Source organism: Duganella callida (assembly GCF_004614165.1).
Lineage (GTDB): Bacteria > Pseudomonadota > Gammaproteobacteria > Burkholderiales > Burkholderiaceae_D > Rugamonas > Rugamonas callida.
Genome location: NZ_SPVG01000191.1, coordinates 1 through 55,763 on the forward strand (window position 1 = coordinate 1; position 55,763 = coordinate 55,763).

Here is a 55,763-nt window from a genome sequence, read left to right on the forward strand (position 1 = left end):
TGGCATGGCTGATCTCGGCCATGATATCGGTCACGCGGCGCACGCTGTCCACCACTTCCTGCATGGTGACGCTGGCCTGCTGCACCAGATCCGAACCGCTGCCGACCTTCACCACCGAATCGTCGATCAGTGCCTTGATTTCCTTGGCGGCCACGGCGGCGCGTTGCGCCAGGTTGCGCACCTCGCTGGCGACCACGGCGAAGCCACGGCCCTGCTCGCCGGCGCGCGCCGCCTCCACCGCGGCATTCAGCGCGAGGATGTTGGTCTGGAAAGCGATGCCATCGATCACCGAAATGATGTCGACGATTTTCCTGGACGAGTCATTGATCGATTCCATGGTATCGGTGACCTGGCGCATCACTGTGCCGCCCTGCTCGGACACCTCGGATGCCGAACGCGTCAGATTGTTGGCCTGTTGCGCATTGCTGGCGTTCTGTTTCACGGTGGAGGTCAGTTCCTCCATGGCGGTGGCCACCCGTTCCAGCGAGCGCGCCTGCTGCTCGGTGCGGATTGCCAGGTCTTCGTTGCCGTGCGCGATCTCGCCCGAGGCATGGCTGATGGCTTCCGTCCCCTGGCGCACTTCGCTGACCAGGCTGGCAAGGCTGTCGCGCATGCTCTTGATGGCGAACAGCAGGCTGCTGTCGTCGCTCGGCTGCAGTTGCACATTCACGGCCAGGTCGCCCTTGGCGATGCGGCTGGCGATTTCGGCGGCATAAACTGGCTCGCCGCCGAGCTGCTTGAGCAGCACGCGCTTGATCAGACCGGCAATCACCACGCTCAGCACGAAGGCCACCACCGCCAGCGCCGTCACCAGGCGCTGGGCGCCACTGGCGTACGCCTCCACCACTTCGCCCGAGGCGGCCGATTGCTTTTGCGCCGATGCCACCAGCACCGCCATGTCCTGCACGATCTGGCGGCGCAGCGGACTGCATTCATTGACCAGAAAACTGCCGTACTCTTCCATCTTTCCCGCTTCGCGGTATTTGCGCGGGCGCTTCAATTCCTCGGCCATGGCGAGCAGACCGGTCTTCACCTTGGCAAACTGGGCGTCGCCACCATACGCGGGCGTCATCTTCTCTGCGGCCGCCAGATAGATGGCTTTCTGTTCGTCGACGATGTCCAGTTCGCGTCTGGCCTGCGCTTCGTCAGTGAAAATCAGGGCGTTGCGCGCGGCCAGTCCGGTCTGGGCCAACGCTTCGCGCGCCACGTACAGTGGTTCCAGACGCTCGGCGGCAATGCGATTATCCTCATGAAAAGCCTTGGCCAGCGAGGACACGCGCATCACGGAAAATACCGCCAGCACCAGCATCAAGGCGGTCAGCATGCCGAAGCCCAGTGACAGCTGGGTGCCGATTTTTAATTTTTTGAACGAATTCATGTGCGTTCCTCAAAAAGTGGGTGAGGTTCGCGACGTCAGGGCGAAGGGAAAACAGCGGAGTCGGGGCGGGGACATGGGCAATATGCCATGAAAAGTTCCCAAAATCAACAAAAATTAAACCAGTAATAGTTACTCGCCCAGCAGTGTGGCATTTGCGGCCAGCGTGGTCGAACGAACGGAAAAAGACCAGCCTGAGCAAGAAAATGCAATCAAACAAGGAGCCAAAATGGATCGCAAACCCGACGAAGCGCGCCCCCTCCAAACTGCCGCGCGCCAGCAAGACCGTGCCTGCAACCTGCGTCACGCGGTGCAAGGCCCGTGGCGCCGCGACTGGCACCCACTGGTAATTTATCGCATGGAGCCGACGGTTTCCATGGCAATACGCCTGCCCTCGCACGAGGCGGGAACCGCAAAGACCGGAAACTAGATGTGGCCTGCCCAGCTGGGTTCGAACCAGCGACCCTCAGCTTAGAAGCCTGTCGCTCTAATTTCGACTTAAGGCTTACGCATCAATGACTTGGCCCAACATCGCCGTACTATTGCGAACAAAGTTCGCCTATCGCAAGTCCTTGATTTAATTAGGATGGGCATCTTTCAATAGTACGGAAAAGCGCTCTGGCCATGTCGGTGCGGAGCCAGTCATCGGACGAATTCTGATTTAAACAAAATAATTGTTCCACGGACGCCATGTAGGATGTTTTGCAACGTGCTCACCAAGGGCGCGTAACGCACTCGGCCACACTGCTGGAATGCCAAATTAGGGATGACTGAAGCTTCCGCTTTAAATTCAGGAGCGGGCTTACCGAGCTTTATTGTGAATACCGGTACGCCCGTTTTACTTAGCTGCTTAGGCCCAAAAGGACCGAATCCGACAATCTCGGGAGATTCTCCAACCCGCCCTTCCTTAGCAGCAATCGCAGGATCTGAGCCAATTGTAATTCTGTCAGCCACGTCAGCCAACGCGGCTACCACCACTAAGAGACGATGCTTATCTGCATTATCGTACTCACTAACAACACTGAGGATAGTGTCATTCGGTACTGGAGTTGTGTACGGTTGCACCGATTCAATGATAGCCCTGGCACTCGGCGCCACTCCCTTCAACTGTCCACGATCACAAGCGTCCTTAAAGGCTTTCCTGGAGGAGCAAATAGGGAACTGATTAGACTTTGTAACCTCGTTACCATTGTTTAAAACAAGAGCAGAAACAAGGTGGTCGAGAGAACTTCGGAGATGGTGGATTACCTCCCCCGCAATAACCGCAATCCGAGGCGGAGGGAATGGCTCGCCGTAAGCGACTAAAGAATAGTCGTGGCCGTAATTATGAAACTCTTGTTCTAATCGTACGGGAAATTTTTCGAAATACGCTGCGCTTTCGACGGACAAAAGGTCCAATAGCTCTTGAGATCTTTCCAATTTTGCCCAGCAACCGCTCATCAAATCAGACATATGCCCTCAAGGTTGAACTTCTACACCAGCCATAATCATAGGCCATTATCGGCCCAGATTTCGACGCGCATCTCCATCGTTGGCAATTTTTAAGCCGTTAGAAAAATCAAGCAACTACGGAGTGAACTGTAGAATTTTCACGCAGTGCATCTAAAACTGCTGCTTTCTTTTTTCCCTTTATCAGAGAATGAGCTTCGTTGGGGGTAAACGGATTGTCCGGGTCCTCAACTAGCGGATCGTGCACAATTTCTTGCTTCCACTCCACTACCATTGTATTCGTCTGCTTTGGATTCACTGGATTACGAATTGCATCACAAACCTGTATCGATACAATCACGCTCTTGCCATTCTTTACGTGAAGTGAGGTCTCAGGCTTTTCTTGCAACTTTCTCCAATCGCACGACATCTCCTTGTCGTTAAAGATCGACAACGGAATCCCCTCTTGCCCTTCAGGGAAAGCAGCAGGTTTTGCGTACCTGTACAAAACTTCACCGTCTGCAATTTGTGTCATACCAGCACCTTATAATACGGCGTAAAATCCTCATCAAACTCAGTAAAGGAAAACTCCTGACTTTCGAAATGCCCTTCCTTTTCGACATCAAACTCTACTAAGTCATCGTTATGCAGGTGTAAATAAAGAGAAACCTTAGTGTTCTTGAATTCCAGGCCCACCCCGCCTGATGGTATCGGACCTAAGAGCATCTTTGGGACATCAGGCTTAGGTCCAGATGCAAAGATGAATCTCTCCAAGCCAGCAACAAAGCGACGGGCGCCGTCACAAACTTTTTCTGACGGGGCAACCGACCTGCCAGAGATCCAATCGTCGCCCAGCTCTGGTAATCCCTTTAAATAATCGAGCCGCTGCGCAACCAACTCATGGAAAGCGAACTTTTGACGTGCATCAGCGAGGTACTCCTCAATACTAGTAAACGACCCGAAGTAATTTCGAAGCGAATCCTTATCGAGCACCCTATTAGCTTGCGGTATGTACGTCGATGCCCAAGGGGTATCGGCATGCGAAAACTCAATGAGCTTACCTTGGCCTACCACTGCCAGTGCAAGGACGACCGTCGACAAAAACTTAGCCACGTCGTCACTGACAGGCGCTAGCTTTTCTTTGCCAGGGCCACCGATGAGGTTGTATCCGTAACCTTTAAATTTGTGCCAGATAGTAGTATTTACTGGGCCATACTCCCATGCATAAAGAGTTTCGGAGAACAAAGGTTCACCGAACTGCGCCAAATGGAAACCTTGCGCGAAATAAAGAATCTTTTGAAGCTCTCGATTACTAAACCCGCCATAGGGGCTTAGCTCGAGCACATGGTCAGCGACCTGTTCGATTGTTAGCATAATATAATCTTTCTTGGGTTTTAGTTTCTATGTAGAACTAAACCTTCTGCGCGATGGTCAACTAAAAGTATGAAAAAGTCAATAAACTTTACACATTTTGCCAATTACTGTGTTTGCATACAGTACCATAGCATATGACGGAAAAGCGTGCCGCCCACATAGTAGAACCTGGGCGAGGCCGGCCGCCGCCCTACCTTAGCGCCCGATACTCCGCCTTCGTGAGCTGCCGCTCCTCGACGTCAAATTCACACAGCCAACCGTCTCGTTCCAGCAACTGCGGTTGGTCCTGCCAAGCTTCCCGAACACGCAGCCCGCCTAGGGCAAAGCTGGACTCACCCATAAATTCGATATGGCATTCGATAATGCGCTTGGCGGCGAACGTGGATATTTGATGGCCGTGCACTTCGGCACACGTCGTATGTCGCTGCAACGCGTTGGAATACTCACCGGCCACCATGAGCTTCCCGCGCGTGCCGGTGGCTTGGTGCAGCGCCGCGCGCGGCAGCCGCACTCCGCACACATAGGTCTCCTTCACCCTAAACCCCACGGCGTTCTCAGGTGGTAGCAACTCACATACCCAAGTCTGAGCTACGCCTCGGATTTGGCTTTGCTGCGTGCGCAACTCCTGCACGCCGCTTAGAACCATCTTCCATCCCTTGAGCTGGACCAATGCCGGCAGTTTCAGTTGCGCGAGGATGCGCTGCTCCCCCAAAGGTAGCAGCCTAGCGACCTTAATAGGTCTGCGGTTGCCTTCCTCTGTTATCTCGACCACCACAAGCTGGAGCACCGAAGCCCCCTCCACCGCCGGCACTGCAGCCGACAACGCGGCGCCATCCTCTCGTCGCCGTACCACGCGCGCCCTCATCCATTGCCCCTATCAATATAACTGTATATATATACAGTATATCAAAGAGGAAATCGTGTACCATATATTTATGTGTGGACGCCTCGATCAAAACGGCATTAGCCGACTCCTAGACAACTTCGACTGGGTAGATGAGCTATTGAACCGCAGCCAGGCCGCCAGCCAGTGGAACGTGAAGCCAGGTACATATCGACCGGTTCTGCATATTGAAGATGGCCGGCTGGTCGCCGATGACTTGTTTTGGGGCTACAGGTCATTATGGGCCGCCGAACAAACGCCAGTTCCGCCAAAGAAAAAAATCAGCATGACGCCGAACGCCAGGCGGGAAAAGTTACTTGGCCCCTACTGGAAGCCGCTGTTGCGCCGAGGGCGCGGGGTGGTGTGTGCCGCAGGCTGGTATGAGTGGACCGGCCCCAAAGAATTGCGACAGCCCTGGCACATTCATCGCAAGGACCGTGAGCCGCTGTTTCTGCTGGCAGTGGCTAATTTCGGCCCGTACAAGGTGCGGCCCGAAGAAGCGGGCTTTGCGCTCGTCACGGCCGACTCACTGGGCGGGATGGTTGACGTGCACGACCGCAGGCCCGTGGCGGTCAGCGCCGAGGACGCGCGCCGGTGGCTTGACCCATCGATCACCGTCGAGGAAGCCGAGAACATCGCCCGAACAGCGATGCTCGACGTCGAGTTGTTTGAGTGGTACCAGGTGAGCCGATCCCTGAACGTCGGCGGGGAAGGCCCTGAAATGGCGGTGCCGCTGACTGCATCACAACCAATTCAACTAGATATCTGAAGCCGCCAGCACATCGCCGATCATCGCCTTACACAATTAAAATCTATGTCAAAGAAGACCCGTCAACCGCGCGCAGTAACAGATCCCGACCAGGTACAAAAAATTGGACGATTCTTAGATGATAGTGCGAATGACTATATCGCCGCGCGTACCCTTTTATTGAATCAGCTACCTCAGCAGGGCGCGATCCTAGGTAGCACAGCAATAGAAAAAGCGTTCAAAGCTATATTGGTCGCATACGGCCAGCCGCCTGGATTCGGCCACCTCCAGGTGGCACACTGGAATCAAGTTAAAAATCTCGCCCCCGATTACTTCAAGCTGCTGAACAGAGATTTCCTCAAATTGAACCAGAAGGTCTACTTACTGCGGTACACCGACGCAGTACCTGTCGGGTACAACATCGTTATCGCGTCGCGCGAGTACCTGTGGGAGTTGGACAAAACAATCATGTCGCTACAGCGGAGGTTCGTTACTCAGGCGGAGGAAGGCAAAACACGCCTGAGAAAGATAGAAGCGCTAATCCAAGAAAACGACCGTCGAATTTTGACAGATAACAACTTCGTCTTCGATACAAACGACAACGTATTCGACTACACAAAGCCGCAGTTGATTTACGAACTGCGCCGGCATGCCCAACACGCTCTGATCGAACTACAGTATGTTGCTGATACAGTGCCAGTCGACGCAGCTGCTGGCTTCCTTCGAGCTGGGGCGCACGTAGCCGCCGACGATAGGACTGTAACTCAAGCATTTGCAAGAATTGGGCACCCGCACCAATAAGCTCGCACATACCGCATGGAATTCATTGATGATTAATTACATACAAGCGCACTGCAACGTCTGCGTAGGTTTTCGTAACCATCAGGTGATCGCCGCCGAGACTCGGATGCATCATTACTATGACGAAGATGACGATAGCGGAACTGATGTCGAGGAGGCAGTGAAGCTCGCAAAGTGCTGCGGGTGCGGCGCCTTCACTATGATCCAGACCATGAGCGATGGGCATACTATAGAGCGCAACCAATTCCCATCACCCGCGTCCAGAAGAGTACCGGAATGGCTGTTTGAAATTTTTTTAGAAGACAAGGTTGAGAATCCAGTAAAGCATGCCTTCATCAAGGAAATCTACACTGCATTAAGCACAGGATCGCTTCGCTTGGCCACGCTGGGAATACGCGCGCTCCTTGAGCATGTGATGATAGAACACGTCGGCGACAAGAAGACCTTCGGTAAAAACCTCGACGCCTTTCAAGAGGACGGGTACATCTCAAAAAAGCAAAGAGAGGCAATTGAGCCTGTGCTCGAGGCTGGCCACGCAAGCATGCACCGTGGATTTGCACCCACTTACCAGGACGTCACGCACTTGCTCGACGTAACGGAGAACCTGCTGCAATCCATTTATATCTATGGCCCTCGCTCTGCAGCACTTAAAATCCCACAACGCGCGAAGTCATGACGACTTGCACGGAAAATATCCTGTAAGTGCAGACGTCTGCACTCACAACGCCTCCCTAACCTTAGAACAAGCCGACCGGATCGGCTTGCTTATCCCAGCTATAAATAATCAACTCCTGCCGCTCGACAGCCTTGCCGCCACCACCGACGGTATAGGCGATGCCGGTGGTGTCCATCTGAAAGCTCGCGAACGCCCTTCGGATATCCGGGTGGTCGTTGATGCTGAGGATTGCTTTGCCCTTCAAACGCCCCATGAGTTCCGCCATCCGCTCGTATTCCGAGAAAGGAAAGTCCACACCATAGCCTTCGGTCTCCCAATACGGCGGGTCCAGGTAAAAGAGCGTGTGCGGCCGGTCGTAGCGCTCCATGCACTTGTGCCAGTCCAAATTCTCAATGTACGCGCTGGCCAAGCGCAAGTGCGCGGCCGATAGATTCTCCTCGATCCGTAGCAGGTTGATCGGTGGCGCCGTCGTCGCCGTACCCCAGGTCTGTCCCTGCACCTTGCCGCCGAACGCTTGCTGCTGCAGGTAGAAGAAACGCGCAGCTCGCTGAATGTCAGTTAGTACGTGCGGCGGAGTATCCTGCATCCATTTGAAAACGTCACGGCTCGACAGCGCATACTTGAACTGGCGGACGAACTCCTCCAAGTGGTTCTTCACCACGCGGTACAAGTTGACCAGGTCGCCGTTGATATCGTTGATCACCTCCACGTCGGCAGGCGGCCGCATGAAATAAAGCGCGGCGCCGCCGGCAAATACCTCGACGTAGCAGGAATGTGGTGGAAATTGAGGAATGAGACGGTCGGCCAAGCGACGCTTGCCGCCGATCCAAGGAATGATTGGTATTGCCACTAGTAAACCTTATTTTTACATTTGTGCTAGACTTCCGCCGCCCTCCGGAGGGTGGCAGAGCCTTGCTTGGTTCACTGGCTTAGACAGTGGATTGAGGCCAAGCGCGGCTGTTGACGCAGCCGTACTTGGCGCTCTGTTCTATTTCATAAAAAACATGCAATAATCGTCGACGCGCGATAACCCTAGATAGCGGCGGATTTTATGCAGACACGTTCAAAAAGGACATTCCCAACGAAGGCGAAGGAGCAGAAGTCCCGCTTCACGCCTCTGGGCATCATCGCCGCCTTTCTCGGTGTGACGGAAGTGGCAATGGGCTACACCATAACCAACACAACTGGCCAAGTGCAGTTACTACTGACCTACTTCGCTATCGGGTTTCCGCCGGTAATCTTTGTCGGCTTCTTTGTCCTTTCGTATTTCAAACCGGAAGCGCTGCTGGCGCAACCTGATTTTGCAACAGCAACGGAAGCCACCGAATATCTGATTGCACTGCGCGGCTTCGTGCAAAAGGCGGAAGTCGAAGCTACAAACATCTTCGCCTCGGCGGAGGAAATGAAAGCGCTCGCTGCTCAGACGAAGATCTCGCTCGACACTACAGAGGACCTACGCGTCAAACTCACAGAACAAGTAAAACAGCTAGAGGACATCGCGTTGGTGGCGCAAAACGCCCAGACCGGAGCCAACTTGTATATGGCGAGAAATCACGGCGGTTTGTGATATCGAGCGAAACCATTAAGACGAGCAGATGTGCGTGCGTATTAACCGCAAGTCTAGACGATACGCCCCGCGACGATTGAGTGGCCGGTACTGCGGCCATCTTCTAGCCAAGCCGAACGACCACCGACTACTACCCCAGCATAAATTCCGGCGCGTCGCCACGCCGGAATGCCCTCCACCGTCATCGCCTCCAGCAGCACCGTGTTAGCTGTCGCCTCATCGCAGATTTCATGGTGGTGAAACAGCCAGTCATGGATAGCTGCCGCGCGATGGCTCGTGTCTCCGAACAGCCAGTATGCGAACGGGATACGCGGCACGCTCGCGTAGTCGGTCAGGAAGCCTGCCTCGACCTCGATCTGCCGGCCGAGGACATCCGAGTAATACCGCAGGGGCGCGGTCAAGCGCCAGATGCCACGGCCACTGCTGGCTGTATCGTCCACACATTCCACTTCCAGGGCGCTGAGAAAAGCTGCGCTCACTTCGCGCCCACCGCGCCTTCCAGCGGCGCAGATCCGGATTGCACCGCTGCGCCGACACCTAGCACGCCATCGGACGTCACGGGCGGCGGAACCATCGACGCCGCGACGAAGCCGGGATACACCTTCAAAATCGCCGCGATGGTTTCCGCGTTCAGCGGCGCCGTCACCGGATTGAAGCACAGCGCCTGCCAACCCTTCAGGCGGTCTGCATTGGCGCCGTACAGGCGCAACCAGGTGCCAATCGGGATATCGCGGCAGATAGTGCGCTCCGACGACTGGACGACCGTTTGCGCCATCCCTTCCTGCACGGCGCTTACGTTCTGCGGCACCAACGAACAAGCGGACAAGACGGCCAGCGTGCACAGAGCCATCACCATCATCATGCTCACGCGGGCGAACCCAGCCTGCAGGCCACTCGCCGACTCGGGGCGCATGGGCGGTGCCGGCGGCAAAGCAGTCTGCCTGCCGCACACCATCACCGCCTGCTCGACCGCCACGGGCGAAGGCGCTGGCACAGCTGACGCGTCAGCCGCGTCTTTCATATTGCGCAGCGCCAGTCCAATGGTGCCGGTGGCCATGCCAACGTTGAACACCAGGAAGTCATGACGCAGGGACGGATCGAAGAACGCCATCAGCGCCCACACCGCATAGCCTACGAAGCCAATCAGGACGTGCAGAATCAATTTCTCTTTATGAGACATACAAACTCCAGGATAAGGAAAAAAAAGCCGCTGACGGTCGCGCAGCGGCTGTTGAAAGCGATTAGCGCTGGGAATCCAGACCAATCAGGTTGTGACCGCGCAGCACCTGCAGGACCTTGTCCAAGTACGCGGGATCGGTGGCGTAACCGGCGGCGGCGATCTGCATGGCGAACCACGCGGGCCGGGCCAGCGCCGCGCTGTTGCCGCACTTGACCAGCAGCTGCCGGCCTGCCGGCGAAGTCCAATCAGGCGGCGCGAAACAGGCCGCGTAGCGCTTGTTCTTTTTCAGGAACGCTGCGTGGTCCTCGACGCTTGCCTGCCAGCTCGGATACATGCGCCACTTCGCCGGCACCAGTACCGTGCGGCCGGCGACGTATTCCTGGCTGGCCATCTGCCAAGCCGCTCCGGTCCAGCTCGCATCGGCTTTGATGTTGAACAGGTTCAGCGCGTTGACCGCCGGCTTCGCGGTCCCCCAGCCAGATTCCAGCGCCGCCTGGGCGACAACGAAGCTGGCTGGGATACCGGTCACCTTGGCCGAAGCGACGGCGGCCGGCGCCAGTTGCGCGATAAAATCGTCCGGCTTCATACGAGGTGTACCCCCATCTTCGCCAGGCCGAGTGCAACAGCGACAGCCAGGCCCGTGCGCGCCAGTTCCCACAGCCAGCGGTTGCGCTCTTTCAGCTCGTTCTCGATGCGGCGGGTTTCCGCTGCGCCAACGTTGGTGGCCAGATCGGTGATGCGCTTGTCCAGCTTGCCAGCCGTTTCGTTGACGGCGCGGAATTGCTCGAAGACGCGCTTGATCGTGCGGCGATCCTCTGCGCGTTCGGCTTCCAGCACCGCCAGCTTGTGCATGTCGTTGGCCACCTGCAGCAGCGCGGATTTGACCTCGCTGAACATTTCCTTCAAAAAGCCGACTTCGGTTTCCACCCGTGCCAGGCGTTCCTGGTCAGAGTGCGAAGGGGCGTGTGAATCTCGGTGCATAACTTCCTTTCAGCAGACAAAAAAATAGCCGCCCGAAGGCGGCTGTTGGGAGAGTGAAGCGTTCGTTACTGCGGGATGCCAGCGAGGATTTCCCCGATTCGCTCCGCGCCGGCGAGGATGCCGGCGCCAGGGCCAGGCTCCACCGGCGCGGCCAGGTATTCGATTGCCTCGCGCACTGACGCCAGGTTCGGGTCGGTCGGCTTTTGCAGCTGCACCGACAGCTGATACATCGCCCAGAATTCCTGCACCAGTGGGTCGACCGACGTCTTGATCGCAATGCGCTCCGCTGGCTTGAACGCCATGTAGAGCGTCATCGGTGTGAGCAGCGGCAGCACTTGTGCGTCGGAAGCGTCCTCTACTACCTCGACGGTAAGCTCCCCCTCATGCGCGACGGTCACCGTCATGGTCCCCGCTCGCCAACAGCCGTGTTCCTCATCGTAGACCGGCATATCGGCCCCGCAGTCGATGTGCGCATGATCGTTTTTCAGGAAGTATTTCATGCGTACCCGCTTTAACTTGGAGGCGCTGCAGCAGCTGTCGGAGAACATCGTCGAGGTTGGCATCCTGCAGCCGATCCTCATGCGCCCCGTCACTCCGACCGCAGAGGCCCCACAACTATTCGAGATCGTCGCCGGTGAGCGCCGCTTCCGCGCGGCTTGCATGGCGGGGCTGTATGTCGTCCCTGCGAGCGTCAAGACGCTGACCGATAAGCAGGCGGCAGAAATCCAGTTGCTGGAGAACATTCAGCGCGAGAATCAGCATCCACTGGAAGAGGCTATCGGCTTTGAACAATTGATGCTCAATCACGGTTACAACGCCGACCAGCTGGCCTCCAAGGTGAAGCAGTCCCGGTCCTACGTGTACGGGCGCCTTAAGCTGTGCGCCCTGGCAAACGGCGTACGCGACGACTTCCTAGACGACAAGTTCAGCGCATCAATTGCGCTGCTGATCGCTAGGTTACCGACGCCAGCGATGCAAGTGCAGGCTGCGCAAGCAATCATCGACGGTAACCGCTATACCGGCGAGCCGATGTCGTATCGCTCCGCACAGCAGCATATTCGCCATAACTATATGCTCGATATTGGGAACGCCGTGTTTCCTATCAAAGACGCGCGATTGGTGGAAAAAGCCGGATCGTGCGAGACCTGCAAAAAGCGCACCGGCAATCAGCCGGACGTCGATCCCAATGAAGACGATGACGACGAGGCAGCGGACTACTGCACCGAACCGGCGTGCTATCACGAGAAGACTGCAGCCTTTCAACAGCGCAAACGCGACGAAGCCGCGAAGACCGGCCAGAATATTATCGTTGGCGATGAGGCGAAGAAGATCATGCCAAACAGCTACGGAAGCCTTCGCGCGGGCTGGTCTGATATCGACAAGACGATGTACCTTTCCAGCGGTTCAACCAACTACAGAACGCTACTGCAGGACAAGCTGCCAGAAATCTCCCTGCTTGAGTCGCCATACGTCAAGGGCACATTCTTGAGCGTCGCTCGCACCGACGAACTGGAGGAACTGGTGGAGGGCGTAATCGGCGCCGGCAAAACCGACGCTGCGCGCGCGGCGCTGGACAAGGTACGCGAACAGAAGTCCGAGCGCGAAGCTGGCATCGAGCGTAAATATCGCAAGGAACTCTTTGAGGCCGTACGGGTAGCTCCAATTGGCCTTGCAAATCTGTATGACGAGCGGATCGTAGCTGGCCAACTGTACCGCAGCCTGGGCCAGCAGGAAGAGGCACATCTGCGCAAGTTCTGGAACTGGGCAGGTCCTGAGTACGAGAGCGGATACGACAACGAGAAGAAACAATACGTCAACGGCACCAACAAAATCCTCGCTGAAATTCATCAGATGAGCGTCGACCAGGCGAAACAACTGATTCGAGACGTCGTGCTGATTCGGGAAACCGCCGTCTTCACCTATACACGCAATCTGGAAGAACCGGTCCAGATGCTGGCAGCGGCGGCGGAACAAGGTGTGGACGCTGCGGCGATCCGAGCAACGATTGCAAAAGAAGCCAAGGCCAAAGAGAAAGAAAAGGCAGCAAAGCAGAAAGCAAAGGCAGAAAAGAAAGCAGCTAAGAAGCCGAAGCAAGCGGAGATACCGATGCCACCCCCGGCCGAACAGCCAGCGCCGGCCACTGATGGCGATACAGAAACGCCAGCCCGATCGGGCGAGGCAGCGGCGCCGCGTGAAAAGCTGAAGCTGAAGGCGAAGCCAAAGACCGAGCAGCCAGTAGAGCAGCCCGTTGGCACCCTCGTGACGGTCAAGAAGACCCGTGTAGTTCCAGCAAGCGCTTGGCCTTTCCCAACCGGCCCTCAAAAAATGTAAGGACTGACTATGGACCGCAATATCATCGCAATTAATCACCACTACGCCAACCGAGAAGCGGCTATCGCAATTGCCTGCTATTCGGCGGCCGCACACAACGGCCTCGCCAACAGCCAGGCCGACAAGTGCGACGATGGCTCGCATGCTTGCCCTACTTGCCCGTTCTTGCAGCCCAACCAGGTGAACCAATGAGTATGTTTCTTGACGCGGACGAGGTCAGGGACCTGACGAACCGCATACAACGCCAAGCACAGGCCAAAATGCTGCGCAGTTTGGGAATCACCTTCAAGGTGCGCGCCGACGGCAGCGCTTTGGTACTGCGCTCGCACGTCGAGAAGGAACTCGGCGGCGGCCCGCCAGCTGCAGCGCGTGCGCGCGAGTTCACGCCGAACTGGGGAGCTGCGAATGCCTAGAAAGCGGAACAAGGAGAATGCCGGCTTGCCATCGCGCTGGAAGCACGCACACGGCGCGTACTACTATCAAGTGCCGCCTGGGATGGAGAGCCGCTGGGATGGCAAAAAGCTGTTCCGGCTTGGTGCGACGCTACCGGCAGCCTACGCCGAGTGGGCCAAACGCCTCGAGGTGGTCGACGCCGCGAAGTCGATAGGCGCCCTGCTTGACCGCTACGCTCTTGAAGTTGTGCCTACCAAGTCGCCGCGCACCCGCGTAGAAAACCTTCGCGCAATTAAGAATCTAAAGGCCGTGTTCGGCGCGGCGCCGCTGACCTGGTTGCGGCCGCAGCACGTCTACCAGTACGTCGACACGCGCAAGGCTAAGAAGATCGCCGCACATCGGGCCGTCGACGTCTTATCTCACGCATTCACAAAATGCGTGGAATGGGGGCTGATTGACCGCCATCCGTTTAAGGGTGAAGTGCGCCTCAGCGGAGAGGAGTCCCGCACGCGCTACGTAGAGGACTGGGAGTTGATCGAGGTACTGGTGCTGCCTAGTAAGCGTAAGAAGGGCAGCGTGCTGATGATGCAGGCTTACATCCGCCTAAAGCTGCTCACGGGCATGGCGCGCAGCGATCTGCTGCGCTTGGAACCGGACGTCCATTTCAAGGATGACGGAATCCACATCACGCGCCACAAGACCGCCGGCAAGACAGGCAAGTCTACGATCTACGAATGGAACGACGACCTGCGAGCTGCAGTCGCGACCGCCATCGCGGTGCGCTCGTCCGCCAGCTCTGCGTTGTTGTTCTGCACCCGCGACGGCAGCAGCTACATTGACGAAGTGAAAGAAACCGCATCCGGCTGGGATTCCATGTGGCAGCGGTTTATGGTGCGTATCATGAAAGAAACGAAGCTTGAGGACCGCTTCACAGAACACGATCTACGCGCCAAGTGCGCCAGCGATGCCGAGTCACTTGAGCATGCACGCGCCCTGCTTTCCCACGTCGACAGCCGTGTCACCGACCGCATCTATCGCCGCAAACCGGAGCGGGTTCAACCGGCCAAAATCGGGTTTGAATAGTACAGCGACGTTTGAATAGTACAACGCCTATTTATTAGGCGTTGCACTCGGCACGTAACTCATTGATTATAGATAGGAATTTGGCCTGCCCAGCTGGAATCGAACCAGCGACCCTCAGCTTAGAAGGCTGATGCTCTATCCAACTGAGCTATGGGCAGTACGCTGCGGGAACCCGCGGCGGAAATGAAAAACGGGCTGTCCGCTAGGACAACCCGCTTTAGAGATTTTGGTCGGAGTACAAGGATTCGAACCTTGGACCCTCTGGTCCCAAACCAGATGCGCTACCGGGCTGCGCTACACTCCGATAAAAGCTATTTTAGTCCTTACGGCGTTCGGCGTCAATCGAAGCGGGCGATTTAATTTCATTGATGAAATTTTACGCAGCCAGCCTGGTCTCCAGCGTGTCGGCGATGCGGCGCGCCATCGACTTGGCGGCATCAGCGTCGCGTGCCTCGACCATCACACGAATCAGCGGTTCGGTGCCGGACGCGCGGATCAGCACGCGGCCGCTGTCGCCCAGCTCGGCTTCCACTTTTTCCTTTTCGGCCAGCAGCGCGGCGTTTTTGGTCCAGTCGGCGCCGGGCGTGACGCGCACGTTGATCAGGGTTTGCGGGAACAGTTTGAGGTCGGTGCAGCACTCGGCCAGCGGTTTGCCGGCGCGCTTCAGCGCCGACAGCACCTGCAGCGCCGAGATGATGCCGTCGCCGGTGGTGTGCTTGTCCAGGCACAGCAAGTGGCCCGAACCTTCGCCGCCCAGAATCCAGCCCTTGTCCTGCATCACTTCCAGCACGTAGCGGTCGCCGACCTTGGCGCGCGCGAAGCCGATGCCCTTCTGTTTCAGCGCCACTTCCACCGCCATGTTGGTCATCAGGGTACCCACGGCGCCGGCCACCGGGCCGGTGGCCAGGCGGTCCATCACCATCAGGTACAGCAACTCGTCGCCGTTGTACAGGCGGCCGTTGGCGTCGCACATGATCAGGCGGTCGGCATCGCCATCCAGCGCGATGCCGAGGTCGGCGTTGTTGGCCACCACGGCGGCGGCCATGGCGTCCGGCGCGGTGGCGCCGTGCTCGAGGTTGATGTTGAAACCGTCCGGCTTGTTGCCGATGGCGATCACTTCCGCGCCCAGCTCATGGAACACGTGCGGTGCGATGTTGTAGGCCGCGCCATGGGCGGTATCGACCACCACCTTCAGGCCGCGCAGGTCCAGCTCGGTCGGGAAAGTGCTCTTGCAGAATTCGATGTAGCGGCCCTGGGCGTCGTCGAGGCGCTTGGCGCGGCCCAGTTTTTCCGACGGCACGCAGTGCATAGGCTGATCGAGCTCCGCTTCAATATCGAGCTCGACCGCATCCGGCAATTTCGTGCCCTGGTGCGAGAAGAATTTGATGCCATTGTCCTGGAACGGGTTGTGCGAGGCGGAAATCACCACGCCGGCCGACAGGCGCAGCGCGCGCGTCAGGTAGGCGATGGCCGGGGTCGGCATCGGGCCGGCCAGCATCACATCGACGCCGGCGGCCGAGAAGCCCGCTTCCAGCGCCGCCTCCAGCATGTAGCCGGAAATGCGCGTGTCTTTGCCGATCAGGACGGTCGGACGCGCGGCGCCGCCGGCGTTGCTGCTGGCCAGCACCTTGCCGGCCGCATAGCCCAGGCGCATGACGAAGTCCGGCGTGATCGGCGCCTCGCCGACCAGGCCGCGGATACCATCGGTACCAAAATATTTACGTGCCATTTTGTAATCTCTTATCGTTATCGGTGTTATTTCGCTGCCTGCCACACTTTCAGCGCGTCGACAGTCTCCGCCACATCATGCACGCGTACGATCAGCGCGCCTTGCGCTACCGCAGCCAGGGCGCCGCCGACGCTGCCGGCCATGCGCTGCTCGACCGGCTTGCCAGTCACCGCGCCGATCATCGACTTGCGCGACAGGCCGGCCAACAGCGGCATATCGAGCTCGGCGATCAGACGCGCGGTGGCGTTGAGCAAAGCGTAATTATGCTCCACAGTCTTGCCGAAACCAAAACCCGGATCGATGCAGATGCGGCGCGGGTCGATGCCGGCTGTCAGCAACGCCTCCACGCGTTCGCGCAGGAAGGCGATCACTTCCGCCACCACGTCGGCGTAGGACGGCGCCAGTTGCATGCGCTGCGGGTCGCTCTGCATGTGCATCACGCACAGCGCGCAGTCGCTGTCGCGTACCGCGTCGATCGCGCCCGGTTCGCGGAAGCCGTTGATGTCGTTGATCATGTCGACGCCGGCGATGATGGCTTCGCGCATCACCTTCGGCTTGTAAGTGTCGATCGAGATGGCCGGACCGAGGTCGCGCAGGGCGTACAGTACCGGCATCACGCGGTTCAGTTCTTCCTCCTGCGACAGCGGCGGCGCGCCCGGGCGGGTCGATTCGCCGCCGATATCGATGATGTCGACGCCGTCCTTGACCATCTGCTCGGCATGACCCAGCGCGAATTCCAGCGTCTGGTAACTGCCGCCATCCGAAAACGAATCGGGCGTCACATTGAGGATGCCCATCACACGCGCGCGCGCGCCCTGCCCCCGCCACGGGTAATTAAAACGGCCAAACTGTAAGGTGGATCGCATGCTGAAACAAGGGTAATAAAAAAGGGCGAGGATTGCTCCTCACCCTTGATGTTGAGTGCCGTACCGTCTGGCTTACGCCGGTGCGGTCACGCTGGGCGATACGCCGGTGCCGCCATCGCTCGGAGGCTGCTTGCGGATCGACACGCCGGCTTTCGGCGGACGCGGCTCCAGGCCGGCCATGATGTCGTTGATCTGGTCCGCATCGATGGTTTCCCATTCCAGCAGGGCCTTGGTCATGACTTCGACCTTCTCGCGGTTGCTTTCCAACAGGTTGCGGGCCAGCGCATACTGCTGATCCAGGATGGCGCGGATTTCCGCGTCCACCTTCTGCTGGGTGGCTTCCGAGATGGTCTTGTTGGTGCCGCCCAGGAAACCGTCGTTCTGGGTATCTTCGTACACCATCACGCCCAGCGCGTCCGACATGCCGAACTTGGTGACCATCGAGCGGGCCAGCTTGGTGGCGCGCGAGAAGTCGTTCGAGGCGCCGGTCGACATCTGGCCGACGAAGATCTCTTCCGCGATACGGCCGCCGAACAGGATGGAAATCTCTTCCAGCATCTTGTCCTTGTAGCCCGAGATATTGTCGTGCTCAGGCAGCTGCCAGGTCAGACCCAGTGCCCAGCCGCGCGGCATGATGGTCACCTTGTGAACCGGATCGGCCTTCGGCAGCAGCTTGGCGACCACCGCGTGGCCCGATTCGTGGTAGGCGGTATTGCGGCGTTCTTCCTCGCGGATGACCATCGACTTGCGCTCGGGACCCATGTAGATCTTGTCCTTGGCATCCTCGAAGTCGGCCATGTCGACCAGGCGCTTGGAGCGGCGCGCGGCAAACAGCGCCGCTTCGTTGACCAGGTTGGCCAGGTCGGCGCCCGAGAAGCCCGGGGTGCCGCGTGCCAGCACGTCGGCCTTGACGTCGGTGCCGATCGGCACTTTGCGCATGTGCACGTTCAGGATCTGTTCGCGGCCGCGGATGTCCGGCAGGCCGACATTGACCTGGCGGTCGAAACGGCCCGGACGCAGCAGCGCCTTGTCCAGCACGTCGGCGCGGTTGGTGGCGGCGATCACGATCACACCCGATTGCGCCTCGAAGCCGTCCATTTCCACCAGCAACTGGTTGAGCGTCTGTTCGCGCTCGTCGTTACCGCCGCCCATGCCGGCGCCGCGATGACGGCCGACCGCGTCGATCTCGTCGATGAAGATGATGCACGGCGAATGCTTCTTGGCGTTCTCGAACATGTCACGCACGCGGGAGGCGCCGACGCCGACGAACATTTCCACGAAGTCCGAGCCGGAAATCGAGAAGAACGGCACTTTGGCTTCGCCGGCGATGGCGCGCGCCAGCAGGGTCTTGCCGGTGCCCGGAGGACCGACCATCAGCACGCCGCGCGGAATGCGGCCGCCCAGCTTCTGGAACTTGCTTGGATCTTTCAGGAAGTCGACGATCTCGGCCACTTCTTCCTTGGCTTCGTCGCAGCCGGCAACGTCGGCCAGGGTGACGGTATTGTTGGTCTCATCCATCATGCGCGCCTTCGACTTGCCGAAGGAGAAAGCGCCGCCCTTGCCGCCGCCCTGCATCTGGCGCATGAAGAAGATCCACACGCCGATCAGCAGCAGCATCGGGAACCAGGACACGAACACCTGCTGCAGGAACGATGGCTCTTCCGGCGGTTTGACGTCGAAGTGCACGCCGTTGTCGCGCAGATCGCCGATCAGGCCGCGGTCCAGGATGGTGGCCGTGGAGCGGACCTTGGTATCGTCGCTGCGGGTGGCGGTGATGTTGCCGCCTTCGATCACGACATCCTTGATGCGCTTGGCTTTCACGTCATCCAGCAGGTCGGAATACGCGATGGGCTTCGCTCCGCCAGTGACGCCATGGCTATCGAACTGCTTGTACAGCATAAGCAGGAGCAGTACCACGACTACCCAGATGGCTGATTTGGAAAACATGTTATTCACGAAAACTCCTTGGATGCGGGCCGCATCGTATAAACCTGGCTGATATCCGATTTTACTCGCAATAAGCAGGCCTTGCCAGAAACCTGCCGTGCGCCGGTGCTAAACCGGTGGAAAAGCACATTATTTGACCAAATTACCCGTGTAATCAAGATAAAACTACTGTTCCGAAGAGGGATGTGCGGCTTGTTCAGCAAATATCAAGGGCGCCAGCCATCGGAATCCAGGGGCTGGGCCGAGGCCATGCCACCATCGGTGGGATTTTTCAGACCGCGGCCGAGCAGGAATATCTCGGATGACTTGTCGCGGCTGGCTTTGGGTTTCTTTTGTATCACTGTTTTGAATTCGGCACGGAATTTATGCACGATGTCGTTGAAACCCATGTCTTTAAAACATTTGACCAGCAAGGCGCCGTTCGGTTTCATGTGGGCCTGGGCGAACTCGATGGCCAGATCGATCAGATGCTCCATGCGCGCGGCGTCGGCGTCGTGGATGCCGGACAGGTTGGGCGCCATATCGGACAGCACCAGGTCGACCTTCTCGCCCTGCACCACCGCCTCCAGCTGCTGCAGCACGTCCGGCTCGCGGAAATCGCCCTGGATGAAGTGGAAATCGGCGATCGGCTCCATCGGCAGGATGTCCAGGCCGATCAGCGTGCCGTGCACGCCGCCGCCCTCCTTGCCCGACAGCTTGCGGCGGGTGTACTGGGCCCAGCTGCCCGGCGTGCAACCGAGGTCGACGATGATCTGACCCGGTTTGATGAGTTTTTCATCCTCGTCGATCTCTTTCAGCTTGAAAGCTGCGCGGGCGCGGTAGCCCTCTTTCTGGGCCAGTCGCACATACGGATCGTTAATGTGGTCGTGGATCCAGTTTTTATTTATTTTGTTCTTAGCCATTCGCGTAAAATACTGCCTTTAAGGAACCTGTTAAATTATATTATGATCAAACTGACACCCGCTGAGCGCAGCGCACTGCGCGCCGAGGCTCACGGCCTCAATCCCATCGTCCTGATCGGCGAGGCCGGCCTGACCGCCAACGTCATGAAAGAAATCTCGCTGGGTCTGGACTCGCATGGCCTGATCAAGGTGCGCGTGTTTGGCGACGACCGTGAAGCCCGCATCGCCATGTACGAAAAAATCTGTGAAGAACTGGGCGCGGCCCCGGTGCAGCACATCGGCAAGCTGCTGGTCCTGTACCGCCCGAAAGTGGAAGCGGAAAAGACCCGCGCCTCGAAAGGCGGCGGTCTGCGTGAAGTCACCATCGTCAAAGCCAGCGCCAGCGGCACCAAAAAGCCGTCGGTGACCAAGGTACTGTTGAAGGGAAATGAACGCGTGACCCAGGGCGGCAACATCAAGCGCGCCAAAACGCGCCAGAAATCCACCAAGAAAACCGTCCTCAGCTAAACAATCCGGGGTCAGTTCTGCCAATCGCACACGGCCTCTACCGTAAGCTCGCTTACGGTAGAGGCCGTGTGCGATTGGCAGAACTGACCCCGGATGTTATTGCTTCAGCACCAGCCAGGCGGCCAGCAGACTCTGGATCAGGTAGATCGTGCTCGAAATGCCGTGCAAGATGCCGAATTGATTGCGCGCCGCCCCTTCCATCACCCCGCCCGGACCAGCCGCCGCGCGCAGCGACGCCATCATCGGCTGCAGGCCGAAGTGCGAGACCAGCGTGCAGGCCAGCATCACCAGCACGATGATCAGCAGCGAACGGCGCGCTTTCGCCGCCATGTTGACCGCCGAGCCGGCAAAAATCCCCTGCGTGCCCGGCTTGGTTGCCCACAGCAGCAACAGCATCACCAGCGCGCAGGCGATCGACAGCCAGGCCTGGTTGGTGAACAGATTGCCGGCGATGGTGCCGGCCAGCACGCGGTCACTCAGCGTGGCGAACAGGGTCGGCGCGGCCAGGTAGCCCACCGCCCAGAGACTGCCGGCCCACAGCGTGGCAACCAGCAAACGAGTGCGGGCGAGCAGCATCAGACGTAGCGGACTTCCAGAATTTCGTATTCGCGCGGACCCGCCGGGGCCTGCACTTCCACCACGTCGCCGGCCGATTTGCCGATCAGCGCGCGGGCGATCGGCGAGGTCACCGATACCTTGTTCAGTTTGATGTCGGCTTCGTCCACGCCGACGATCTGGTAGCTGACCTTGTCGCCGGACTCGAGATCTTCCAGATCCACGGTGGCGGCGAACACCACGCGGCCTTCCGCGTCCAGGGTGGTCGGGTCGATGATCTGGGCGGTACTCAGCTTGCCTTCCAGTTCCGCGATACGGCCTTCCACGAACGCCTGGCGCTCCTTGGCGGCATCGTACTCAGCATTTTCCGACAAGTCGCCATGCGAACGCGCTTCGGCGATCGCGTCGATCACGATGCGGCGTTCTTTGGTCTTCAACTGGTGCAACTCTTCTTTCAAGAGCTCTGCGCCGTACTTGGTAAGTGGAACTGAAGTCATGTTGTTTATTTACTCTGTTTTTACAATGGAAAACCACAGAGGCCGCGCCAAGCTGCAGCGCGGGCTCTGTGGTCCGGGTGCTACCTAAACCTGCTAAACCTTAGTGTAAGGTTTTATGCAGTCCTTGTAAATCGTACACCTGCAATTCGTCCAGATGGCGGATGCCTTCCACCGCCGCCTCGGCGCCGGCGATGGTGGTGTAGGTGGTCACGCGCGCCGCCAGCGAGGAGGTACGGATCGCGCGCGAGTCGACGATGGCGTTGCGCTTCTCTTCGACGGTGTTGATGACCAGGACAATTTCATGGTTCTTGATCATGTCCACCACGTGCGGACGGCCTTCCACTACCTTGTTGACGGCGGTGACCGGAATCCCGGCCGCGGCGATCACGGCGGCGGTGCCCTTGGTGGCGGCCAGGGTGAAGCCCATGTCCACCAGGTCGCGCGCCACTTTCACGGCGCGCGGCTTGTCCGACGATTTCACCGACAGGAACACCTTGCCCGACTTCGGCAGACGCACGCCGGCGCCCAGCTGCGACTTCACGAACGCTTCGCCGAAGGTCTTGCCGACGCCCATGACTTCACCGGTCGATTTCATCTCAGGGCCGAGGATGGTGTCGACGCCCGGGAATTTCACGAACGGGAACACGGCTTCCTTGACGCTGTAGTACGGCGGCACCACTTCGGTGGTGATGCCCTGCTGCGCCAGCTTCTGGCCGACCATGCAGCGCGCGGCGATCTTGGCCAGCTGCAGGCCGGTCGCCTTCGACACGTACGGCACGGTGCGCGAGGCGCGCGGGTTCACTTCCAGCACGTAGACCACGTCCTGGCCATCCTGCTTCTGGATCGCGAACTGCACGTTCATCAGGCCGACCACGTTCAGACCCTTGGCCATCAGCGAGGTCTGGCGCTTCAGTTCATCGATGGTGTCCTGCGCCAGAGAGTACGGCGGCAGCGAGCAGGCCGAGTCGCCCGAGTGCACGCCGGCCTGTTCGATGTGCTCCATCACGCCGCCGATGAAGGTGGTGTCGCCGTCCGAGATGCAGTCGACGTCGCACTCGATGGCGTCGTTCAGGAAGCGGTCCAGCAGCACCGGCGAATCGTTCGACACCTTGACCGCTTCGCGCATGTAGCGCTCCAGGTCGCGCTGCTCGTGGACGATTTCCATCGCGCGGCCGCCCAGCACGTAGGAAGGACGCACCACCAGCGGGTAGCCGATTTCCTGTGCCAGCGCCAGCGCTTCGGCTTCGGTGCGCGCGGTGCGGTTCGGCGGCTGACGCAGACCCAGGTCCTGCAGCAGCTTCTGGAAACGCTCGCGGTCTTCGGCCGCGTCGATCATGTCCGGCGAGGTGCCGATGATAGGCACGCCGTTGGCTTCCAGGTCCAGCGCCAGTTTCAGCGGGGTCTGGCCGCCGTACTGCACGATCACGCCGGCCGGTTTTTCCAGCTCGACGATTTCCAGCACGTCTTCCAGCGTCAGCGATTCGAAGTACAGGCGGTCGGAGGTATCGTAGTCGGTCGACACGGTCTCCGGATTGCAGTTGACCATGATGGTCTCGTAGCCGTCTTCGCGCATGGCCAGCGCGGCGTGCACGCAGCAGTAGTCGAATTCGATACCCTGGCCGATACGGTTGGGGCCACCGCCCAGCACCATGATCTTCTTCCTGTCGGTCGGGTTGGACTCGCATTCCTCGTCGTAGGTCGAGTACATGTAGGCGGTGTTGGTCGCGAATTCGGCGGCGCAGGTGTCCACGCGCTTGTACACCGGACGGATGTTCAGCGAGTGACGGTACTTGCGCACTTCCGCCGCGGTGGTCTGCAGCAGGAAGGCCAGGCGGCGGTCCGAGAAGCCCTTCTGTTTCAGCTTGTACAGCGTGGTCTTGTCCAGCTGTTCCAGCTTCTGGGTGTCCATCCACAGTTCCAGGTCGACGATCTCTTTAATCTGGATCAGGAACCATGGGTCGATCTTGGTCAGCTGGTGCACTTCTTCCAGCGTGAAGCCCTGGGCGAAGGCGTCGCCCACGTACCAGATGCGCTCCGGACCCGGCTCGCCCAGTTCCTCTTCGATCTTCTCGCGGTCCTTGGTCTTTTCGTTCAGGCCATCGACGCCCACTTCCAGGCCGCGCAGCGCTTTCTGGAACGATTCCTGGAAGGTGCGGCCGATTGCCATCACCTCGCCCACCGATTTCATCTGGGTGGTCAGGTGGTGGTCGGCAGTCGGGAACTTCTCGAAGGTGAAGCGCGGGATCTTGGTGACCACGTAGTCGATCGACGGCTCGAACGAGGCCGGAGTGGCGCCGCCGGTGATCTCGTTGCGCAGCTCGTCCAGCGTGAAGCCGACGGCCAGCTTGGCCGCTACCTTGGCGATCGGGAAGCCGGTGGCCTTGGAGGCCAGCGCCGAGGAACGCGACACGCGCGGGTTCATTTCGATGACGATCATGCGGCCGTCCTTCGGATTGACCGAGAACTGCACGTTGGAGCCGCCGGTATCCACGCCGATTTCCCGCAGCACCGCCAGCGAGGCGTTACGCATGATCTGGTATTCCTTGTCGGTCAGCGTCTGCGCCGGGGCGACGGTGATCGAGTCGCCGGTGTGCACGCCCATCGGGTCCAGGTTTTCGATCGAGCAGATGATGATGCAGTTGTCCGCCTTGTCGCGCACCACTTCCATCTCGTACTCTTTCCAGCCCAGCAGCGACTCTTCGATCAGCAGCTCGTTGGTCGGCGAGGCTTCCAGGCCGCGCTTGCAGATCTGTTCGAATTCCTCTTCGTTGTAGGCGATACCGCCGCCGCTGCCGCCCATGGTGAACGACGGGCGGATGATGGTCGGGAAGCCGACTTCCTTCTGCACCGCCCACGACTCTTCCATCGAATGCGCCACGCCGGAACGGGCCGAGCCCAGACCGATCTTGGTCATCGCATCCTTGAACTTCGAACGGTCTTCGGCCTTGTCGATGGCCTCCGGGGTGGCGCCGATCAGCTCGACCTTGTACTTGTCCAGCACACCGTTGCGGTGCAGGTCCAGCGCGCAGTTCAGCGCGGTCTGGCCGCCCATGGTCGGCAGGATCGCGTCCGGCTTTTCCTTGGCGATGATCTTTTCGACGATCTGCCAGGTGATCGGCTCGATGTAGGTGACATCGGCCATTTCCGGGTCGGTCATGATGGTCGCCGGATTGCTGTTGACCAGAATGACGCGGTAGCCTTCCTCGCGCAGGGCCTTGCAGGCCTGGGCGCCGGAATAATCGAACTCGCAAGCCTGGCCGATCACGATCGGGCCGGCGCCAATAATCAGAATACTTTTAATGTCTAAGCGTTTTGGCATTTCTTATTTCTCCGTAGCTTCCATCAGGCCGATGAAGCGGTCAAACAGGTAAGCGACGTCAGTCGGGCCAGGCGAAGCTTCAGGGTGGCCCTGGAAGCAGAACGCCGGCGTGTCGGTGCGGGCGAAGCCTTGCAGCGAACCGTCGAACAGCGATACGTGGGTCACGCGGCAGTTGGCCGGCAGCGTGTTCGGATCGACCGCGAAACCGTGGTTCTGCGAGGTGATCATCACGTGCTTGCTGTCCAGGTCCTGCACCGGATGGTTGGCGCCGTGGTGGCCGAACTTCATCTTCAGCGTCTTGGCGCCGGAGGCCAGGCCCATGATCTGGTGGCCCAGGCAGATGCCGAACAGGGGAATCTTCTTGTCCATGAAGACCTTGGCGGCGGCGATGGCGTAATCGCATGGTTCAGGATCGCCGGGACCGTTTGACAGGAACACGCCGTCCGGGTTCATGGTCAGCACTTCTTCGGCGGTGGTCTGCGCCGGCACCACGGTCACCTTGCAGCCGCGCGCGGTCAGCATGCGCAGGATGTTCAGCTTGACGCCGAAGTCGTAGGCGACCACGTGGAATTTCGGGTCTTTCAGCTTGCCGTAGCCTTCGCCCAGCTGCCACTCGGTGTCGGTGAATTCGTAGGACGACTTCACGCTCACCACCTTGGCCAGGTCCATGCCGGTCAGGCCGGGGAAGGAACGGGCCAGGTCCAGCGCCTGCGATTCCGACGGCTCGTTGCCCTGGGTGCCGACCAGGATCGCGCCCGACTGTGCGCCCTTCTCGCGCAGGATGCGGGTCAGCTTGCGGGTGTCGATGCCGGCGATGGCGACGATGTTCTCGGCCTTCAGGTAATCGGACAGGGATTGGGTGGAGCGGAAGTTCGAGGCCAGCAGCGGCAGATCGCGGATGATCAGGCCGGCGGCGTGGACCTTGGAGGATTCGACGTCTTCCGGGTTGATACCGTAATTGCCGATATGCGGATACGTCAGGGTGACGATCTGGCGGCTGTAGGAAGGATCGGTCAGGATTTCCTGATAGCCGGTAATGGAAGTATTAAAGACCACTTCACCGGTCGTATGGCCGGCAGCGCCAATGGAAAAACCTTTGAAGATGGTTCCGTCAGCGAGGGCCAGTATGGCTGGAACGGCGGGGCCAGAAAAAAATGGCGGCAAGGGCAACTCCTGATAAAGTTACCGTAGCTGCGCCACGTCAGACGACCGTCGTGTATCCCCGGCCGTCGCAGGCCCGGGTGGATGGTCAGATTGAAGATGGAGTGAGTGGTAGTCGCTACGGTAGAGATATGATTTGGCTAAACCTTTGAATTATAACCAAATCTGCCCTGGTTGGCAAGGCAGGGGCACGCGCCGCCATATATTACATTACGTAAAAAACCAATTGCGGACCAAGGTATTTTTTTGCGGCTCAGGAATGGATAAAGTGGACCTCACTCACCAACCCAAGGAGCTGAAAATGAAAACCAAGATCATCGCAGCAGCACTTGCAGCAAGCACCCTGCTTCTCGGCGGCGGCGCCTATGCCGAGGGCGCGGCCGCAACGCCGGCCACCGCCGCGCAGAAAGCCGCAGCCCGGCAGCAGTTCAAGATCACCCGCGTTACGCCGAACTACTGGCGCGTCACCATCAATAACCCGCCGTTCAATATCTACGGCCCGGAATCGATGCCGCAGCTGAACAGTGTGATTACCGAGATCGAGCGCGATACGGACGTCAAAGTGGTGGTATTCGCCAGCGACACGCCGGGCTTCTTTTTGACGCACTATGACTTCGTGCCGCCGCTGGCGCAGACCACCAGCATGGCCAACGGCCCCACCGGCCTGCCGCCGCTGCCCGACATGCTGGTACGCCTGAGCCGCGCGAATGTCGTCTCGATCGCCGCCATCCGTGGCCGCGCCACCGGTGTCGGCAGCGAACTGGCGCTGGCCTCCGACATGCGCTTCGCCAGTCGCGAAAAAGCCGTGCTGTCGCAATTTGAGATCGGCGCCGGCTTCGCTCCCGGTGGTGGTCCGATGGCACGACTGCCCCGTTTGATGGGCCGCGGCCGCGCGCTGGAGATTCTCCTCAGCGGCAACGACATCAATGGCGAACTGGCCGAGCGCTACGGCTACGTGAACCGCGCCCTGCCCGATGCGGAACTGGACGACTTTGTCGACACCCTGGCCCGCCGCATTGCCTCGTTCGACAAGCAGACTATCGGCGACATCAAGCATCTGGTCAATATCGCCTCGCTGCCGTCGGATAAGGATATCGGTGCGGAATGGGATGCCTTCATCACCTCCGTGCAGCGCCCCGCCGCGCAGAAGAATATCGGCAAGCTGATGGAACTGGGACTGGGCAAGAAGGCGGATGTCGAGGTGCACCTCGACAAATACACCGGCCAGGTGAACCAGCCAGCTAACTGAGCTGTCATTCCCGCGACAGCGGGAACGACATGCGCGGGGTTATGCTTAGCTCAGCGCGGCGATGCCGGCCTTGGCGATCTGCGCATCCTCGGCCGACTTCACGCCGGAGACGCCGACAGCGCCGATGATGTGGCCGTCCACGATGATCGGCACGCCGCCTTCCAGCATGCCGTCGGCCATCGGCGCCGGCGCGGTCAGGAACGACACGCGGCCGTTGTTGATCATGTCTTCGTACAGCTTGGATTCGCGGCGGCCCAGCGCCGAGACGCGCGCCTTGGCCGGGGCGATGTGCGAAGACAGGGCGTTGGCGCCGTCCAGGCGCTGCAACCACAGCAGGTGGCCGCCGTCATCGACGATGGCGATCACCACCGCCCATTTGTTGGCAACCGCTTCCGCTTCAGCGGCAGCAGCGATTTTCTTGACGTCGGCGAGGCACAGATAAGGTTTGGTTTGCATGACAGCTTCCTTGTTATTGGTGCCGCCATTGTAGCCGCTTACGAGCGCCGTTTGGCCTCGAGCTTCTGCTTAATCTGCGCCATGACCTGGGCGGCGGCCTGCTCGCCCGCCAGCACGGCCTGGTTACGGCCGTTGAAGTCGTTGCTGGCCATCTTGCCCAGCGGCGGGGTGATGACGATGTCGGCGTCCTTCAACTCATAGTCGTTGATGCGCTGCCCCATGATGCTGAAGGTCTGCATGATCACGTCCAGCGAGCTGACGGTGGCCTGCACGTCGGCCTGGGTCGAGATGTTGACGGCGATGACGAAATCGGCGCCCATGTCGCGCGCGAAGCGCACTGGCACCGGCGCCACCAGCCCGCCGTCCACGTAAGTGTGGCCGCTGATGGTGACCGGCTGGAACACGCCCGGTACCGCCGAGGAGGCGCGCACCGCCATGCCGGTATTCCCGCGCTGGAACAGGATCGGCTTGCCGTCCTTCAGATCGGTGGCCACGGCGCCGAACGGGATCTTCAGCTTTTCCATCGGCTGGTTGTTGACCGCCTTGTTGACGTAAGCCTGCAGCGCCTCGCCTTTCAGCACGCCGGTGGACTTGCGGAACAGCGGCAAGGCCCAGTCGGAGATCGATGCCTCGTCCATTTCCATGGCCAGCTTCTGCAACTGGAAGCCGGTGTTGCCGGAGGCGTACAGCGCGCCGACCACGCTGCCGGCACTGGTCCCGACCACGATGTCCGGATAGATGCCCTGCGCCTCCAGCGCCTTGATCACGCCGATATGCGCAAAGCCGCGCGCCGCGCCGCCGCCGAGCGCCAGGCCGATCTTGATCTTGCGCGGCGGCGCCGGCTCGGGCACCGGCGCCGGCTGCAGCGCCGGCGTTTCCACCACGGGCGTGGTCTTGCAGCCGACAACAGCGGCCGCGGTCAGAGTGGCTAAAGTGGCAAGGGCGAGACGGCGTGATGTCATGGATGATCTGGACGGGATTTAAGCGCCCAGATTGTACACCGCCCCGCCTGTATCATCAGTACTTGTCGTCGAAGGCGAAGATCGGCTTGCGGCTCTTCCACTGGCCGTTGGTGAAGTCGGGGAAGTCCAGCGTCTGGAAGTTCTGCGCGATCGATTGCTCCGACAGCGGCGTGATGGCGCTCCAGGTCACCGCGTCGTAGATATCGATCGGCATGGGCGCCTCGGCCTTCAGTGCTTCCACGAAGGCATGGATCACGAAGAAGTCCATGCCGCCGTGGCCCGCTCCTTCCGCATTCTTCGCATACTTGCGCCACAGCGGATGGTCATACTTGTCCTGCCACGCCTGGAAATCGTCCCAGGTGTGAGGCTTGCTCTTGCCCTCGATGTGGATCGAATGGTTCACGTCCATCCACAGCCCATTGGTGCCCTGCACGCGGAAACCCAGCGAATAAGGGCGCGGCAGCGAGGTGTCGTGCTGCAGGATGATGGTCTCGCCATTCTCGCAGGCCAGCGTGGTGGTCACCACGTCGCCCAGCTTGAATTCGGTCTTCGCGCTCGGATGGCTGGCCCCGCCCTGCTTGACGATGTAGTCGTGCAGGCCGCGCGCCTTGGTCGCAAACGAATTGATACGCGTGAAGCGGTTGCCGCGATTGATATTGGTGTACATCGCGCACGGACCGATGCCATGGCTGGGATACAGCTCGCCGTCGCGCCTGACCGAGTGCTCGGTGCGCCAGCGCGCCTCCGACCAGCCTTTGGCGCCGTATTCGACACCGCCGCCATATGGCTTGTCCGGATTGCCGCTGTTGAACTTCACCGCGCGCAGATCGTGCTGATAGCCGCCCTGCAGGTGTACCAACTCACCGAACACGCCGGCACGAACCATTTGCAGCACCGCCATCACATCGCGGCGGAAGCAGACGTTCTCCAGCAGCATATACGGCGTCCTGGTCTTCAGCTGCGTATTCAGCACATCCCAGTGATCCTGCAGCGTGATGCCGGCCACCACCTCGCAGCCGACCGGAATCTTCGCCTGCATCGCCGCGATGGCCATCGGCGCATGCCACTCCCACGGCGTGGCGATGATCACGCCATCCAGACCGCCCGCATCCAGCATGCGCTTGTAGGCTTGCGGGTCGCGGTCTTCGCCATACGTTTTCGGCTTGGCCTTGCCGGCCTTCTCCACCTGCTGCAGCGCGCGGCCCAGCATGATGGGTTCGATATCGCACAACGCCGCCACCTCCACGTCGTCGCGGCGCAGCAGTTCCTGCAGCAGCACCTGGCCGCGCATGCCGGTGCCGATCATGCCGATGCGGACCTTCTGGCGCGTGGCGCCGAAGGCGGATGGCAGCATCATGCTGCCGGCAAGGGCGGCGCCTGCCGCGAGGAAGTCACGTCGGTTCAAAACTGATTTCATAATGCTCCTTGTTATAGTTACTGCGGCAGGCTGTTCACGTCCACCGTCGGTTGCTGGCCGGTGGACGGTCGGGTAAAGTTTTGATTGACTGGCACGTAATCGGCAAAGAAGCCGCCGTTGCGCAGATAGAACCGGCCGTTATCCAGTCCCCCCGCGTAATCCATGCGCTGCGCGTTGGTCACGGTGGCGTCGCCGGTGAGGCGGCCGGCGGTCACTTCGGACCACGCTCCGGAAACATTGCGCGCCCACTGGTTGCCGAACAGGACGCGGCGGCCAGTATAGCCGTTGGTGTCGATAAAATTCTCCAGGAACGAGTGGTTGCCGGTCAGGTAGCTGGTGGTCGCCGGACGCTTCCAGGTCGCCATGTAGCGCCAGGCGCCGGCCTCCGGCGCGTAGAACCATGCCGAGTACAAGGTGCTGCCGGCACCGTCCGGCCGCGCGCGGGTGATGAAGCGGTAGGTGTTCCCGGCCACCCAGTTATACACCAGGTAAGCCTGCCCGCCAGTGCCCTCGCCGCCGAAGCTGTTGTCCACCACACCCGCGCCCTTGCTGACCAGCGTGGTCTTGGCGCCGCTGTCGGCATCCCAGACCGAGAACAGTATCCAGCGCTCGGTCGCGGACTTGACCTGGATGCCGAAGTAGCCGCCACTGAAACCGTTGGCCATGAAGTAGGAGCCGATCGGGTCCTGTCCGGTGGGCACGGTGACTTCGTTATAGAAGTATTCGGTGTTGGCCGGTGTGGTGTAGCCCATGTGGACCGATGGTCCGCGGCGCGACCAGTAGTAATTGGCGGCGTCGTTGGCGTAATTGACGGCGGACGCGGTGGTCACCTTCAGTGCGGAGACATCGCCAAAATAGCCGCCATCCTTGCTGATGCCCTGCAGGTCGACCTTCACATAACCCGGCGCGGCCACATTCACCGTGCCGATCGCGTAAGTCTTCGCGCTCGTGCCGGCCAGCGCCAGCGTGAACGGCGTGCCGTTGACCGTCACGCGGATGGTGCTGTTGCTGCTGCCGGCCAGGCGCGCATCGAGGCCCAGCGTCACCGCGCCGGCCGAGGCCATGCGGAAGTAGGCGCTGGTGACGGTGGCCGCGTTGCTCCAGTTGGCCAGGCCATTGTCGTTGATGACTTCCGCCGCACCGGACGGTGCCGAAGTGACAAAGGCATTGCCGGCCAATGCCACCGTCGACGTCGTGAGCGCGGCGGCGGCATTGGCGGAGGCGCCGGCTGCTGCGGCAGCATCCGCAGCCGGATCGGCGCCAGACGCCGCGCCGCTGGCACCGGCTGATCCAACACCGCTGGCGACCGCCAGCGCCTGCACCATCGGTGCACCCGACGTGCCGGTTCCGGCGCCATCGCCGCCACAGCCGGCCAGTAATATCGCCGCTGAATACAGGAATAGCTTCATGTTTCCCTCCCCTTAGAATTCATATTCCGCGGTGAGACGCACCGACCGCGGCGCCGCGCGGCTGGTCACCTGCAGATAGCTGCGGGCGATATCGCCGCCGCCATCTTCGCGGGTCTCGTTGTAGCGCTGGATGGTCTGACGGTCCAGCACATTGAACACGTCCACCTTCAGGCTCAAGCCCTTGGCGAAGCGCGGCTGATAGGCGAGATTCAGGTCGATCTGGGTCTGCCATGGCAGACGTCCCTGGCTGCCGCGCGGCGTCGGCTTGCCGTTGCAGTAGAAATAGGCCGCACCGTAGTCGTTTTCCCACTTCAGATCGGCCGGCAGCTCGCCGATACAGTTGCGCGGCGCGCCCGAGGTCAGATTCAGATTGCCGCCGATGGTCCACTCCGGCGTCACCTGGAAGAAGCCATACGCCTTGATCGAATGGCGATGATCGCCCGGCAGATAACCGTAAGCGTTGTACATCAGTTCCTTGTGATCGTCGCTGACGGTCAGGCCGACGTCGCCGCCGCCGATGGTATCGGTCTGCCCTTCCATATTGCCCTTCAGTGCGGACAGGGTATAGGTCACTTTGCCGTACCAGCCATTGCTGTACGGGTGCTCGACGAAGAAGGTCAGCGCCTTGTAGGTGCGGTCCGGCTTGGGATTGCCCCACTCCGCCGCCGAGATATCGACGCGGCGCAGGCCGTGGCCGTCGGCGAAGTCGATCCACAGCGCATTGTCGCGGCCAGGATTGATGATCGCGCACTGGAAGCCGCCCCACTTGCCGGTATCGACGTTGTTGCGCGCCGCCCAGGCATCGATAGGACGCTGATCGCAAGTGTCGTCATTGGTATCGTTCAGACGGCGATACAAACCGCTCAACCCGACCACGATCTGCTTGTTGAGCACCTTCTCGAAGCCCAGCGACAGCTCATCCTGCGACAGCGGCTTCAGGCCGATGGCCGTGACTTCCTTCGCATCGCGCGCCGTGCCGTAGGCGTTATTGGCCGAATATGGATTGCTGATCGCATGCAGCCCGGTCGGCGCGCCGGTCGCCGGATCGACACCGGTGTAGGTGTAGAACTGGCTGGTCGACAGATACGGCGAGGCCAGATTGCTGGACAGGTTGGACGGCACCGGCAGATGGTAACGGCCGGCGTTGGCAAAAATCTTCAGCGAGCCATCGCCCTTGTAGTCCCAGGTCGCGCCCAGACGCGGCGCGATCATGTTCCGCTGCGAGATGAAGGCGTCGCCGGTGGTGGTGTAATTGGTGAACTGCTCGCGGCGCAGGCCCAGATCCAGCAGCACGCGTGGCGTCACCTGCCAGTGATCCTGGATGTATTGTGCCGATTGTTCGCTGGTGGGATGGGCGACCTTGTCATACAGATCGCGGCTGACGTAATAGCCATCGACGCCATAGCCGCCGCCCTGCGCGGGCGTCTCGAATGCGCCATTGATCGGCGTGTTCGGATTGGACGCCTTGCGGTAAGTCCAGCGCACACCGCCGGCGTAGGTGTTGCCCACCGTCGAATCGACATCGATACGGTCGATACCACCGCGCAGGGAGTGATCGCCCAGGCGGTATTCGACGTCCAGACGCTTGGCTTTCTGACGGTCGCCCGACGACGGATCGACCAGGTTACCGGTCACAGTCTGCGGCACCGGGTAGGTCAGGCCGGGCACCTGCACCGTGGCGCCGGTCGAAATCTGCGGCAGCGAAGGATCGTAGCCGGTCGGCGTGCGCGTATGGCTGGTGCGCGATTTGCCCCACAGCGCGGTGACGGTCAGATTATCGGTCAGGTAGCCGGTATACTTGTAAATGTCGATATTCGCGCCCGGCGCCGACGCCGAGCCGCAGCAGTTGATGGTGGTCTCGCCCGGTGTCGCGGGAACGTTATTGCGCTTCAGCGTACTGTAGTCGAAGCCGAAGGACTGGCTGAACGTCTTGGTGCGGTCATACAGTTTGGTGTATTCGAAGTGATGGTCTTCGTTCAGATTGAAATCGATCTTGGCCAAGCCGCGGTCCACGGTGGACTGGCTGCTGCTCCAGCCGCTTTTCACGCTGGACGTGGCGTCGCTGGTGGCGCCGATCGCATCGCTGTCGGTCCTGGTTCGTTCCAGGCCGATGAAGGCGAACAGCTTATTCTTGATGAGAGGGCCGCTGGCATACACGCCTGCGACGCGGCTGGTGGTCTCATTGTCGCGGTTCCAGTACAGCAGCTTGCCGTCGGTGTCCGGATGCGCGCCGGTATTCGGATAATACGTGTTCTCCGTCGTGCCGCGCAGACTGGCGGGGATGGTGGACAATTTGCCACCCACGTGGAACTCGTTGCCGCCGCTCTTGGTGGTGATGTTGACCACTCCACCAGTCGAACGGCCGAACTCCGAACCATAACCGCCGGACAGCACCTGCATGTTGGAGATCGCGCCGAACGGCAGTTCCGACGCGCCCACCTGCGTCAGCAGATTGGTGACCGGGAAGCCATTGACATAGAAGGCATTCTCCGACTGGCCGGACCCGCCGATCGAGGGTGCATTGCCGTACTGGCTGTTGGTGCCGCGCGCCACGCCCGGCGTCAGCTGCACCACCGAAGCCACGTCATTCGCCACCGGCAGCACCTTTAGCTCCTTGGCGGTGAAGACCACGCCGTTATTGGTGTTGGAGACGTCGATATAATTGCGCGTCGCGCGCACCACCACAGTTTGTCCTTCTTCCTTGGCGCCGAAGTTCACCTCCGCCCCGCTGCCCACCAGCGCCTCGATTTCGCGCGTATCCTGTACCGTACCGCCGCGCAGCACGCGTAGCGCATAGCGGCCTGGCGGCATCGAGTTGGCGATGTAGCGCCCCGACGCATCGGGCGTCAGGGTCCGCTGGGCGCCGGTGGCCAGGTTCTCCAGCACCACGGTGGCGCCGGCCGGCGACGCCACTTCGCCGTATATGGTAGTGGTGGCGTTAGACTGGGCCAGCGCCTGATTGCCGGCCGCCGCCACGGTCAGGCCGATCAAAATGGCTGTCGCCTGGCGAATGGCGCTGTTGCGAAATTTAAAGCGGCTGTGGTGCATGCTGAACTCTCCCTCGTTTATCGTGTTTTGGCTTTACTTCGAAAGATTTTGCGTTGCTCTGCAATTACTCTAGAAACAAAAACAAGCACGGTCAATAAAAAGAAAGAGAAAGCGAAAAATAATTGCAAAAATCTTTCGATTTGCGTGGCAATACCGTTTATAACTTTCGAATACGTCGCAAAACCGATACATTGCCACGTTCTGGCTCGCCGATTAAACTTTCTTTTTGCTTTCGTATTTGACATATCGAAAATAAAAGCTTACTCTTCCGCTGACCTCAACAGACAAATTCTTTCGATGACTACCTTATTTCAGCGTACAACTGCCGACTGGCGCGACATCGGCGGCCTCGATACCGCGGAAGAAATCGCCCACCAGCCGGCCATGTGGCGCGAGCTGTCGGCGCATCTGAGCGCAGAACAACGCCGCATCGCCGCCTTCCTCGGTGACAGCCTGCGCGATCCGCAGCAGCGCGTGATCCTGACCGGCGCCGGCAGCTCCGCTTATATAGGCGAGATCATCGCGGATGAAATCAACGCGGCCTGGCCCTGCCAGGTGCGGGCGATTCCGACCACCAGCCTGCTGAGCCATCCCGCCCTCTATCTGGAAACCGGGGCACCGACCCTGCTGGTGTCCTTCGGCCGCAGCGGCAACAGCCCTGAAAGCACGGCCACCGTGCGGCTGGTGCGCGACATGGTGCCGAACGCGCGCTTCCTCAACATCACCTGCAATGCCGACGGCGACCTCGCCACACAAAGCGCCGGCGATGAACGCACCCTGAACCTGATGATGCCGGCCGCCAGCTGCGACCGCGGCTTCGCCATGACCAGCAGCCTGACCTGCATGCTGCTGGCCGCACTGTGCGCACTGGACCCGGATTTCAATCCCGGGCAGTTGAGCGCGCTGGCCGACCTGGGAGCGCAAGCGCTGGAGCAGTGGTCGGCGCCGGTGGCCGAACTGTCCGCGCAGCGCGTGTCGCGCGTGATCTATCTGGGCAGCGGTCCGCTGGAAGCGCTGGCCAAGGAAGCCGCGCTGAAGATACTGGAGCTGACCGCCGGCAGTGTGATGGCCATGTCCAACAGCGCGCTCGGCTTCCGCCACGGTCCGAAAGCGGCGGTGACGCGCGATACGCTGGTGGTAATGTTCCGCAGCGCCGATCCGCTGGCGCGCCGCTACGAACAGGATCTGCTGGATGAATTGCGCCGCGACCAGGTGGCCAGCCGCGTGCTGACCGTCGGCGCGGACGGCGAGATCGGTATCGATGCGCCATCCTGGCCGGACGCCTGGCTGGCGCCCCTGTGGCTGTTGATGGCGCAGCAGTACGCGCTGCACCAGTCAGCGCTGCTGCAACTGCGTCCCGATAACCCATTCACGGGCGGCATCGTGAACCGTGTGGTTCAAGGCGTCACCATCTATCGCCATGATGAATTCTAAGCGCGGCTATCACGGCATCGACATCGGCGGCACCAAGATCGAACTGGTGGCTTACGCCGAGGATGGCGCGCAGCTACACGAGGTGCACCGCGAGCGCATCGCCACGCCGGGCACCGACTTTACCGAATTCGTCGCCGCGATACAGGGGTTGATAGACCGCGCCGACCGCGCGCTGGGCCTGCGCGCACCGGTCGGTATCGGCCTGCCTGGCGTGATCGACGCCGTCACCGGCCGCCAGCTCAGCTCCAACGTGCCGGCGCTGAACGGCCGCATGGTGGCGCAATCGCTGCAGGAAGTGCTGCAACGGCCGCTCGCGGTCGGCAACGACTGCCAGTGCTTCGCCCTGTCCGAAGCCCAGGGCGGCGCGGCGGACGGCGCGGCCACCATGTTCGGCGCCATCATCGGCACCGGCGCCGGCGGCGGTTATTGCGTCAGCGGCCGGCTGCTGCGCGGCCTGAACGGTGTCGCCGGCGAATGGGGCCACTGGCCACTGGCCGCATCGCTGCTGGCCCAGCACGAATTGCCGCTGTACGACTGCCCCTGCGGGCGGCGCGGCTGCCTGGAACGCTATGTCTCAGGCACCGGCATGCGCAATATCTACCGCCACTACAGCGGCCTGGATGAAACGCCGCTGACCATCATGGCACGCGCGCAAAGCGGCTCGGCCGACGCGCGGCACACGCTCGATGTCCACGTGGACCTGCTGGCCAATGCCCTGGCGTCGCTGGTGCTGGCCCTGGACCCGCACGTGATCGTGCTGGGCGGAGGCCTGTCGCAACTGGCGCACCTGTACCAGAAGCTGCCGCCGGCGATGGACAAGCACCTGTTTTCCGGCGTGCGCACCCCGCCCGTGCTGCCGCCGACCTTCGGCGACGCCGGCGGCGCGCGCGGCGCCGCCCTGCTCGCCCGTCAACAACTGAACGACTGAGTCATATGAACACCACCGAAAGCCTGTCCCCCCTCCAGCAGATCATTGCCGCCCACCGTCGCGGCGAGCCCGCCGGCTTGTACAGCGTATGCTGCAGCCACCCCGTCGTGCTGCGCGCCGCCATGCAGGTGGCTGCGCGCTACGACACGGTGTTGCTGGTGGAGGCGACATCGAACCAGGTCGACCAGTTCGGCGGCTACACCGGCATGACGCCGCCGCAGTTCCGCGATTACGTGCACGAGCTGGCGCGCGAGCACGGCTTTGCGCTCGAACGGCTGGTGCTGGGCGGCGACCATCTCGGCCCGAACGCCTGGCAGGCTCTGGACGCCGCCACCGCCATGCGGCACGCGGAAGTGCTGATCGCGGCGTATGCGGCGGCCGGCTTCCACAAGATCCACCTCGATTGCAGCATGCGCTGCGCCGACGATCCGCAGTTCCTGAGCGATGACGTCATCGCCGAACGCTCGGCGCGGCTGTGCGTCGTCGCCGAGGCGGCGGCGGCCGACGCCGGCCTGCCGCCGCCGGTCTACGTGATCGGTACCGAGGTACCTATTCCGGGCGGCGAAGCGAATCTGGCGCAGGCTGGCGCCGTCACCGCGCCGCAGGCGGCCCGGCGCACGCTGGACGTGCACCGCAAGGCATTCATGGACCGCGACCTGCACGCCGCCTGGCGCCGCGTGATCGCCATGGTGGTGCAGCCGGGCGTGGACTTCGATCACAGCCACATCCAGCATTACGACGCGGCACAGGCGGCAGAGCTGTCGGCCTTCGTCGCCGGCCAGCCGGGCATCGTGTTCGAAGCGCATTCCACCGACTACCAGCGCGAATCGGCCCTGCACCAGATGGTGCGCGACCATTTCGCCATCCTCAAGGTCGGCCCGGCCGCCACCTTTGCCCTGCGCGAGGGCCTGATGGCGCTGTGCCGCATCGAAGAGGAACTGGTCCCGGCCGGCCAGACCTCGCGCCTGATGCAGGTGCTGGACGAAGCCATGCTGTCCCAGCCCAGGCACTGGGCCAAGCACTATTCGGGCAGCAGCGCCGAACAGCGCCTGCTGCGCCGCTACGGCCTGAGCGACCGCTGCCGCTATTACTGGGGCGAGCCGCCGGTGGTGGCCGCGGTGGACAAGCTGGTGGCCAACCTCGATCGCCTCGAGATCCCGCTGTCGCTGCTCAGCCAGCACCTGCCGGAACAGTACCTGGAAGTGCTGCAAGGCCAGCTGCCGGCCAGGGCCAATGCCCTGCTCGAACACAAAATCGGCCGCCTGCTGGCGCAGTACGCGCGGGCCTGCAACCGCAATGCGGCGCAGGATGCTGCGGCGCATGCTGGCAGCGCCGCCGCGATCTGTTAAGCTGCAATCTTTTGACAGATTAGCCATCTAAACAATGCGACATACCAGCCAACGCCGCGCCTCCATCATGCAGGCGCTCACTCAACACGGCTCGGTGCAGGTGAACGAGCTGGTGGAACAGCTGGGGGTCTCCGCGGTCACCATCCGCACCGACCTCAGCGCGCTGGAATCCCAGGGCCTGGTGACGCGCAGCCATGGCGGCGCATCGCTGATGCGCACCCCGCCCACCGAACACACCATCCCGCAAAAGGACGCGATCAATCACGAACAGAAAGTGAAGATCGGCGCCTACGCCGCGCGCATGGTGCAGCCGGGCGATAACATCATCATCGACTCGGGCACCACCACCATCTCGCTGGCGCGCCATCTGCGCGAGGCGAAGGATGTGACGGTAATGACCAACGGCCTGAATATCGCCTGGGAACTGGCCGACGCGCCGGGCGTGGACCTGATCCTGACCGGCGGACTGCTGCGCAAGCAGTCGCTGTCGATCCAGGGTTCGCAGGCCGAAGCCTGCCTGCAGGCCTACAGCTTCGACAAACTGTTCCTCGGTGTCGACGGTTTCGACCTGCAGTTCGGCGTCACCACCCACCACGAGGCCGAGGCCAGCCTGAATCACAAGATGGTGGAACGGGCCAAGAAGATCATCGTGCTGACCGACGCCTCCAAGTTCGGCCGCGTGAGCCTGCACCGCATCGTGCAGCTGGACCGCGTGGACACGGTGATCACCGACGCCGGCATCAGCCCGGAGTACCGCGACGGCCTGCTGGAAGCCGGCATCGAGCTGCTGATAGCGGAGTGACGCCGTGCTGAGTGGACGTATTCTTACCCCCGCCGGCTGGATCAAGGGCCGCATCGATTTCGATCAGCGCATCCGCCAGATCAGCGAGGACCAGGGCGCCGACGGCAGGCTGACCATCCTGCCCGGCTTTATCGACCTGCACGTGCATGGCGCGGCCGGCGTCGACATCATGCAGGGCGGCGGCGCCGGCGCCACCGTGGCGCGCGCGCATGCGAAGCACGGCACCACGGCCATGCTGGGCACCACCATGACCGCCACCGACAATTCGATCCGCCGTGCGCTCAACGGCCTGGCGCCGGTGATCGCCGCGCGTCCGGCCGGCGGCGCGCGCATGCTGGGCGTGCATCTGGAAGGCCCCTTCCTCAGCATTCATCGCCTCGGCGCGCAGCCGGCCGATGCGGTGGTCATGGGCAGCATGGACCTGGTGCGCAGCTATCACGCCATTGCGCCCATCCGCGCCATGACCCTCGCCACCGAAGTCGATGGCCACCTCGACCTGATCCCGCAAATGAACGCCTTGGGCATCCGCGTGCAGATCGGTCATAGCAACGGCTCGTACGAGGATGGCGTGGCCGCACTGAAGGCCGGTGCGGCCGGCTTCACCCATCTGTACAACGGCATGACGGGGCTGAACCACTACAAGCCCGGCATCGTCGGCGCGGCGCTCGCGCATGCGGAGTATGCGGAAATCATCCCCGACCTGCAGCACGTCGATCCCGGTGCGATCCGCGCGGCCCTGCGCGCGATTCCGCGCCTGTACGGCGTGACCGACGCCACCTCGGCCACCGGCATGCCGGACGGCGAATATGCGCTGGGCAGCCAGCGCGTCTACAAGTGCGTGGGCTGCGTGCGGCTGGCGACCGGATCGCTGGCCGGCAGTGTGCTGACCATGGATCAGGCGCTGCGCAATTTTGTCGGCCTGGGTCTGGACCTGGCCGACGCCTCGCACCGTTTGTCGCTCTACCCGGCCGATTATCTGGGCGAAATGGAGCGCGGCAGGCTGGCGACCGGCGCCTGGGCCGACATGGTGGTCCTCAACGAAGAATTACAACCGGTGGCCGTCTTCGTGGAAGGTGAAGCCATCGATCTCACAGCAACTTAAACGACGGGAGACTTGATGCAAGCACGCGCCATGAAGTTTTTATTGTTCATCGCAGGCATAGGTGGTTTGCTGTACGGGATAGACGTGGGCATCATTGCCGGCGCGCTGCCCTATCTGGAATCCACCGCCTCGGTGGCGTGGCGTTTGAGTGCCCAGCAACTCGGCTTCATCGTGGCGGCGGTGCTGCTGGGATCCGTGCTGTCCTCGTTGTTTGCCGGCGCGTTGGCCGACTGGATCGGCAGGCGCTGGGCGATGGTGCTGTCGGGCGTGCTGTTCACGCTCAGTATTCCGCTGATCGCGCTGGCCGACGGCTACGTGCCGCTGCTGCTCGGCCGTCTGCTGCAAGGCGTCAGCGGCGGCTTGATCGGCGTGATCGTGCCGCTGTACCTGGCCGAGTGCCTGCACGCGCGCCAGCGCGGACGCGGCGCCGCGCTGTTCCAGCTGCTGCTGACCATCGGCCTGGTGGCGGCGGCCGTGGTCGGCCTGCTGCAGGCGCAGTCGGTGGAAACCGCCACCGCGGCGGCCCGGCAACTGGGCGACAGCGCGCGCGAGGCGGCCGTCTTCGCGGCCAAGGATCATGCCTGGCGCAGCATCTTCTGGTGGTGTCTGACGCCGGGCCTGGTGTTCACCATTGGCAGCCTGCTGCTGTCCGAATCGCCGCGCTGGCTGGCGCGCCGCGGACGCATGGAGGAGGCCCGCACCGCGCTGCTGCGCACCCGCCCCGCCGACGAGGCGGAAGCCGAGCTGCGCGAAATCCGGCAGGCGCTGGCCCCCGCGAACACGGGAGACAGCGGGACCGCGGCTGGCGCCGGGACGGGCGCGAATGGCCGCGCGGCCGGCAGCGAGGCCGCGTACCGCGCCTCCCCGCGCACCGGGGAGTCGCTGCTCAGCCGCCGCTACGTGCTGCCCTTCCTGCTGGCCTGCCTGATCCTGGCGCTGAACCAGGCCACCGGCATCAACTCGGTGCTGGCCTACGTGGTGAACATCCTGAACCAGGCCGGCCTGCCCGGCGCCACCGCCAACGCGGCCGACGTCGCGCTCAAGGTATTGAACTCGCTGATGACCATCGTCGCCGTGGTACTGGTCGACCGCAAGGGCCGCAAATTCCTGCTGATGCTGGGCACCGGCTGCATCGTGGTGGCCCTGGTGGCCGCGGGCCTGCTGTTCCGCGGCGTCGAAGGCGAACAGCGCGACGTGCGTCCCATGTTGCAGGCGCAGATCCAGTCCGACAGCCTGTCGCTGCGGCTGGACGCGGAAACCCTGCGTGCGCTGAGCGTCCAGAGCGGCGCGCCAGTGCAGCTGACGGTGGCGTATTCCTACGGTCCCTTCACCAATGTGCAGACGCGCCGCAGCGACGATCCGGCGCTGCCGGTGCTGCGTCTGAGCCGTGAAGACACCGTGCAGCCGGACAGCGTGATCGGCGTGTTCTTCCGCAAGCTGCATCTGAATCCGTTCGCCGATCCGGCCGACGCCAAAAACGCCGCCCTGCGCATCGAACGCGCCGACATCGCCGCGGTGCCGCCGGCGGCTCACGGCTGGCAGGTGGCGCTGGCCATGTGTCTGTTCGTGGCGGGGTTCGCGGTCGGTCCCGGCGTGTGCGTGTGGCTGGCGCTGTCGGAGCTGATGCCGACGCGCATCCGCTCGAACGGCATGAGCATCGCGCTGCTGATCAACCAGTTCGTCTCGACCATGATCGCCGCCGTGTTCCTGCCCACCGTGGGCGAATACGGCTATGCGACCATGTTCTTTGGCTGGGCAGGCTGCACCTTGCTGTACTTCCTGACCGCCACCTTCCTGCTGCCCGAGACCAAGGGCAAGACGCTGGAAGAAATCGAAGCGCACTTCGCCCGGCGATGAGCCCCCAGCCCCTCCTCAGGCGGGGCTCAGGCACGCCTCCAGGGTCAGTTCCAGCAGCGGGAAGTGACCCGTTTCCACCTTGCAGAACTCCGCCTGCGGGAAAATCACCTCCCAGATCTTGCGATCCTGTTCGGCATCGATCATCGGATCGTAGGCGCCGAACAGCACCGACACCGGGCCTTCGAACGGGCTGCGCAGCGGCGTATGGTCGCGCACCGAGAAATCATCCGACGTCGCCACCGAGGTCGGTCCATCGAACGCGCCCGGCTGCTGGATCAGTTCCGCGAACGAACGCGCCGCATCCGGACCGGCGTTGGGGCCGAAATACAGCGCCGTCACATCCGGCAGCAGCGACAAGGCGCCGAATACGTCCCAGAAGCGCGGACGGCCCGGATCTTCCTCGTACATGGCCAACGCCATGGCCAGCTTGCCCGCATGCTCATGATCGGTGTGCACACGGAAGGCGCGGCGCGCCAGGCGCAGGGCGGCCTGCTCCGGGTTGAAGGTCGGCGCCAGCAGCACGATATTTTTGACCAGTTCCGGCACGGTGCGCGCCAGATGCACCGCCAGGTGGGCGCCGAACGAGCTGGCCATCACCGTCAGCGGCGCGCCGGCCTGCCCGGCCACGCGGCGGAACTCGGTCACGGTGGAATTCAGCAGGTCCAGATACGGCCCCTCGGCGCACGGCCGGATCACCGGCTGGTGCCACCAGTGCACATGCGTCGCTTCCGGATAACGCGCGCGCTCGAAGACCGGACCCAGCCCCGGACCGCCGTGCAGATAAAAAACCGATGGTGCAGCCATGTTCTCTCCTCAAAATGTAGCGGCTATTATAAATATTGTTGGTTGACATTGCCTAAATCCCGCCGCAAGATTTACGGATGAAAAAATTCCTCTTTGCCATGTCTCTGCTGCTGGCTGCAGCGTCCCAGGCCCAGGTCTTGTCGGTGCGCGACCAGGCCACCGTCGTCAATGAACTGCTGGCGGACCGCTTCGAGCACTTGCTGCCGGCCGCCATGGAGCAGACCGGCATCGACATGTGGGTGGTGGTGGCACGCGAGTACAACGAAGACCCGGTGCTGAAGACCATGCTGCCGGCCGAATGGCTGAACGCCCGCCGCCGCACCATCCTGGTGTTTTACCGCGACGGCAAGAGCGGCAAGGTGGAACGCCTGGCCGTGGCGCGCTACAACGTCGGCAAGAGCATCACCGCCGCCTGGGACATGAAAAAATTCCCCGACCAGTGGGCCGCGCTGGTGGACATCATCAAGCAACGCAACCCGGTCAAGATCGCGCTGAACACCTCGGCCAACTTCGGCCACGCGGACGGCATCGACCATACCGAATACACCGAACTGCTGGCCGCGCTGCCGGCCGACTACAAGCGCCGCGTGGTGTCGGCCGAGCCGCTGGCCGTGCGCTGGCTGGAGACCCGTACCGAAAGGGAAATGCAGATCTACCCGCAACTGGTCAACGCCACCCACAAGATCATCGAGGAAGGCTTTTCCGAGCGCGTGATCACCCCCGGCATCACCACCGCCGACGACGTGGTGTGGTGGTTCCGCCAGAAGATCCGCGATCTCGGTTATGACACCTGGTTCCATCCGTCGGTGGAGATCCAGCGCCAGGGCAAGGGCCTGGCCAATCCCGACATCATCATCCCCGGCGACCTGCTGCACGTGGACATCGGCATCACCTATTTGCGTCTGAACACCGACATCCAGCAGCACGCCTACGTACTGAAGCCGGGCGAGACGGCCGCGCCGAAAGCGCTGGTGCAAGCCTTTGCCAACGCCAACCGCGTGCAGGACATCCTGCTGTCGCAGTTTCAGCAAGGCCGCAGCGGCAACCAGATGTTGGCGGCCGCGCTCAGGCAGGCCACGGCGGAAAACCTGCAGCCGACCATCTACACGCATCCGATCGGCTACCACGGCCATGCGGCCGGGCCGGCCATCGGCATGTGGGACATGCAGGGCGGCGTGCCCGGCACCGGCGATGAACAGCTGCGCTACCGCACCGCCTACTCGATCGAGCTGAACGCGGCCACCGCGATTCCTGGCTATCAGGAGCCGGTGCGCATCATGCTGGAAGAGGATGCCTATTTCGATGAAAGCGGCATCCGCTACATCAACGGCCGGCAAAAAGAGCTGCTGCTCCTGCCACGGCGCGCGCCAAACGTTGAATAGGAAAAACAAATAGTTCCTGCAAGCTCGGGAGTGCCATATCGCGGCGACATTTGCGATGATAGTGGTGGACGTCAGGTTCCAAAACGTCCCCTCTTCCAACCCCGACCAGGAGCAAACTTATGAACTCGTTTGTGGAAACGCTGTCCCCGGCAGCGCGCAATCATGCGGAAGCCCGCATCGATTACTACACCGACCTGACCCAGGCGGTGCTGCACTCCCTGCGCCAGCTGACCGAGGCCAATGTGCAGTTCAGCCGCGAATGGCTGGACGATTCCACCAGCGCCCTGCGCACCGCGCTGCTGACGCCGCCATCCGAACGCACCGCCGACGCCGCACCGAAGGCGGCCGAGGCGACGCTGCACAAGCTGCAGGCTTACCATCAGAAGCTGGCGCAGGTGGCCAGCGAATTCCAGAATGAGCTGACCAAGGTGGCCCAGGAGCGCGTGCCGCAGACCGCGCGCACCGCGGGCGAGCTGGCCGATGCCGGCCGGCAGGCCGCCAGCCAGCATCTGACCGAGGAAAGCAACCGCTTCGCCAACCTCGCCAGCCAGAACAACGCGATGCCGCAAGCGGCGTCGATGCAGAGCGCGCCCGAAGGCAACCAGGGCTAAGCCATCACGGACCGCCGTTGCCGCCGACGGCGCCGTACACCTGGCCGGTGGCATAGCTGGATTCGTTCGACGCCAGCAGCACATAGACCGCCGCCAGCTCGGCCGGCTGGCCTGGCCGCTTCATCGGCGTATCCTCGCCAAACTTGGGCAGCTTGTCGGCCGGCTGCCCGCCCGTCACCTGTAGCGGCGTCCAGAACGGCCCGGGCGCCACCGCGTTCACCCGTATCCCTTTCGGCGCCAACTGCTTGGCCAGGCCCTTGGTGAAAATCATGATCGCGCCCTTGGTGGCCGCGTAATCGATGATGTTTTCGCCGGGATTGTAGGCGTTGACCGAGGACGTGTTGATGATCGTCGAACCCGGCTTCATCAGCGGGATGGCCGCCTTGGTGATCCAGAACATCGCATACACATTGGTCTTGAAGGTCTCGTCGAACTGCTCGGTCGAGATGTCCAGGATGGAATCGCGCGAGAACTGGCGCGCGGCATTGTTGACCAGGATATCGAGCCCGCCCAGTTGCTGCACGGCGTCGGCCACCAGCTTCTTGCAGAACGCCTCGTCCTTGATATCGCCCGGAATCGTCACCGCCTTGCGGCCCTCGGCACGTATCAGCTCGGCCACTTCGCGCGCATCGGGTTCTTCCGCCGGCAGGTAATTGATCGCCACATCGGCGCCCTCGCGCGCATAGGCGATGGCGGCGGCGCGGCCGATGCCGGAATCGCCGCCCGTGATCAGCGCCTTGCGGCCCTTCAGACGGCCGGAGCCCTTGTAGCTGGTTTCGCCGTGGTCGGGGCGCGGCGACATCTTGCTGGTCAGGCCCGGCCAGGGCTGCTGCTGCTTGGGAAACGGCGGCTTGGGATAGGCCGTGGTGGGATCTTTCGGCGGCTGATCGGGCTTGCCCTCGCTGCCCTGCTGCGCGCCGGCCGGCGCCATCGCCGCACCGAGCACGCCGGTGGCGGCGGCGCCGACCAGCAGGCGGCGCGAATGATTGAATGTATCCATGGATGGTCCTTTCCTGAGGAAGAACGGCCATGATTCCAACATCCGCCGCCGCACACTGTGCGCCAGTACGCTTTACAGGAAACGCTCCGGAATATCTTTCGCGAACGGATACATCGAAAAATACGGCTTGGCCTCGTCCAGCACCTGCTTGACCGACGGCCGCGTCACCAGCCGTTCGAAATAGCTCTGCAGGTGATGGTATTCCTCCGGAAACGGCAGCAGCGTATGGGCGTAGAACAGCGCGGGCGCGGCGGCGCAGTCGGCCAGGCTGAACGCTTCACCGCACATCCAGCTGCGTGTGGCCATGCGCCTCTCGATCATCTTGTAGGCCGTCTTCAGCTTGGTGCGCTCCTTGGTCTGGTCGCACATCATGCCGGTCAGATGGGCGTTGACGATGGTCTGCATCGGCTCCTGCACATAATTGTCGAAGAAGCGGTCCCACAGGCGCACGTCCAGCGCGTCGTCGCGGTTTTGCGGGATCATCAGCTGGGCGCCGGGGTGGTGCTGGTCGAGGTACTCGATGATGATCGACGTTTCCGGCACGTCGCGCAGCGGCGTGTGGTCGCGCAGCACCGGGAATTTGCACAGCGGCCAGATCGATTCCAGCTCGGCGCGGTCGGCTTCCTCGCCGAGATTGATGATGCGCTTTTCAAACTGGGTGCCGTTCTCATACAGCGCGATCAGTACCTTGTGACAGAACGAGGCCAGCGGGTGGTAATACAAAGTCAGCGACATAGGCAGCTCCAGAGTGCGCGGCAGCGCCGCGTGATACCAAAGATTCCAGCAAATGATACTTCAGACACGCCGATAGCGTTACATCATATTTATTGGGAAACTTCCCGCCGTCCAGAGCCGGGCACAAGGCGCCGGCGGACCTTCAGAACGGGAAAATACCACCATGCGCTACGCCATCCTCCTGACCATCGTCTCCATCTGTGCTTTCCACAACAAGAGCTTTGCCGAAGACCGCTTCTCCGCCGGCGGCGGGCTGGCCTACGTGCCCGAATACGCGGGCGCCGACAAAAGCCGTTTCGTCCCGCTGCCCTTCCTCGAACGCACCTGGGACAACGGCGTATTTGCCAGCACGCGCCGCGGCATCGGCTGGGGCACCGTCGCCGACGGCGTCAGCCTGAGCGCCGCCCTCAGCTATGACGGCGGCCGCGAAGACCACAAGAAAAGCTACTTCTCCGGCTCCGACGCACTCAAAGGCATGGGCAAGATCGAAGGCGCGGCGCAGGCGGTGCTGAGCGCCGGCTACCAGCTCGGCGATGTCGGCCTCAGCTTCAGCACCAACCAGAACCTCAGCCACCGCGAATATGGCGCCACCTACACGCTGGGTGGGTCGATGTCCCTGTACGCCGGTGCCGCCGACCAGCTGGGGCTGGGCGTGTCGGCGCAATATGGCGACCGCAAGCACGCGCAGACCTGGTTTGGCGTAACCGCCGAGCAGAGCGCGCGCTCGGGCTACCGCCAGCACACGGCCGGTGCCGGCTTCGAAACGGTCACGGCCGGCCTGAACTGGATGCATACGCTGGATCGCAACTGGTCGGTACTGACCATGGTCGGCGTCACCCGCCTGAGCGGCGACGCCGCCGACAGCCCGCTCACCAAGCGCAAGACCACGCCGATGGTCGTCACCGGCATCAGCTACAAGTTCTAAAGGCGGATCTGGTGCCTTGCGGTATCATTGACCAAAACTCATGATTGATGCAATGCCGCTCTATTTTTCCGCTTTTCTTTTCCTGGCGCTTGCGCTGGTGTCGGTCTGGGCCTCGCCATTACGGCTGGGTCGGCGCGATGTGCCGCTGTGGCTGCTGTTGCTGGTCATGGCGATGGCCTGGGGCCTGGTCGGCGGCGTGGTGCAGCCGGCCGCCATCGCCGCGCTGGCGGTGCTGATCGCAACCGCCTACGGCACGGCGACGGCACAGGCCGCGCCGGCGCGTCTGGCGCTGGGCCTGCTGACCGCCGTGCTGGCGCTGGCGCTGGCCATGCACAAGCTGCCCGGCTTCCATAATCCCGTGCTGATCGATAAGGCTGTGATTTCGGCCGGCGGCGCGCCGTTCACCCTGTACGCCAACTTCGACAAGGGTACGGTGGGCTTGGTGCTGCTGGCCTTGCTGTCGCGGCGGGTGCGCTCGTGGACCGAACTGGGCCAGGTGCTGCTCCGGACGCTGCCGGTGCTGCTGGCCACCATCGTCGTCACGCTGGGACTGGCACTGGCGGTGGGGGCGGTGCACATCGACCTCAAATTGCCGGCGCAGACTGCCACATTTTTGATGGCCAACCTGCTGTTCACGGTGGTCGCCGAGGAAGCGTTTTTCCGCGGTTTCCTGCAGGCGCGGCTGGCGGCGGCGCTGACGCGCTTCGCCTGGGGGCCCTGGCTGGCCGCGCTGGTGTCGGCCCTGTTGTTTGGCGCGGTCCACCTCGGCGGCGGGCTGGCGTATGGCATACTGGCCAGTATCGCCGGCCTCGGCTACGCGATCGCCTACCTGCGTGCGCAGCGCATCGAGGCGGCGATCGCCGTCCACATCGCGTTGAACGCGGTGCATTTCATCGCTTTTAGTTACCCGTAAGGAAACACGGTGTCAGATACGCTTGCGTCCCGCACTTTACCGGGGGCCGTTGCCGGCCTCGTCGGCACCGCCACGGTGCTCGCCCTGCTCTATTTCGGCCGCGATGTGCTGATCCCGATCACCCTGGCGTTCATTCTCAGCTTTTTGCTGGCGCCTTTCGTGCGCGCGCTGCGCCACCTGGGACTCGGTCCGACCACATCGGTCTGCGCCAGCGTGCTGGTGGTGACGGTGTCGCTGGTGGCGATCGGCGCCGTGCTGGTGCAGCAGGTCGGCATGATGGGTGCCAGCCTGCCCAAGTACCAGGACACCATCGCCGCCAAGATCGAGATATTGAACGAGCTGACGCGCGGCACCATCGGCAGCCTGGGCGGTCCGGCCGGCGACCTGATCGACCACTTCACGCAGGAAAATGGCGCGGCGCCGCAACCGGTCCAGCTGGCCGATGGCACGGCGCGCATGCCGGTGCTGGTGGAAATCCACGAGCCGGCGCTGAAGCCATTCCAGCTGCTGGCCAAGGTGGCGGCGTCGGTCTGGCCGCCGCTGGAAACGGCCGGCATCGTGTTCGTGGTGCTGATCTTCGTGCTGCTCGAACATGAATCGCTGCGCGACCGCTTCATCCGCCTGGCCGGCGGCGGCGATTTGCGCGCGACCACACTGGCGGTCAACGATGCCGGTGAGCGGCTGTCGCGCTTCTTCATTTCGCAGTTTCTGGTGAACATCGCCACCGGCCTGGCGATCTGGCTGGGCCTGGCTTTGCTGGGCGTCGGCCAGGCGCCGCTGTGGGGCGCGATGACGGCCGTGCTGCGCTTCATACCCTACGTCGGCGTGTGGATGGCGGCGGTCTGCGCGACGGTGCTGGCGGCGGCGGTCGATCCGGGCTGGTCGCTGGCGCTGATGACGCTGGGCCTGTTCCTGGCGGTGGAAATCATCGTCGCCCAGACCATCGAACCCAAGTTGTACGGCCATACCACCGGCCTGTCGCCGCTGTCGGTGGTGGTGTCGGCGATCTTCTGGAGCTGGATCTGGGGCCCGGTCGGGCTCGTGCTGTCGACGCCGCTGACGCTGTGCCTGGTGGTGGCGGGACGCTACATCCGCGCGCTGAAGGTCCTGGAAATCATGTTCGGCGAACTGCCGGCGCTGACCATGCCGCAAAACTTCTACCAGCGCGCGCTGTCGGGCGACGCGCACGAAATCGTCACCAGCGCCAAGCGCTATATGCAGCACAAATCGCTGGCCGAATACTGCGATGGCGTGCTGCTGCCGGCCCTGCACCTGGCGAACTTCGACCTGAAAGACGCGGCCATCACCGCCGATGAGGAAGAAAAGGTCACGTCCTCCATCATTGCCGTGATCGAAGCCCTGAGCGGCAACCCGAAATGGTGGAAGAAGCGCAAGCGCAGCACCGTGCTGACCGGCGGCGGCATCGGCCGCGAGTTGCGCGAGAGCCGCATTTCCGACACCGGCAAATACCAGGGCTCCTTCGATGTGCCGGCCGGCAGCGTGGTGCTGAGCGTGCCGCTGGGTTCGCAATCGGCCGAACTGGCGACCGAAATCCTGGTGCGCATCCTGCGCGAGCAAAAAATCGACGCGCGCAGCCGCACCATGGACGAGCTGGCGGAACCGCCGCCACCGGGCGCCAGCCCGGAGCTGGTCTCGATCGTCTGCCTGGTCAGCGTCGATCCGCTGAACGACTGCGACAAAATGAGCGCCGCGCTGGAAAAAATGCGCGCGCGCCTGCCGCACTGCAAGCAATTCGCGCTGCTGCTGCCGAGCCCGTTCGAAAACCCCGACCTGAAAACCTGCGTCTTCCCGCTGGCCGACCACGTCTCGCGCTCCTACGACGACATCCTGCACGCCTGCCAGCTGACAATGAAATAAAATCGGGGTCAGGTCTTTCATTGCGTCACGATCTCAACCGTAGCGCACGCTACGGTTGAGATCGTGACGCAATGAAAGACCTGACCCCGGAATAAGGAGTTGAGATGGCGCAAAGATTGGTGGTGACTGGTCTGGTGCAGGGCGTGGGCTACCGCGCGTCGTTCGAACGGCAGGCGCTGAGGTTGGGTTTGCGCGGCTGGGTACGCAACCGGCGCGATGGCTCGGTGGAGGCTACCGTGGAGGGTGCGGCGCCGGCGCTGGAGGAGATTGTCGCCTGGGCGCGCAAGGGGCCGCCTTCGGCGCGCGTGGATCATGTCGCCGTGGAGGAGGCGGACAACGACGCCAGCGATTTCAGGGTGTTGCCGACGTTGTGAACCGCCGCAAGCGGCCGCCGTCAAAAGCTCTAGGTTAGCCCGCGAACAGAAGTTCCCGCCAGACGCCGTAAGCTTCGCTTATCAAACCACTACAAGGGGAGCAACCATGGAATCTGAACACGCCATCGCCGTCAGCCAGCTGATCAACCACGGCGACCGCAACCAGCGCGCGGAAATCGTCAACCAACTGCTCAACAACGTCAGCCCCGAGATGCTGACCTCGCTGGCGGGCAGCATCGGCGAATTCCTCAGCCCCGGCGGCAAGCCCTTCGTCACCGCCGATCAGGCCGAGCAGATCACGCCGGCCCAGCTCGAGGAAATCGCCGCCACGGCCGAGCAGCATCAACCCGGCATCGTCGACCAGCTGTTCGCCCCGCTGAGCTAGACGGTCATGGACACGCTGAGCCGTATTTTCCACCAGATTTTTCTTCCGGGACAATCTGAAGTGGATGTCGCCGCCGTGCTGAATGCCCGCCAGCAAGGCGTGCTGTTGAACTGGCGTGCCTCGATCGTCGATCTGCTGCAGTTGCTGGGGCTGGACAGCAGCCCGCAGGCACGCCAGCAGCTGGCGCAGGAACTGCACTATGCGGGCGATCCCGGCCGTCCGGCGCTGATGAACGCCTGGCTGCACCGCCAGGTGATGAACAAGCTGGCGCAGAACGGCGGCAAGGTGCCGCCCGATCTGAAGGATTAGTTGCTCAGCAGCTCGGGCTGCGCATGCACCACCGCGCTCTTGGGCACGCAGACGATGAAGCTGCTGCCCTTGCCCGCCTCCGACTTGATCTGCAGCGTGCTGTTGTGACGCAGCAGCACGTGCTTGACGATGGCCAGGCCCAGGCCGGTGCCCTGCGTCTCGCGCGAGCGGCTCTTGTCGACGCGGTAGAAGCGCTCGGTCAGGCGCGAGATGTGCTCGGGGCTGATGCCGATGCCGGTATCTTCCACCACGAACTTGACGCCGCCGTCGTACTCCCGCCACACCAGGTGGATGCGCCCGCCGGCCGGCGTGTAGCGCACCGCGTTCGACGCCAGGTTGCCGAACGCCGAATGCAGTTCCTCATACGAGCCGGTCACGTCCGGACCGCTGACTTCCATGGTGATCTCATGCTTGCCGGACGACAGCGCGCGCGCCTCGCGCAGCACCTGGTCCATCAGCTTGCGCACGTCCACCGGCTCGGGCCGCATCGGATAATCGACCGATTCCAGGCGCGACAGGGTCAGCATGTCCTCGATCAGGTGCTGCATGCGGTGGCCCTGCTCCGTCATCAGCTTCAGGTGGGCGGCGCGCGTGGCCGCGTCCAGCCCCTCCTGCGCGGCGATTTCCAGGAAGCCGACGATCACCGTCAGCGGCGTGCGCAATTCGTGCGAGGCGTTGGCGATGAAGTCGCGGCGCATTTCCTCGATGCGCTCGGTCTCGGTGGCGTCGTGCGTCACCAGGATCTGGCGGCGGTTCTCGAACGGGATGATGTGCACGATCAGCTTGCGCTCGCGGAAGCTGATGGTCAGCGGCTGGTCGTAACGGCCCAGGATGATGTAATCCATGAAGTCCGGGTTGCGCACCAGGTTGGTCACGCGCATGCCCTTGTCGCGCTCGTTGCTCAGGCCCAGATGCTGTTCCGCGGCCGGGTTGCACCACTCAAGGAACAGCACGTCGTCCATGATCACCACGCCGTCCGGCAGCAAATGCATGGCCTGGCGGAAGCGCGCCAGCCACTCGGTCAGCTCGGCCTGGTTTTTCTCGTCGTCGCGGCGCATGCGGTACAGGCGCGAGAAGATGTTGGTCCACTCGCCCCAGCCATCCGGCAGCTTGGCGCTTTGCGGATCGTCCATCCAGTTGCTGAGCTGGTACAGATACGACAGCTGCACGAACACCAGCGCCATCATGCAGATGAGCGCCAGCACCAGGCCACTCTTCCAGCCGAACATCCAGCCCGCCACCCAGCAGCCCGCCAGGATGATGGCGGTGCGTAAGGCGGCCGGTACCCAGAATACCAGTTTCGGATTCATAGACAGCAGACTTAGGTTTTTTCCGACAGCATGTAGCCGACGCTACGCACGGTTTTGATCAGATGCTCGGCTTCCTTCAGCGCCTTGCGCAGACGCAACACGTGGACGTCGACGGTGCGTTCCTCGATCACCACGTGGTCGCCCCACACCTTGTCCAGCAGCTGGCTGCGCGAGAACACGCGTTCCGGATGCGCCAGCAGGAATTTCAGCAGCTTGTATTCGGCATGGCCGATGTCGATCTTGCTCTCGTCCATGGTGACGGTGCAGCTGACCGGGTCGAGCGCGATATTGGCGGCGCGCATCACCGATTGCGCGTGCTCGGGCGCCTTGCGCCGCAGCAGCGCCTTGGCGCGCGCCAGCAGCTCGCGCGGCGAGAACGGCTTGGTGACGTAATCGTCGGCGCCGGTGTTGAGGCCGGCCAGCTTGTCCTCTTCCATGCTCTTGGCGGTCAGCATGATCACCGGGATGTCGTTGAACTGGCGGTCGGCGCGGATGCGCGCCAGCAGCCGGATGCCGGTCGAGTCCGGCAACATCCAGTCCAGCAGGATCAGCTGCGGGGTCTTGCTCTGGATGAAGTCCCAGGCCTCGCCCGCGCTTTGGACGGCGCAGCAGTTCCAGCCTGCCTCGCGCAGCGAAAACGTCACCAGCTCGACGATGGCCGGTTCGTCTTCGACGATCAATACGGTAGTTTTATCGGATGCCATGTATCTCTTGTTTTATTCAGCTTGCTCAGGCTCGCCCGTGTGCGCGGACTTGCTGTGGCGGATGTCCTTGCCCTCGACGACGTAGATCACGTATTCCGCAATGTTCTTGGCGTGGTCGCCGATGCGTTCGATCGCCTTGGCCACCCACAGCGTATCCAGCGCGGCCGAGATGGTGCGCGGATCTTCCATCATGAAGGTGATCAGGTTGCGCATGATCGAGCGGAATTCGTGGTCGATCACGGCATCCTGGGCAATCAGCTGCAGTGCCTGCTTGCCGTCGTTGCGGGCGAAGGCATCCAGCGCGTCGTGCAGCAGGTCGCTGGTGTTGTTGGCGATGTTGCGCACCATTTCATAGTGGTTGACCGTCACCGCGCCGCGCGCGTGCAGCGCCTTGGCGGTGCGGGCGATCTTGGTGGCCTCGTCGCCGATGCGCTCGAGGTCGGTGATGACCTTGATCGTGGCCATGATGGTGCGCAGGTCGTTGGCGGCCGGCTGGCGGCGCACGATCAGGTGGCTGCAGGCGTCGTCCAGCGACACTTCCAGCTGGTTGACGGCGTCGTCCTCGCGCATCACGCGGTCGGCGCGCTCGGCGTTGCCGATGCGGAAGCAGGTCATGGCGTCGAGGAACTGGGTCTCGACGATGCCGCCCATCAGCAGCACCTTGCTGCGGATGGCTTCGAGTTCGTTGTCGTACTGCTTGGATGAATGCTCACCGATCATGCTGCTCTCCGATTGCGAATTGGTATTATAAGGTTGATCAGCCGAAACGGCCGGTGATGTAATCCTGGGTTTCCTTGCGGGCCGGATTCATGAAGATCTGGTCGGTCTCGCCGAACTCCACCAGCTCGCCCAGGTACATATAGGCGGTGTAGTCCGAGCAACGGGCCGCCTGCTGCATGTTGTGGGTGACGATGGCGATGGTGTAATCCTGCTTCAGCTCGCTGATCAGCTCTTCCACCTTCGAGGTCGAGATCGGGTCCAGCGCCGAGGTCGGCTCGTCCAGCAGCAGCACGTCGGGCTTGACCGCCACGCCGCGGGCGATGCACAGACGCTGCTGCTGGCCGCCGGACAGCGACAGGCCGCTCTTGCTCAGCTTGTCCTTGACCTCGGTCCACAGCGCGGCCTTCTTCAGCGCCCATTCGACGCGCTCGTCCATCTCGCCTTTCGACAGGTCTTCGTACAGGCGCACGCCGAAGGCGATGTTGTCGTAGATCGACATCGGGAACGGGGTCGGCTTCTGGAACACCATGCCGACCTTGGCGCGCAACATGTTCAGATCCTGGCCGTCTTCCAGGATGTTACGGCCGCGGTACAGGATGGAACCTTCGGCGCGCTGGCCCGGGTAGAGGTCGTACATGCGGTTCAGCGTGCGCAGCAGCGTCGATTTGCCGCAGCCCGACGGGCCGATGAAGGCCGTCACCTGGCGCTCATGGATGTCCAGGCTGACGTTGTGCAGGCTCTGGGTCTTACCGTAGAAAAAATTCAGACCCGAAATCTCGATGGTTTTGCGTTTGCCGGCATTCATGGTGGCGGTGTTCTCTTGGCTCAGTTGCGTATTCATTGGATGGATTCGCTTATCAATTAGTTCGGTGCTTTTTGGGCAAACAGGGTGCGCGAGATGATGTTCAGCGCGAGCACGCTGAAGGTCACCAGCAGCGCGCCGCCCCAGGCCAGTTCGCGCCAGTTGTCGTACGGGCTCATGGCGAAGCCGTAGATCACCACCGGCAGGTTGGCCATCGGCGCGTTCATGTCGGCGCTGAAGAACTGGTTGTTCAGGGCGGTGAACAACAGCGGCGCGGTTTCGCCCGAGATACGGGCCACGGCCAGCAGCACGCCGGTGATCACACCGGCCTTGACCGCGCGCAGACGCACCATCATCGCCACCTTCCAGCGCGGCGCGCCCAGCGCGAACGCGGCTTCCAGCAGGCTGTTCGGCACCAGGCGCAGCATGTTGTCGGTGGTGCGCACCACCACCGGCACGGCGATCAGCGCCAGCGCGATGGAACCGGCATAACCGGAATAGTGCTTGGCGGTGGCCACATACATGGCCCAGACGAACATGCCGATCACGATCGACGGCGCCGACAGCATGATGTCGGTGACGAAGCGGGTCACGG

General features: G+C 62.0%; 55 protein-coding genes, 2 tRNA genes and 1 pseudogene (1 of these 58 running past the window's edge). 24 read left to right on the forward strand and 34 right to left on the reverse strand.

Going from position 1 to position 55,763, the window contains the following annotated elements; all coding sequences use genetic code 11:
* The 5 genes from E4L98_RS19150 to E4L98_RS19175 form a co-directional block, all read right to left on the reverse strand.
* On the reverse strand, positions 1 to 1,378 hold a 1,378-nt coding region (locus E4L98_RS19150), incomplete at its 3' end, for a methyl-accepting chemotaxis protein (RefSeq protein ID WP_135203146.1).
* 639 nt (positions 1,379 to 2,017) lie between these two features.
* Positions 2,018 to 2,827 (reverse strand): hypothetical protein, encoded by an 810-nt coding sequence (locus tag E4L98_RS19160; protein ID WP_135203148.1) that lies wholly within the window; start codon positions 2,825 to 2,827, stop codon positions 2,018 to 2,020.
* Positions 2,828 to 2,933: 106 nt separating this feature from the next.
* Positions 2,934 to 3,338, reverse strand: a complete 405-nt coding sequence (locus tag E4L98_RS19165; RefSeq protein WP_135203149.1) for a hypothetical protein — start codon at positions 3,336 to 3,338, stop codon at positions 2,934 to 2,936.
* Positions 3,335 to 4,177, reverse strand: coding sequence for a Panacea domain-containing protein (locus E4L98_RS19170; protein ID WP_135203150.1), 843 nt, complete (start codon positions 4,175 to 4,177; stop codon positions 3,335 to 3,337). Before E4L98_RS19170 ends, E4L98_RS19165 begins: the two co-directional genes overlap by 4 nt.
* Before the next feature lie 190 nt (positions 4,178 to 4,367).
* Positions 4,368 to 5,000 (reverse strand): hypothetical protein, encoded by a 633-nt coding sequence (locus E4L98_RS19175; RefSeq protein ID WP_135203151.1) that lies wholly within the window; start codon positions 4,998 to 5,000, stop codon positions 4,368 to 4,370.
* Between the two features lie 97 nt (positions 5,001 to 5,097).
* Between E4L98_RS19175 and E4L98_RS19180 the strand changes: the two genes are divergently transcribed.
* From E4L98_RS19180 to E4L98_RS19190, 3 genes are read left to right on the forward strand one after another with little or no spacing between them, the layout of a single operon-like run.
* Entirely contained in the window at positions 5,098 to 5,829 is a 732-nt protein-coding gene (locus E4L98_RS19180) for an SOS response-associated peptidase (protein ID WP_229257467.1), read from the forward strand.
* A 45-nt stretch (positions 5,830 to 5,874) separates the two neighbouring features.
* Positions 5,875 to 6,609: a hypothetical protein gene (locus E4L98_RS19185; RefSeq protein ID WP_135203152.1), complete on the forward strand. Its 735-nt coding sequence runs from the start codon at positions 5,875 to 5,877 to the stop codon at positions 6,607 to 6,609.
* A 28-nt stretch (positions 6,610 to 6,637) separates the two neighbouring features.
* Positions 6,638 to 7,285: a DUF4145 domain-containing protein gene (locus E4L98_RS19190; RefSeq protein ID WP_135203153.1), complete on the forward strand. Its 648-nt coding sequence runs from the start codon at positions 6,638 to 6,640 to the stop codon at positions 7,283 to 7,285.
* A gap of 61 nt (positions 7,286 to 7,346) precedes the next feature.
* Here E4L98_RS19190 and E4L98_RS19195 read toward each other — a convergent pair whose 3' ends face one another.
* On the reverse strand, positions 7,347 to 8,135 hold the full coding sequence (locus tag E4L98_RS19195) for a DNA adenine methylase (protein ID WP_135203154.1): 789 nt from the start codon (positions 8,133 to 8,135) through the stop codon (positions 7,347 to 7,349).
* Positions 8,136 to 8,336: 201 nt separating this feature from the next.
* On the opposite strand from E4L98_RS19195, the gene E4L98_RS19200 reads away from it, so the two are divergent.
* Positions 8,337 to 8,852 carry a hypothetical protein gene (locus tag E4L98_RS19200; protein ID WP_135203155.1) on the forward strand — a complete coding sequence of 172 codons (516 nt, stop codon included), beginning with the start codon at positions 8,337 to 8,339 and terminating at the stop codon, positions 8,850 to 8,852.
* A gap of 53 nt (positions 8,853 to 8,905) precedes the next feature.
* Here E4L98_RS19200 and E4L98_RS19205 read toward each other — a convergent pair whose 3' ends face one another.
* The 5 genes from E4L98_RS19205 to E4L98_RS19225 all read right to left on the reverse strand — a co-directional run bounded on the left by E4L98_RS19205 (position 8,906) and on the right by E4L98_RS19225 (position 11,513).
* Positions 8,906 to 9,292 carry a DUF1353 domain-containing protein gene (locus E4L98_RS19205; protein WP_205746779.1) on the reverse strand — a complete coding sequence of 129 codons (387 nt, stop codon included), beginning with the start codon at positions 9,290 to 9,292 and terminating at the stop codon, positions 8,906 to 8,908.
* Positions 9,293 to 9,327: 35 nt separating this feature from the next.
* A complete protein-coding gene (locus tag E4L98_RS19210; RefSeq protein ID WP_135203156.1) occupies positions 9,328 to 10,032 on the reverse strand; it encodes a hypothetical protein in 705 nt (234 codons plus the stop codon).
* Between the two features lie 61 nt (positions 10,033 to 10,093).
* Positions 10,094 to 10,618: a glycoside hydrolase family 73 protein gene (locus tag E4L98_RS19215; RefSeq protein ID WP_135203157.1), complete on the reverse strand. Its 525-nt coding sequence runs from the start codon at positions 10,616 to 10,618 to the stop codon at positions 10,094 to 10,096.
* The gene (locus E4L98_RS19220) at positions 10,615 to 11,013 is read right to left on the reverse strand and encodes a hypothetical protein (RefSeq protein ID WP_135203158.1); all 399 of its coding nucleotides are present in this window, start codon (positions 11,011 to 11,013) and stop codon (positions 10,615 to 10,617) included. Before E4L98_RS19220 ends, E4L98_RS19215 begins: the two co-directional genes overlap by 4 nt.
* Positions 11,014 to 11,078: 65 nt before the next feature.
* Positions 11,079 to 11,513 (reverse strand): hypothetical protein, encoded by a 435-nt coding sequence (locus tag E4L98_RS19225; protein ID WP_135203159.1) that lies wholly within the window; start codon positions 11,511 to 11,513, stop codon positions 11,079 to 11,081.
* Here E4L98_RS19225 and E4L98_RS19230 point away from each other — a divergent pair.
* The 4 genes from E4L98_RS19230 to E4L98_RS19245 are packed head-to-tail and all read left to right on the forward strand — an operon-like array spanning position 11,512 to position 14,820.
* Positions 11,512 to 13,344 carry a ParB/RepB/Spo0J family partition protein gene (locus tag E4L98_RS19230; RefSeq protein WP_135203160.1) on the forward strand — a complete coding sequence of 611 codons (1,833 nt, stop codon included), beginning with the start codon at positions 11,512 to 11,514 and terminating at the stop codon, positions 13,342 to 13,344. The genes E4L98_RS19225 and E4L98_RS19230 overlap by 2 nt on opposite strands.
* A 9-nt stretch (positions 13,345 to 13,353) precedes the next feature.
* The gene (locus E4L98_RS19235) at positions 13,354 to 13,536 is read left to right on the forward strand and encodes a hypothetical protein (RefSeq protein ID WP_135203161.1); all 183 of its coding nucleotides are present in this window, start codon (positions 13,354 to 13,356) and stop codon (positions 13,534 to 13,536) included.
* Positions 13,533 to 13,757: a DUF4224 domain-containing protein gene (locus tag E4L98_RS19240; protein WP_135203162.1), complete on the forward strand. Its 225-nt coding sequence runs from the start codon at positions 13,533 to 13,535 to the stop codon at positions 13,755 to 13,757. The genes E4L98_RS19235 and E4L98_RS19240 overlap by 4 nt, the downstream gene beginning before the upstream one ends.
* 25 nt (positions 13,758 to 13,782) lie before the next feature.
* Entirely contained in the window at positions 13,783 to 14,820 is a 1,038-nt protein-coding gene (locus E4L98_RS19245) for a tyrosine-type recombinase/integrase (protein ID WP_229257468.1), read from the forward strand.
* Positions 14,821 to 14,901: 81 nt separating this feature from the next.
* Here the strand turns inward: E4L98_RS19245 and E4L98_RS19250 are convergent.
* The 6 genes from E4L98_RS19250 to E4L98_RS19275 form a co-directional block, all read right to left on the reverse strand.
* Positions 14,902 to 14,978, reverse strand: a tRNA-Arg gene (locus E4L98_RS19250).
* Between the two features lie 69 nt (positions 14,979 to 15,047).
* Positions 15,048 to 15,124 (reverse strand) — tRNA-Pro (locus E4L98_RS19255).
* A gap of 72 nt (positions 15,125 to 15,196) precedes the next feature.
* Complete coding sequence (gene glmM / locus E4L98_RS19260) at positions 15,197 to 16,549, reverse strand: phosphoglucosamine mutase (protein WP_135203164.1); 1,353 nt, start codon at positions 16,547 to 16,549, stop codon at positions 15,197 to 15,199.
* Positions 16,550 to 16,575: 26 nt separating this feature from the next.
* Entirely contained in the window at positions 16,576 to 17,415 is an 840-nt protein-coding gene (gene folP, locus E4L98_RS19265; protein WP_135203165.1) for a dihydropteroate synthase, read from the reverse strand.
* Positions 17,416 to 17,487: 72 nt separating this feature from the next.
* A complete protein-coding gene (gene ftsH / locus E4L98_RS19270) occupies positions 17,488 to 19,371 on the reverse strand; it encodes an ATP-dependent zinc metalloprotease FtsH (protein WP_167761384.1) in 1,884 nt (627 codons plus the stop codon).
* Positions 19,372 to 19,568: 197 nt separating this feature from the next.
* Positions 19,569 to 20,264, reverse strand: a complete 696-nt coding sequence (locus E4L98_RS19275; protein ID WP_135203167.1) for an RlmE family RNA methyltransferase — start codon at positions 20,262 to 20,264, stop codon at positions 19,569 to 19,571.
* A gap of 42 nt (positions 20,265 to 20,306) precedes the next feature.
* Between E4L98_RS19275 and E4L98_RS19280 the strand changes: the two genes are divergently transcribed.
* Positions 20,307 to 20,771 carry a YhbY family RNA-binding protein gene (locus tag E4L98_RS19280; RefSeq protein WP_135203168.1) on the forward strand — a complete coding sequence of 155 codons (465 nt, stop codon included), beginning with the start codon at positions 20,307 to 20,309 and terminating at the stop codon, positions 20,769 to 20,771.
* Between the two features lie 96 nt (positions 20,772 to 20,867).
* Here E4L98_RS19280 and E4L98_RS19285 read toward each other — a convergent pair whose 3' ends face one another.
* The 4 genes from E4L98_RS19285 to carA all read right to left on the reverse strand — a co-directional run bounded on the left by E4L98_RS19285 (position 20,868) and on the right by carA (position 26,306).
* Positions 20,868 to 21,347, reverse strand: a complete 480-nt coding sequence (locus tag E4L98_RS19285) for a DUF4149 domain-containing protein (protein WP_135203169.1) — start codon at positions 21,345 to 21,347, stop codon at positions 20,868 to 20,870.
* Positions 21,347 to 21,823 (reverse strand): transcription elongation factor GreA, encoded by a 477-nt coding sequence (gene greA, locus E4L98_RS19290; RefSeq protein ID WP_135203170.1) that lies wholly within the window; start codon positions 21,821 to 21,823, stop codon positions 21,347 to 21,349. The genes E4L98_RS19285 and greA overlap by 1 nt, the downstream gene beginning before the upstream one ends.
* 100 nt (positions 21,824 to 21,923) lie before the next feature.
* Positions 21,924 to 25,142 carry a carbamoyl-phosphate synthase large subunit gene (carB, locus tag E4L98_RS19295; RefSeq protein ID WP_135203171.1) on the reverse strand — a complete coding sequence of 1,073 codons (3,219 nt, stop codon included), beginning with the start codon at positions 25,140 to 25,142 and terminating at the stop codon, positions 21,924 to 21,926.
* A gap of 3 nt (positions 25,143 to 25,145) precedes the next feature.
* Positions 25,146 to 26,306: a glutamine-hydrolyzing carbamoyl-phosphate synthase small subunit gene (carA, locus tag E4L98_RS19300; RefSeq protein WP_135203172.1), complete on the reverse strand. Its 1,161-nt coding sequence runs from the start codon at positions 26,304 to 26,306 to the stop codon at positions 25,146 to 25,148.
* 298 nt (positions 26,307 to 26,604) lie between these two features.
* Between carA and E4L98_RS19305 the strand changes: the two genes are divergently transcribed.
* Positions 26,605 to 27,552, forward strand: coding sequence for an enoyl-CoA hydratase/isomerase family protein (locus E4L98_RS19305; protein WP_135203173.1), 948 nt, complete (start codon positions 26,605 to 26,607; stop codon positions 27,550 to 27,552).
* A 45-nt stretch (positions 27,553 to 27,597) separates the two neighbouring features.
* Here the strand turns inward: E4L98_RS19305 and E4L98_RS19310 are convergent, their stop codons facing one another.
* The 5 genes from E4L98_RS19310 to E4L98_RS19330 are packed head-to-tail and all read right to left on the reverse strand — an operon-like array spanning position 27,598 to position 34,844.
* Entirely contained in the window at positions 27,598 to 28,008 is a 411-nt protein-coding gene (locus E4L98_RS19310) for a GlcG/HbpS family heme-binding protein (protein ID WP_135203174.1), read from the reverse strand.
* A 38-nt stretch (positions 28,009 to 28,046) separates the two neighbouring features.
* The gene (locus E4L98_RS19315; RefSeq protein WP_135203175.1) at positions 28,047 to 28,970 is read right to left on the reverse strand and encodes a patatin-like phospholipase family protein; all 924 of its coding nucleotides are present in this window, start codon (positions 28,968 to 28,970) and stop codon (positions 28,047 to 28,049) included.
* A gap of 55 nt (positions 28,971 to 29,025) precedes the next feature.
* A complete protein-coding gene (locus E4L98_RS19320) occupies positions 29,026 to 30,387 on the reverse strand; it encodes a Gfo/Idh/MocA family protein (protein ID WP_205746780.1) in 1,362 nt (453 codons plus the stop codon).
* Between the two features lie 17 nt (positions 30,388 to 30,404).
* Positions 30,405 to 31,796, reverse strand: a complete 1,392-nt coding sequence (locus tag E4L98_RS19325) for a DUF3472 domain-containing protein (protein ID WP_229257470.1) — start codon at positions 31,794 to 31,796, stop codon at positions 30,405 to 30,407.
* A gap of 12 nt (positions 31,797 to 31,808) precedes the next feature.
* On the reverse strand, positions 31,809 to 34,844 hold the full coding sequence (locus E4L98_RS19330; protein WP_135203176.1) for a TonB-dependent receptor: 3,036 nt from the start codon (positions 34,842 to 34,844) through the stop codon (positions 31,809 to 31,811).
* 297 nt (positions 34,845 to 35,141) lie between these two features.
* On the opposite strand from E4L98_RS19330, the gene E4L98_RS19335 reads away from it, so the two are divergent.
* Genes E4L98_RS19335 through E4L98_RS19360 form a run of 6 tightly spaced genes read left to right on the forward strand, consistent with a single transcriptional unit; the run spans position 35,142 to position 42,316 of the window.
* Positions 35,142 to 36,278, forward strand: a complete 1,137-nt coding sequence (locus tag E4L98_RS19335) for an SIS domain-containing protein (RefSeq protein ID WP_135203177.1) — start codon at positions 35,142 to 35,144, stop codon at positions 36,276 to 36,278.
* Entirely contained in the window at positions 36,265 to 37,206 is a 942-nt protein-coding gene (locus E4L98_RS19340; RefSeq protein ID WP_135203178.1) for an ROK family protein, read from the forward strand. The genes E4L98_RS19335 and E4L98_RS19340 overlap by 14 nt, the downstream gene beginning before the upstream one ends.
* Before the next feature lie 5 nt (positions 37,207 to 37,211).
* Positions 37,212 to 38,555: a D-tagatose-bisphosphate aldolase, class II, non-catalytic subunit gene (locus tag E4L98_RS19345; protein ID WP_205746781.1), complete on the forward strand. Its 1,344-nt coding sequence runs from the start codon at positions 37,212 to 37,214 to the stop codon at positions 38,553 to 38,555.
* 34 nt (positions 38,556 to 38,589) lie between these two features.
* Positions 38,590 to 39,357, forward strand: a complete 768-nt coding sequence (locus E4L98_RS19350; protein ID WP_135203179.1) for a DeoR family transcriptional regulator — start codon at positions 38,590 to 38,592, stop codon at positions 39,355 to 39,357.
* Between the two features lie 4 nt (positions 39,358 to 39,361).
* On the forward strand, positions 39,362 to 40,459 hold the full coding sequence (gene nagA / locus E4L98_RS19355) for an N-acetylglucosamine-6-phosphate deacetylase (protein WP_135203180.1): 1,098 nt from the start codon (positions 39,362 to 39,364) through the stop codon (positions 40,457 to 40,459).
* Between the two features lie 15 nt (positions 40,460 to 40,474).
* On the forward strand, positions 40,475 to 42,316 hold the full coding sequence (locus tag E4L98_RS19360; protein ID WP_229257471.1) for an MFS transporter: 1,842 nt from the start codon (positions 40,475 to 40,477) through the stop codon (positions 42,314 to 42,316).
* Positions 42,317 to 42,331: 15 nt separating this feature from the next.
* Here the strand turns inward: E4L98_RS19360 and E4L98_RS19365 are convergent, their stop codons facing one another.
* Entirely contained in the window at positions 42,332 to 43,120 is a 789-nt protein-coding gene (locus E4L98_RS19365; protein ID WP_229257472.1) for an alpha/beta fold hydrolase, read from the reverse strand.
* Between the two features lie 77 nt (positions 43,121 to 43,197).
* Here E4L98_RS19365 and E4L98_RS19370 point away from each other — a divergent pair, with 77 nt between their 5' ends.
* Both E4L98_RS19370 and E4L98_RS19375 read left to right on the forward strand, forming a co-directional pair.
* Positions 43,198 to 44,502, forward strand: a complete 1,305-nt coding sequence (locus tag E4L98_RS19370; RefSeq protein WP_229257473.1) for a M24 family metallopeptidase — start codon at positions 43,198 to 43,200, stop codon at positions 44,500 to 44,502.
* 119 nt (positions 44,503 to 44,621) lie between these two features.
* Positions 44,622 to 45,113: a phasin family protein gene (locus E4L98_RS19375; RefSeq protein ID WP_135203182.1), complete on the forward strand. Its 492-nt coding sequence runs from the start codon at positions 44,622 to 44,624 to the stop codon at positions 45,111 to 45,113.
* A gap of 4 nt (positions 45,114 to 45,117) precedes the next feature.
* On the opposite strand, the gene E4L98_RS19380 is transcribed toward E4L98_RS19375, so the two are convergent.
* Positions 45,118 to 46,113: an SDR family oxidoreductase gene (locus E4L98_RS19380; protein ID WP_135203183.1), complete on the reverse strand. Its 996-nt coding sequence runs from the start codon at positions 46,111 to 46,113 to the stop codon at positions 45,118 to 45,120.
* A 72-nt stretch (positions 46,114 to 46,185) separates the two neighbouring features.
* Entirely contained in the window at positions 46,186 to 46,848 is a 663-nt protein-coding gene (locus E4L98_RS19385; protein WP_135203184.1) for a glutathione S-transferase family protein, read from the reverse strand.
* A gap of 163 nt (positions 46,849 to 47,011) precedes the next feature.
* Between E4L98_RS19385 and E4L98_RS19390 the strand changes: the two genes are divergently transcribed.
* The 6 genes and pseudogenes from E4L98_RS19390 to E4L98_RS19415 all read left to right on the forward strand — a co-directional run.
* The gene (locus E4L98_RS19390; RefSeq protein ID WP_135203185.1) at positions 47,012 to 47,773 is read left to right on the forward strand and encodes a MipA/OmpV family protein; all 762 of its coding nucleotides are present in this window, start codon (positions 47,012 to 47,014) and stop codon (positions 47,771 to 47,773) included.
* A gap of 52 nt (positions 47,774 to 47,825) precedes the next feature.
* Positions 47,826 to 48,686 carry a CPBP family intramembrane glutamic endopeptidase gene (locus E4L98_RS19395; protein ID WP_135203186.1) on the forward strand — a complete coding sequence of 287 codons (861 nt, stop codon included), beginning with the start codon at positions 47,826 to 47,828 and terminating at the stop codon, positions 48,684 to 48,686.
* Positions 48,687 to 48,695: 9 nt separating this feature from the next.
* Complete coding sequence (locus E4L98_RS19400; protein ID WP_167761385.1) at positions 48,696 to 50,564, forward strand: AI-2E family transporter; 1,869 nt, start codon at positions 48,696 to 48,698, stop codon at positions 50,562 to 50,564.
* Positions 50,565 to 50,668: 104 nt separating this feature from the next.
* The gene (locus E4L98_RS19405) at positions 50,669 to 50,938 is read left to right on the forward strand and encodes an acylphosphatase (protein WP_135203187.1); all 270 of its coding nucleotides are present in this window, start codon (positions 50,669 to 50,671) and stop codon (positions 50,936 to 50,938) included.
* A gap of 106 nt (positions 50,939 to 51,044) precedes the next feature.
* Positions 51,045 to 51,323, forward strand: a complete 279-nt coding sequence (locus E4L98_RS19410; protein WP_135203188.1) for a hypothetical protein — start codon at positions 51,045 to 51,047, stop codon at positions 51,321 to 51,323.
* A gap of 60 nt (positions 51,324 to 51,383) precedes the next feature.
* Positions 51,384 to 51,632: pseudogene (locus E4L98_RS19415) on the forward strand (DUF3597 domain-containing protein); the annotation flags it as partial.
* On the opposite strand, the gene phoR reads toward E4L98_RS19415, so the two are convergent.
* The 5 genes in view from phoR to pstA are tightly spaced (at most 37 nt apart) and all read right to left on the reverse strand, a layout consistent with a single transcriptional unit that may run on beyond the window.
* Positions 51,629 to 52,942 (reverse strand): phosphate regulon sensor histidine kinase PhoR, encoded by a 1,314-nt coding sequence (gene phoR, locus E4L98_RS19420; RefSeq protein WP_135203190.1) that lies wholly within the window; start codon positions 52,940 to 52,942, stop codon positions 51,629 to 51,631. The pseudogene E4L98_RS19415 and the gene phoR overlap by 4 nt on opposite strands.
* Positions 52,943 to 52,953: 11 nt before the next feature.
* The gene (gene phoB, locus E4L98_RS19425) at positions 52,954 to 53,646 is read right to left on the reverse strand and encodes a phosphate regulon transcriptional regulator PhoB (RefSeq protein WP_135203191.1); all 693 of its coding nucleotides are present in this window, start codon (positions 53,644 to 53,646) and stop codon (positions 52,954 to 52,956) included.
* A gap of 12 nt (positions 53,647 to 53,658) precedes the next feature.
* A complete protein-coding gene (gene phoU, locus E4L98_RS19430) occupies positions 53,659 to 54,366 on the reverse strand; it encodes a phosphate signaling complex protein PhoU (protein ID WP_135203192.1) in 708 nt (235 codons plus the stop codon).
* A gap of 37 nt (positions 54,367 to 54,403) precedes the next feature.
* Positions 54,404 to 55,207: a phosphate ABC transporter ATP-binding protein PstB gene (gene pstB, locus E4L98_RS19435; protein ID WP_135203193.1), complete on the reverse strand. Its 804-nt coding sequence runs from the start codon at positions 55,205 to 55,207 to the stop codon at positions 54,404 to 54,406.
* Between the two features lie 20 nt (positions 55,208 to 55,227).
* Positions 55,228 to 55,763, reverse strand: the 3' portion of a protein-coding gene (gene pstA, locus E4L98_RS19440; RefSeq protein WP_135203194.1) for a phosphate ABC transporter permease PstA. 337 nt of this gene lie beyond the right edge of the window; 536 of the gene's 873 nt are visible here — the last part of the coding sequence; the start codon falls outside the window, past its right edge; the stop codon is at positions 55,228 to 55,230.

What these genes read in the sequence shown, in the direction of transcription:
- phoB (WP_135203191.1), bottom strand. Translation starts at nt 53,646, where the DNA reads ATGGCATCCGATAAAACTACCGTATTGATCGTCGAAGACGAACCGGCC.
- E4L98_RS19340 (WP_135203178.1), top strand. Translation starts at nt 36,265, where the DNA reads ATGATGAATTCTAAGCGCGGCTATCACGGCATCGACATCGGCGGCACC.
- E4L98_RS19385 (WP_135203184.1), bottom strand. Translation starts at nt 46,848, where the DNA reads ATGTCGCTGACTTTGTATTACCACCCGCTGGCCTCGTTCTGTCACAAG.
- E4L98_RS19390 (WP_135203185.1), top strand. Translation starts at nt 47,012, where the DNA reads ATGCGCTACGCCATCCTCCTGACCATCGTCTCCATCTGTGCTTTCCAC.
- E4L98_RS19190 (WP_135203153.1), top strand. Translation starts at nt 6,638, where the DNA reads ATGATTAATTACATACAAGCGCACTGCAACGTCTGCGTAGGTTTTCGT.
- E4L98_RS19330 (WP_135203176.1), bottom strand. Translation starts at nt 34,844, where the DNA reads ATGCACCACAGCCGCTTTAAATTTCGCAACAGCGCCATTCGCCAGGCG.
- E4L98_RS19225 (WP_135203159.1), bottom strand. Translation starts at nt 11,513, where the DNA reads ATGAAATACTTCCTGAAAAACGATCATGCGCACATCGACTGCGGGGCC.
- E4L98_RS19405 (WP_135203187.1), top strand. Translation starts at nt 50,669, where the DNA reads ATGGCGCAAAGATTGGTGGTGACTGGTCTGGTGCAGGGCGTGGGCTAC.
- E4L98_RS19320 (WP_205746780.1), bottom strand. Translation starts at nt 30,387, where the DNA reads ATGAAATCAGTTTTGAACCGACGTGACTTCCTCGCGGCAGGCGCCGCC.
- E4L98_RS19370 (WP_229257473.1), top strand. Translation starts at nt 43,198, where the DNA reads ATGAAAAAATTCCTCTTTGCCATGTCTCTGCTGCTGGCTGCAGCGTCC.
- E4L98_RS19315 (WP_135203175.1), bottom strand. Translation starts at nt 28,970, where the DNA reads ATGACATCACGCCGTCTCGCCCTTGCCACTTTAGCCACTCTGACCGCG.
- E4L98_RS19240 (WP_135203162.1), top strand. Translation starts at nt 13,533, where the DNA reads ATGAGTATGTTTCTTGACGCGGACGAGGTCAGGGACCTGACGAACCGC.
- E4L98_RS19215 (WP_135203157.1), bottom strand. Translation starts at nt 10,618, where the DNA reads ATGAAGCCGGACGATTTTATCGCGCAACTGGCGCCGGCCGCCGTCGCT.
- carB (WP_135203171.1), bottom strand. Translation starts at nt 25,142, where the DNA reads ATGCCAAAACGCTTAGACATTAAAAGTATTCTGATTATTGGCGCCGGC.
- folP (WP_135203165.1), bottom strand. Translation starts at nt 17,415, where the DNA reads ATGCGATCCACCTTACAGTTTGGCCGTTTTAATTACCCGTGGCGGGGG.
- E4L98_RS19310 (WP_135203174.1), bottom strand. Translation starts at nt 28,008, where the DNA reads ATGCAAACCAAACCTTATCTGTGCCTCGCCGACGTCAAGAAAATCGCT.
- E4L98_RS19395 (WP_135203186.1), top strand. Translation starts at nt 47,826, where the DNA reads ATGCCGCTCTATTTTTCCGCTTTTCTTTTCCTGGCGCTTGCGCTGGTG.
- phoR (WP_135203190.1), bottom strand. Translation starts at nt 52,942, where the DNA reads ATGAATCCGAAACTGGTATTCTGGGTACCGGCCGCCTTACGCACCGCC.
- E4L98_RS19305 (WP_135203173.1), top strand. Translation starts at nt 26,605, where the DNA reads ATGAAAACCAAGATCATCGCAGCAGCACTTGCAGCAAGCACCCTGCTT.
- E4L98_RS19410 (WP_135203188.1), top strand. Translation starts at nt 51,045, where the DNA reads ATGGAATCTGAACACGCCATCGCCGTCAGCCAGCTGATCAACCACGGC.
- E4L98_RS19170 (WP_135203150.1), bottom strand. Translation starts at nt 4,177, where the DNA reads ATGCTAACAATCGAACAGGTCGCTGACCATGTGCTCGAGCTAAGCCCC.
- E4L98_RS19335 (WP_135203177.1), top strand. Translation starts at nt 35,142, where the DNA reads ATGACTACCTTATTTCAGCGTACAACTGCCGACTGGCGCGACATCGGC.
- E4L98_RS19325 (WP_229257470.1), bottom strand. Translation starts at nt 31,796, where the DNA reads ATGAAGCTATTCCTGTATTCAGCGGCGATATTACTGGCCGGCTGTGGC.
- E4L98_RS19230 (WP_135203160.1), top strand. Translation starts at nt 11,512, where the DNA reads ATGCGTACCCGCTTTAACTTGGAGGCGCTGCAGCAGCTGTCGGAGAAC.
- greA (WP_135203170.1), bottom strand. Translation starts at nt 21,823, where the DNA reads ATGACTTCAGTTCCACTTACCAAGTACGGCGCAGAGCTCTTGAAAGAA.
- E4L98_RS19365 (WP_229257472.1), bottom strand. Translation starts at nt 43,120, where the DNA reads ATGGCTGCACCATCGGTTTTTTATCTGCACGGCGGTCCGGGGCTGGGT.
- pstB (WP_135203193.1), bottom strand. Translation starts at nt 55,207, where the DNA reads ATGAATACGCAACTGAGCCAAGAGAACACCGCCACCATGAATGCCGGC.
- E4L98_RS19235 (WP_135203161.1), top strand. Translation starts at nt 13,354, where the DNA reads ATGGACCGCAATATCATCGCAATTAATCACCACTACGCCAACCGAGAA.
- E4L98_RS19285 (WP_135203169.1), bottom strand. Translation starts at nt 21,347, where the DNA reads ATGCTGCTCGCCCGCACTCGTTTGCTGGTTGCCACGCTGTGGGCCGGC.
- E4L98_RS19160 (WP_135203148.1), bottom strand. Translation starts at nt 2,827, where the DNA reads ATGTCTGATTTGATGAGCGGTTGCTGGGCAAAATTGGAAAGATCTCAA.
- E4L98_RS19380 (WP_135203183.1), bottom strand. Translation starts at nt 46,113, where the DNA reads ATGGATACATTCAATCATTCGCGCCGCCTGCTGGTCGGCGCCGCCGCC.
- E4L98_RS19275 (WP_135203167.1), bottom strand. Translation starts at nt 20,264, where the DNA reads ATGGCTAAGAACAAAATAAATAAAAACTGGATCCACGACCACATTAAC.
- phoU (WP_135203192.1), bottom strand. Translation starts at nt 54,366, where the DNA reads ATGATCGGTGAGCATTCATCCAAGCAGTACGACAACGAACTCGAAGCC.
- E4L98_RS19375 (WP_135203182.1), top strand. Translation starts at nt 44,622, where the DNA reads ATGAACTCGTTTGTGGAAACGCTGTCCCCGGCAGCGCGCAATCATGCG.
- E4L98_RS19360 (WP_229257471.1), top strand. Translation starts at nt 40,475, where the DNA reads ATGCAAGCACGCGCCATGAAGTTTTTATTGTTCATCGCAGGCATAGGT.
- E4L98_RS19350 (WP_135203179.1), top strand. Translation starts at nt 38,590, where the DNA reads ATGCGACATACCAGCCAACGCCGCGCCTCCATCATGCAGGCGCTCACT.
- glmM (WP_135203164.1), bottom strand. Translation starts at nt 16,549, where the DNA reads ATGGCACGTAAATATTTTGGTACCGATGGTATCCGCGGCCTGGTCGGC.
- E4L98_RS19165 (WP_135203149.1), bottom strand. Translation starts at nt 3,338, where the DNA reads ATGACACAAATTGCAGACGGTGAAGTTTTGTACAGGTACGCAAAACCT.
- E4L98_RS19280 (WP_135203168.1), top strand. Translation starts at nt 20,307, where the DNA reads ATGATCAAACTGACACCCGCTGAGCGCAGCGCACTGCGCGCCGAGGCT.
- E4L98_RS19210 (WP_135203156.1), bottom strand. Translation starts at nt 10,032, where the DNA reads ATGTCTCATAAAGAGAAATTGATTCTGCACGTCCTGATTGGCTTCGTA.
- E4L98_RS19220 (WP_135203158.1), bottom strand. Translation starts at nt 11,013, where the DNA reads ATGCACCGAGATTCACACGCCCCTTCGCACTCTGACCAGGAACGCCTG.
- E4L98_RS19200 (WP_135203155.1), top strand. Translation starts at nt 8,337, where the DNA reads ATGCAGACACGTTCAAAAAGGACATTCCCAACGAAGGCGAAGGAGCAG.
- E4L98_RS19345 (WP_205746781.1), top strand. Translation starts at nt 37,212, where the DNA reads ATGAACACCACCGAAAGCCTGTCCCCCCTCCAGCAGATCATTGCCGCC.
- E4L98_RS19185 (WP_135203152.1), top strand. Translation starts at nt 5,875, where the DNA reads ATGTCAAAGAAGACCCGTCAACCGCGCGCAGTAACAGATCCCGACCAG.